Origin of the sequence: Schumannella luteola, from assembly GCF_013408685.1 — a bacterium.
In the GTDB taxonomy this organism is placed as follows: domain Bacteria; phylum Actinomycetota; class Actinomycetes; order Actinomycetales; family Microbacteriaceae; genus Schumannella; species Schumannella luteola.
Genome location: NZ_JACBZY010000001.1, coordinates 509374 through 567044, shown reverse-complemented (window position 1 = coordinate 567044; position 57671 = coordinate 509374). Strand labels below are relative to the sequence as shown.

Genomic DNA, 57671 nt, shown 5'->3' with positions numbered 1-57671 from the left:
GGCGATCGCCATGCCGAGCTGCGCCAGCACCGTTCCGACCGCCGAGCCGACGAGGCCCCAGCCGACGCCGTAGATCAGCAGCGCGTTGAGCAGCGCGTTCGCGCCGAAGCCCGCGACGGCGATCACGAGCGGCGTGCGCGTGTCCTGCAGCCCGCGGAAGAGCCCGGTCGCCGCGACCACCACGAGCATCGGCGGCAGACCCCAGACGGCGACGCGCAGATAGGTGGATGCGGCGCTCGCCACGGTCGGATCGGCCCCGAACCAGCCGGTCACCGCATCCGCCCCTACGCTGCCGAGCACGACCAGTGCGACGCCGACGCCGAGCGCCAGCCAGAGCCCGTCGATGCCGGCGCGGAGGGCGCCCGGCTCGTCGCCCGCGCCGAGCCGCCGCGCGACGGCGGGCGTGGTCGCGTAGGCGAGGAAGACGAGCAGGCCGACCGCAGTCTGCAGCACGGTTCCGGCGAGGCCCAGCGCGGCGAGAGGCGTCGCGCCGAGGTGCCCGACGAGCGCGGTGTCGGTCGCGAGGAACAGCGGCTCGGCCACGAGCGCGCCGAGCGCCGGGATCGAGAGGCGCCCGATCTCGCGGTCGTGCGGGGTGCGCAGCGCGAGGAGGCGTCGTCGCGGGTCCGGGCTGTTCACGCATCCACGCTAGGCCCGCCCGGCGACACCGCTGCGTCGGCCGCGCACGGCGTCGCGCAGGGAAACTCCTGGGCGGCGTGACGGTCGGCACGGCTAGCGTGGCCGCATGACCGACGCCGCGCTGCCCTCGGGGATCGAGCTCGAGGAGCTCGACCCCGCCACCCGCCCGCAAGACGACCTCTTCCGTCACGTGAACGGCCGGTGGCTCGACCGCACCGAGATCCCCAGCGACAAGGCGCGCTACGGCACCTTCTACCAGCTGGCCGAGCAGGCCGAGGAGTCGGTGCGCGACATCATCCAGGAGGCCGCGCAGGCCGAGCCGGGCACCGAGCACCGCAAGTTCGGCGACCTGTTCACGAGCTTCCTCGACACCGACCGCATCGAGGCGCTCGGCGTCGAGCCGATCCGCCCGCTGCTGGCGGAGGTCGCCGACATCGCCGGCATCGCGGCGTTCCTTCCGGCCCTCGGCCGCTTCGAGCGCGGAGGAGTCGGCGGCGTGCTCGGCGCCTACGTCGACAACGATCCGGGCGACCCGTCGCGCTACGTCGTGAACCTCGTGCAGTCGGGGCTCGGGCTGCCCGATGAGAGCTACTACCGCGAGGCGAAGTTCGCCGAGCTGCGCGAGAAGTACGTCGCGTTCCTCGAGCGCATCCTGGGTCTCGCCGGGCTCGACGGCGACGGTGAGCACAGCGCCGCCGCGCGCGCCGCCCGCATCCTCGCGCTCGAGACCGACCTCGCCGCCGCGCACTGGGACAAGGTCGCCAGCCGCGACGCCGAGAAGACCTACAACCTGCGCACCTGGGCCGAGCTCGAGCAGGCCGCGCCCGGCGCCGACCTGGCCGGCTGGCTGCACGGACTCGACGCGCCCGACGCCGCCTTCGCCGAGGTCGTGCTGCACCAGCCGAGCTACCTCGAGGCGCTGCCCGCCCTGCTCGTCGCCGACCGTCTCGACGCCTGGAAGGACTGGCTCGGCTGGCAGATCGTGCGCGCCTTCGCGCCGTACCTGTCGACCGAGGTCGTGCAGGCGAACTTCGACTTCTACGGCACGGCGCTCACCGGCGCCCCCGAGATCCGCGCCCGCTGGAAGCGCGGCGTCAGCTTCGTCGAGGGCGCGATGGGCGAGGCCGTGGGCAAGGTCTACGTCGACCGGCACTTCCCGCCGACGGCGAAGCAGGGCATGGATGCGCTCGTCGCGAAGCTCGTCGAGGCCTACCGCGACAGCATCCAGAACCTCGAGTGGATGACCCCCGCGACCCGCGAGCGCGCTCTCGAGAAGCTGGAGAAGTTCACGCCGAAGATCGGCTTCCCCGACCGCTGGCGCGACTACTCGAGCCTCGAGGTCTCGGCGGATGACCTGATCGGCAACGTGCGGGCCGCGAACGAGTTCGAGTTCCAGCGCGAGCTCGGCAAGATCGGCAAGCCGCTCGACCGCGACGAGTGGTTCATGACGCCGCAGACGATCAACGCGTACTACAACCCCGGGTTCAACGAGATCGTGTTCCCGGCGGCGATCCTGCAGTACCCCTTCTTCGACGAGACGCGGGATGCGGCGGCCAACTACGGCGCGATCGGCGCCGTCATCGGCCACGAGATCGGACACGGATTCGACGACCAGGGCTCGCGCTTCGACGGCGACGGCCGCCTCACCGACTGGTGGACGGCCGAGGACCGCGCCGCGTTCGAGCAGCGCACGGGCTCGCTCATCGCGCAGTACGACGCGCTCGTGCCGCCGCAGCTCGCGGGCGACGCGGCGGGCTCCAGCGACGGGGCGGACGCGGCCGACGGCGACGCCGCCGAGACCAACCACGTCAACGGCGCTCTCACGATCGGCGAGAACATCGGCGACCTCGGCGGGCTCGGCATCGCCTGGAAGGCCTACCTGCTCTCGCTCGACGGCCAGCAGCCTCCGGTCATCGACGGACTCACCGGTGCGCAGCGCTTCTTCCTCAGCTGGTCGCAGGCCTGGCGCACGAAGCTGCGCGACGCGGAGGCGCTGCGCCTGCTGTCGATCGATCCGCATTCGCCCGCGGAGTTCCGCTGCAACCAGATCGTCCGTAACATCGACGTGTTCTACTCGGCTTTCGACGTCACGTCGGATGACGACCTCTGGCTGGACCCGGAAGACAGAGTCACGATTTGGTAGACACGGTTGCCGCTCGCGGGCGGCGGGAGCGCTCTCGCGCCCGTCGTGCGCCGCGGCACCGTGCCCCCGTGGCCGCCGAGAACTTCATCGGCACCTTCACCGGCCTCGGCGATCTCGCCTACGAGGGCGCCCGCGTCTCGGCGTCGGTCGTCGACCTCGACAGCGGGCGTCCGCTGGTCGCGATCGACGACCGCATCGTGCTGCCGACGGCCGGCATCGGCAAGGTGCTGCTCCTCATCGAGGTGTCGGCCCGGCTGACGCAGCGCGACTTCTCGGGCTACGGCATCCTCGACAAGAGCCACAAGGATGCCGTCGGCGGCCGCGGCGTCTGGCAGCACCTGCAGGCCCCGTCGCTTCCGGTCGCCGACCTCGCGTCGCTCGTCGGCGCGACCAGCGACAACGTCGCCACGAACGCCCTGCTGCGCGAGGTCGGCCTGCCGGCCGTGCGGCGTCGCGCCGAGGCGCTCGGCCTGTCGCGCACGGCGATGCTCGACATCGTGCGGGCGACGCGCGGGCCGGATGACGCGCCCCAGCTCTCCGTCGGCTCGACCGCCGAGCTCGCCGGCCTCTTCGGCGCCCTCGCGCGCGGCGAGGTCGTCGACTCGCTGACGTCGTCGCGGGTGCTCGGCTGGCTCTCGCTCGGCAGCGACTTCTCGATGGTCGCGAGCGCCTTCGGCCTCGATCCGCTGGCGCACCGCGCGACGGATCACGGCATCCTGCTCGTCAACAAGACCGGAGTGGACGAGGGCGTGCGCGCCGAGGTCGGCGTGCTGCGCGGGCCGCGCACGGCGGTCTGCTACTCGGTGACGATCCAGTTCAACGACGCCAACGTGTGGTCGCGCCTGCGCGTGCTCGACACGATGCGCACGATCGGCTTCGACCTGCTCGAGTACGTGCACTGACGCTGCCCGGCTGGCCCGCGGTCGGCGTCACGGCGCCGCGGGTGTACGCGGTTTCGGATGGACGAGGATCCGACCGTCGTCGAGCCCCGGCAGGGCCCTCTATCCGAAACCGGATACCGCGTTCCCCGTTCCGCCGGGCGGATGCGGCGGACGGCCGGGGCGCCCCTACGCCCGGCGGGCGAGGAACGCGCGCAGCTGACGCAGGCTCAGGCCCGGCAGATAGCAGCCCGCGATGGCGAGTCCGAGAGCGGGCAGGCCCGCCGCATCCTGGTAGCTCAGGTGCATGGTGCGCTCGGCGGCGCCGAACTTGCGCTTGAAGCGCAGCAGCGAGCGGAAGCCGTACATCGGCTCGAGCGTGCGCGCGACGAGCCCGAGCACCGCGCCGAGCACCGGGGCTCCCGCCTCGTCGGGGGAGGACGCGAGGGGCGAGCCCGACAGGCTCACCTCGGTGACGCCCGACTCGCGGAAGTGCGTGACCGCCTCGGCGATGAGGAACTCCATGACGCCGTTCGGGCTCTCGGGGGCGCGGCGCATGACGTCGAGCGTGCGTCCGGTGATGATGCCGTTCGAGCGCACCGGCAGCCAGCTGGTGACGCCGAGCACCGCATCCTCATTATCGAGCGCGACGCCGAGCAGAACATCGGGGTCGCGCATCTCGTCGACGCCGCCGAGCGTGAAGCCGAGCTCGGGCAGGTCCTTCTCGGCGACCCACTCCTCGGAGAGGGCGTCGATGCGCGAGGCGATCGGCAGCGGCAGCTCGGCCCACGTCGACCAGTTCACGCGCAGGCCGGTGCGGGCGGCGCGGTTGACCGAGGTGCGCACGTCGTTCATCTTCTTGCCGGCGGTCGTGAACACGGCCGGGTCGATCACGGCCTCCTCGGCGACGGGCATCGAGTGCCAGCCGCGGCGGGCGAGCACGGCGCGCCAGTCGTCGTGGATGGAGTAGAACGCGGGCGTCCACGCCTGCGCGTCGCAGTGCGCGAGGAATCCGGCGATCACGGCATCCCGGTGCGCGTCGTCCTGCACGGCGCCGAGCGGATCGGAGAGCGTGACGGCGTGCCCGGCGACGACGCGGTAGGCGATGCCGGTGGCGCCGTCGGGCGCGACCCAGAGCCGGTTGCCGGCCCAGGTCGACATGAAGCCGAGCGAGCCGGACCCGGCGGCGAGCAGGGAGCGGATGCGGTCGGCGTCCGTCGCCTCGACCGGCAGGCCGCGGCGTCCGGTGAGCAGGAGCAGCAGCGCGAGCACGACGACCACCCAGAACAGCGGCCCGACGCCCGAGTAGACGAGGTGCCCGAGCGGGGAGTGCGGCAGCAGGCTGGGCCGGTCGTGGCGCAGGAAGAGCGCGGGCACGAAACGGTCGGGCAGCTCCTGCAGAACGCGCAGCACGGTCGGATGCGGACGGAACGCGCCCGGTACCGTCACCGCGACGAGCGCGAACAGCCCGGCGCTGACGACGAATCCGCCGACCACGAGGCCGACGCTGCGCAGCACACGCCGCCGGTCGGTGGCGACCGGGAACACGCGCAGGTTGAGCAGCAGGCCGACGGCGAGCAGCGCGGGCACGACCGTGCTGATCGCGCGCCAGACGTCGAGTTCCCAGAGGTGGCTGGCACCCGCATCCCGGCCCCAGTCGGGGTCGGTCGCCGGCAGCACGCCGAAGTAGACGAAGCCGGCGACCGCGGCGGCGGCGCAGGCGAGCGCGAGCACGACGGCGGCGATGCGGCGGCCGGCGACGAGTCCGCGCGCGGCGATGAGCATGAGCGCGAGCGGCAGCAGCGAGACGAGCATCGGGCCGGGGCCGACGACGCGCACGCTGGCCAGCTCGCTGAGCCCGTCGCCGAAGTCGTCGAGGTCGCGCGGATGCAGCGGCCCGAGGTCGGCGACGGCGATGCCGAGCGGCGAGAGCACGCCGTAGCGGGTCGCGACGAGCACGGTCAGCAGGGGACCGAAGGCGAGCACGACCGTCGCGAGGGCGAACAGCGTGCGGGTCTCGTGGCGCGAGCGGCGCTGGCGCGGGCGGGCGCCCTGCACCAGCCGCCCGCCGAGCAGGCCGAGCAGCACGGCCGCGAGCAGCCCGATCGCCGCGGGCTGACCCGAGTAGAGCAGCACCGCCGCGGTCGCCGCGATCAGCAGCACGCGCACGCGGCCCGACCAGCGGGCGCTCGCGACCGAGGTGGCCCACGCCGTCGCGCCGAGCAGAGGGATGAGCGGGTCGAGCGCGATTCCGCGGGCGGCCCATGACGACCAGGAGCCGTGCATCCAGAGTCCGCTGAGGGCGACGCCCAGGCCGAGCGCGGTCGCCGGGATGCCGGTCGCGAGCAGCGCGACGAGGGCCCGACGGGTGCCGAGGGCGCGCTCCGCCCAGCCGAGGCCGAGGATCGCGACGGCGAGCGCGACCGCGAACTGGTGGGCGTCGCCGATGACCGAGAGCGCGGCGGTCCACGCCCACCAGGGCGCCGGCCGGTCGCCGTCGAAGACCTGGTCGATGCCGGCGCTGAGAGCGTGGTGCGGGCCCGGCAGCGCGGTGATGAGCGCGGCGACGAGCAGCAGCCCGGCGACGACGAGCGTCAGCGGACGCGCGCGCACGGCGTCGGCGATCGCCCCGCGGCTGAGGCGCAGCAGCGGGTGCTGCGGCGGGGTGGATGCGCCGGGTGCGGCGGATCCGCTGGGCGCAGGCGGCACGCCGGCTCCCGTTACCGTTCCCGTGCTCTCGTTCTCGTCGCTCACGCCGCCCCCAGCCCGAGGTGCTGCCCGATGATCGGCAGCCCGTGTCCGACCGACCAGCGTACGGTCGTCCAGTCGTGGGAGGTACCCGGCGAGGTCAGGCGGGTGACCGACATCCCGGCCGCCTTCGCCGCCGCGGCCATCTGCGTGACGCCGGGGCCGTAGCGCGCATCCAGCTCGCCGGAGGAGAAGACGGCGGTCGTGCCGGGGTAGGGCGCGCGGGCGGCGAGCACCGTCATCGGCAGCGCGGCACGGTAGGCGGCCGCGTCGCCGTGGAAGCCGACCGCGATCGTGTTCGCGACACTCGTGTTGAACGGGGCGACCTGACCGGAGATGTCGAGCAGCGAGCCGAAGATCTCGGGGTGCTGCGAGCCGAGCTGGATGGTGCAGGTGCCGCCCTGCGAGAAGCCGCCGAGCGCCCAGGCGCCGTTCGCGTTCTGCACGTCGAGGTGCGTGAGGATCCAGTGCGGAACATCGACGGTCAGGTAGGTCGCCGAGTCGCCGAGCGAGGAGTCGAGGCACATCGGGTTGTTCTCGGGGCGGGAGAGCTGGTCGGGCACGACGATGATCGGCGCGAGTCCGTCGTGGTGGCTGGCGTAGCCGTCGGCGATGCGGCGCAGCCCGCCCGCTTGCACCATGTTGTCGGGCCCGCCGGGCTGGCCGGCGAGCATGATGAGCACCGGCAGCGCGGTCTCGGGTGAGGCGATCGCGCGCGGCGGCAGGTAGACGTAGGCGTGCCGGGCGGCGAAGTGCGAGGTCGTGGCCGGGATGGTGACGGTTCCGATCACGCCGTTGCGCGGCTGATCGTCGGGTGCGGCGACGCTCGTGAGGTCGTCGGCGTCGCCGTCGAGGGGCTCGGTTCCGCCGGGGGCGTGCTGCTGCTGCGCGGCGAGCAGCGAGGCCGGCAGGGGCGCGTCGGCGGCCTTGCCGAGGATCGAGCCGATCGACGGGTACTGGCCGAAGTCGGCGTTGACGCCGAGCGCTCCGACCGTGACGGCGAGGATGACGCCGAGCGAGGCCACGACCCGCCCGGCGGCGGGGGAGAGCACGATCGTGGCGGTGAAGGCGGCGACGCCGGCGAAGGCGGCCGCGACCCAGGCGCGCGAGACCGGGCTGAGTGACACCTCGAGCAGCTGCAGCTGGTCGGAGAGCAGCCAGCAGAGGGTGACGCCGATCCCGGCTCCGAGCGCGGCCGCGGCGAGCACGATGACGGCGCGCAGCGGGCGCGAGGTGCGGCGGCTGCGGATGCCGCGCGCGGAGCGGGGCGTGCCGTCAGCGTGGTCGGAGCCGTCGGAACGGGCCGAGTGGATGCGGCGCCCGCGCAGCGTCAGCGCGACCGCGACGATGAGAGCGAGCACCGCGAGGCCGCCGACGATCCAGGGCAGCGGGCCGTCGATGATGACGACCGATTGCAGCCAGTCGGGCAGGTGGGATCGCAGCCAGGCGCGCATGAGCAGGGTCCGGTTCTCGAGGCGGAGGGGTCAGCGGGTGGTTCCCGAGTCCCCGGGGTGTGTCGTGAGTTGCCCGCTTCCGCGGTATCCGTCGCGCGACAGGCCGCGGAAGTGGGCAACTCGGGAACGGGGAGGTGGGGCGGGGACGGGCGGGTCGGGGCGACGGGGATGCGGCGAGTGAGTCAGAGGGGGGCGGATGCGGATGCGGATGCGGATGCGTCGGCGATGGTGCCGCGCGCCGGCGCGAACACCCAGAGCCGGTAGAGCGCGAAGCGCAGCAGCGTTCCGAGCCCGAGTCCGATGAAGTTCGCCGACAGGTTGTCGGCGAGGGCGGACGTGAAGTGCATCAGGTCGTGGCTGACGAACAGGCACAGCAGCGAGATGCCGCTGCCCAGCAGGCTCGCGACGACGAAGCGCGCGGCCTCGCCGGCGACCGCGGTGCCGGCGCCGCCGCTCGCACCGCTGCCGACGGCCCCTGCCCGCTCGTGGGCGGCGCTGCGCTCGGCGGCACGGGCCCGGCGTTCGGCGCCGAAGGTCCAGAAGCGGTTGCCGATCCAGTTGACCGCGATGGCGAGGCTGACCGAGATCGCCTTGGCCCAGAGAGCGCCGCCGGCGACGTGCGCCGGGTCGAGCACGGTCGCCCGCAGCAGGTTGAACACGCCGATGTCGATCACGAAGCCGACGCCGCCGACCGCGAGGAACGACAGCCCCTGCTTCACGAGCCGGCGCAGCGGAGAGCCGTCGAACCAGGCGGAGAGCGCGCCCAGGGCGCGGCCGGCGCGGGCGGCGTGCTCGGTCGGGTCGACGACCGGCAGGGATGCCGTGACCGGCCCGGCGCCGCGGGAGAGCGTCTCAGACATGCGCGGTCCGCCCGGTCAGGGCGGAGGCCCCCGCCGGCGTCGCACTCGCGACGGCACCCGCGCTCGCGGCGGCACCCGCGCCCGCGGCGGCACCCGCATCCGAACCCGCCTCCGCGCTCTCGGCCTGCGCGAGCTGCGCGATCGCGACGTGAGCGGCCGCGGAATCGGCCGAACCGCCGACCACGACCGTGCGTCGCGCATCCACCCCGGCGCGGTACCGCGCCCAGCGCCCCGGCAGAGCTTCGAGCCCCCACACGGTCACGCGCCACATGGCCTCGAGCACGATGCGGGTGCTCATCTTCGAGGTGCCGAGGGTGCGATCGGCGAAGGTGATCGGCACCTCGACGATGCGCAGCCCGGCCTTGACGGCGTTGAACAGCAGCTCGATCTGGAAGCTGTAGCCGGCGCTCTGCGTGCCCTCCGGCCCGATCTCGCGCAGGGCGGCGGCGCGGTAGGCGCGGTAGCCGCCGGTGACGTCGCGCTGGCGGATGCCGAGGGCGAGCCGGGCGTACGCCGATCCGCCCTTCGAGATGAACCGGCGCGAGAGCGGCCAGCCCTCGACGGCGCCGCCGGTGACCCAGCGCGAGCCGAGCGCGACGTCGGCGCCGCGCTCGAGGGCGTCGAGCAGGCGGGGCAGCTGTTCCGGACGGTGCGAGCCGTCGGCATCCATCTCGACCAGCACGTCGAAGCCGTTGCGCTGACCCCACGAGAACGCGGCCGTGTAGGCGGCGCCGAGACCCTGCTTCGCGGTGCGGTGCAGCACGTGCACGCGCGTGTCGGCGAGCGCGAGGCGGTCGGCGATCATGCCGGTGCCGTCGGGCGAGTCGTCGTCGGCGATGAGGATGTGCGCGGCAGGCACCGCGGTGAGGGTGCGGCGCACGATGTCGGCGATGTTCTCGGCCTCGTCGTAGGTCGGGATGCAGATGAGGGTCGTCATGACGGGTCCTTCTCGAGGCGGATGAGCACGGTGCGGTGCACGGGGATGGTCTGGGTCTCGATGTAGCCGAGACGGTGGAGCTCGGTCAGGTCGGGCGAGCCGCTGCCCTTGACCTCGACGGCCCAGACGACGCGGTGGGCGGCGAGGCGGTCGGCGACGTCGTCGACCGGCCAGACGGAGTCCCAGATGCCGGCCTTCTGGTCGAAGGGGGTGCGCAGGGCGACATCGTCGAGCTGCTTCGTGAGCTGCGGGTAGAGGTGCAGGATCACGCGCGGGCGCTGCGAGGGCTTGACGGTCTGGTCGAAGATCACGGCGTCGCCGGCGGCGGCGTGGGTCGCGAGCGCCTCGGCCGTCTGCCGGAAGTCGGCGCCGCCCTTGCCGTAGGGGGAGCGCTGGGCGAGGTAGGCGGGGGCGGCGGCGCCGAGCAGGGCGACGCCGACGGCGGCGGCCGCGACCACGGCGACGACCCGGCGGGGTGCGCGTCGGGCGGCGAGGGCGCTGAGCATCCGCACTCCGGCGACGGCGCCGAAGGCCATCACGAGGGCGAGCGCGGGCATCGACATCGCCAGGTAGCGCTGGTTGTAGATGGGCTGCGCGACGGCGGAGACGGCGAGCACGATGAGGGTCGGTCCGGCCATCCACACGCCGATCGCGGCGAGACGGTAGCGCTGCTCGCGGTGGACGCGGGCGGCGCCGATCACGGCCAGCGCGACGAGGCCCCAGCCGATGACGGCCACGGGGATCGTGATGAACCACTGCGAGACGAGCACGTTGTCGGGCGTCGCGTAGCCGCGGGCGGCGAGGAAGCCGACCTGGTGGCGCTGGGTGAAGGTGACGATCGCGATGGGAGTGATCGCGGCGAGAACGACGGCGCCGGCGGTGAGCCAGCGGCGCCACGCCGGGCGCGGCACGCGCAGCGCGAGCAGCAGGGCGGCGTGGCCGACGGCGACCATCGCGAGGAAGACGAAGAGGTGGATGGCGAGCACCCAGCCGACGATGTAGAGCACCCACAGCGCGCGGGTGCGACGGCGGGCGCGGTCGGGAGCCCCGGCTGCGCGCATCCGGCTGTCGCGTCGGCCGAGGATCGCGACCAGCAGCACCGTCAGCCAGACCGCGGCGGCGACGCCGAAGGCGTAGGAGCGGCCCTCGATCGCCAGGCGGCTGAACTCGGGGATGATCGCGAGCATCGCCCCGGCCGTGACGCCGACGGCGGAGCCGAACAGCTTGCGGCCGAGCACCACGACGCCGGCGACCGCGACGGCCGAGACGACGACGCTGGGGAGGCGCACGGCGAACTCGCTGTCGCCGACGAGGCCGATCCAGAAGTGCACCAGCAGGTAGTAGAGCCCGTGCACGGCGTCGATGGCCGTGAGCTCGCTCAGGAGGCTCGGGATGCTGCGCTGCGCCGACATGACGCTCGCCGCCTCGTCGCCCCAGAACGACGGGGTGCCCGAGTGCCACAGCCCGACGGCGAGGGCGCCGGCCGCGACGGCGAGCGGCGCGGCGGCGCGCGAGGTGAGGATGCGGGCGGCGAGGATGCGGGCGGTGAGGATGCGGGCGGCGAGACGCACGCGTGAGCGATTCGCGTCGGTCTCGCCGCCCGCGGGGACGGCGACCGGCGCCGTGCCCGGGAGCACGCGGGCGGCGGCGCGGGCGGCGTCGGCAGGGGATGCCGTTCCGCTCGGGTCGGAGCCCACGATCGGGGTGTTCACGGTGCTGGTCACGACGGCGATGCTGTGACCGTCGTCTGGGTCTCGCCTTCGGTGAGCGGCCCTCGCGCCTGAGAGGGCTGACAGGAAATCCCGGGCCCCTGCAATCCCGGGGCAGGGCTCTCTGAGAGCTCGTTCACGAACCGGCTCGCGGGGCGCATCCGACCCTCGCATCGCGCCTCCGGTCGGCGAAGATGAGGGCATGAGGATGCTCGTGGTCGACGACGAGGCCGAGATGGCCGAGCTGCTCGCGCGCGGGCTCGGGGCCGAGGGGCACGACGTCGTCGTCGCGCACGACGGCATCGGCGCACTCGCGGCGCTCGCCGAGGGCGGCGTCGAGTTCGCCGTGCTCGACGTCAACCTGCCCGGCATGTCGGGCTTCGAGCTGTGCCGCCGGGTCAAGGAGGTCGACCCGTCGATCGCGGTCGTGCTGCTGACGGCGCGGGATGCGGTCGACGACCGGGTGCGCGGCCTCGACTCGGGCGCCGACGACTACCTCACCAAGCCCTTCGCCTTCGCCGAGCTGGCGGCCCGCATCCGCGCCGTGCGCCGCCGCGACGCGCTCGCGACGCCGGTGCGGCTCGAGGTCGGCGACGTCGTGCTCGACCTGCCTCGGCTGCGCGTGCAGGTCTCCGGAACCGAGCTGCGGCTGAGCCGCACCGAGTTCGACGTGCTGCGCACCCTCGCCGGCCGCGCCGGCGAGACCGTGACCCGTGCCGAGCTGCTCGCCGAGGTCTGGGACGCCGACGGGCACATCGATCCGAACGTCGTCGACCAGTACGTCTCCTACCTGCGGCGCAAGCTGTCGGCGGCCGGGGCGGGCATCCGCATCCAGACCGTGCGCGGGGTCGGGTTCACGGTGTCGGCGGAGTCGCCGGAGCCGGTGTGAGCGAGTCGCGCGACGGGAACGGATCGGGCGGGTCGGGCGCCGGCGGTGTCGACGCCGCGCTCGCCGCGCCGGGCGCCCCCGGCCCCGCATCCGCCCCGCTCGCTCCTCCCCGGCTGAAGCCGCGCCGGCGTCGCCGCCGGGTGACGATCCGCGCCCGCATCGCCCTCGGCTCGCTGCTCATCGCCGTGCTCATCGCGGTTCCCGCGGCGCTGCTGATCGACGCGCAGCTGCAGCACATCGTGCGGCTCGGCACCGCCGATGGGCTGGCGGGGGATGCGGGCGAGTACGTCGACGACATCGAGTCGGGTGACACCGCGCTCGAGAAGCCGCCCGTCTGGCAGTGGGTGGCCGTGGTGCGGCCCGACGGCAGCACCGCGATCTCGAGCCTGCCGAAGCCGCTGCGCCCCCTGCTGCCCGACCTCGTGCACGACGACGCGGATGACGTGACCCGCGACGGCGGCGTGCGCGAGACCCGGGTGGACGACACCTCCTATGTGACGCTCGCCCTGACCGCCGACGGCACGGGCGGCACCTGGACGATCGTCGCCGCCGACGACACCTCGAGCGAGGATGCCGAGCTCGGCCCGATGCGCCTGCTGCTGCTGGCGATCGTGATCGTGCTCGTCGCGGGTGTCGGCGCGACAGGCTGGCTGCTCACGCGGTTCTCGCTGCGCCCGGTGCAGGATCTGCAGCAGACCGCCGAACGGCTCAGCGTCGGCCGCAGCGGCGAGCTGCTGCCGGTCGGCGCCGTCGACGATGAGATCTCGCGGCTCGCTCGCACCCTCAACCGGCTGATCGAGCGGATGCGCGCCGCCACCAATCGTGAACGTCAGCTCGTCTCCGACGCGAGCCACGAGCTGCGCACCCCCGTCGCGGTACTGCGCACCCGGCTCGAGCTGGCGGCGACGGCTGATGTCGACGCTGCGACGCTGCGCCGCGACCTCGAGGCGGCTCAGCGCGACGCCGAGCGGCTGAGCACGCTCGTGACCTCGCTGCTCGAGCTGTCGACGATCGAGGCGCGCGGCGACCAGCCGCGTGGCGCCGTGCACGCGACGATCGGCGACCTGCACGACGAGGTGGCGGCCGCCGTCGACCGGGCCGCGTTCCGGGCGAGCACGGTCGAGGTGGATGTGGCGCTCGACTCCGCCGTCGAACCCGCCGTCTCGCCGCGGGCGACCGTCGCCCTCGCCGCGGAGGACGCGGGGCGCATCGTCGACAACCTCGTCGGCAACGCGGTGCGGGCGCTCGAGGAGCGGGCGGGGGTGTCGGGCGGTGCGCCCGGCGGCGCGCCCGCGGGCGATCCGAGCTCGCCGGGCGAGCCCCAGCGCATCCTCGTCGCCCTCGCCGTCGGCCCCGAACGCGCCGAGCTGCGGGTCGTCGATCAGGCGGGCGGGCTTCCGCCCGAGCTCGAGCGCAGCGCCCTGCAGCGCTTCACCCGCGGCCCGAAGGCGCGCTCGGGAACCGGCGCCGGCCTCGGCCTGCCGATCGTCGCCGCGCTCGTGTCGGCGGCCTCGGGAGAGCTGCGGCTCGACAGTCGGCGCGGCGAAGGGCTGACGGTCGTCGTGACCCTGCCGGTCACGGCGCCCGAGTAGCGCGGTCCGCGACGTACCCCGCGAGGGATCGGACCGTCGGCTGTCCGACTCTTGTCGGCTGACGCGCCCTCCTGCTAGCGTCGTCCGCACGAGCGGATGAATCGTTTCAAAAGGTCGACCACCACCCCCGACCGCGACGACCGAGCCGCTTCCTCGGCGTGCGCGACGATGCGCCCGCGACCCGATCGACGATGATTGGAACTCCTTCGTGACCCATCGCCAGAGTCCGCCGCGCCGCCGTGTCCCGGTCGCGCCGACCCGCACGATCACCGCACTGCTCGTGACCGCATCCCTCGCTCTCACCTCGCTCGGCGGAGCCGCCGCGGCCTCCGCCGAACCGGCCGCGCCCGCCGTCGCGCTCGAGCGGCTGCAGGTCGAGCACAGCACCGAGCCGATCGGGGTCGACCTCGCGCATCCCCGCCTGTCGTGGGTCATCGCCGCGCCGAGCGCGCGCGACGTCGTGCAGCAGTCGTACCGCGTCGTGGTCGACGGGCCCTCGGGCGTCGCCTGGGATTCCGGCGTCGTCGCCAGCTCGGCCAGCACCGAGATCGCCTACGCCGGCGCCGCGCTCGACGCCGCCACCCGCTACGACTGGAGCGTCGAGGTCGTCACCTCGGCCGGCTCCGCCCGGGGCGAGTCGACCTTCCGCACCGGCCTGCACGATGACGCCGACTGGGGCGGCGCCGACTGGATCGGCAACCCGCGCACCCCGAAGTCCGATCGGGTCACGGTCGACGGCGCGAACTGGATCTGGACGCCCGAGGCGGCCGGCAACCCGCCGGCGGAAGACCGAGCCTTCCGCCGCACCCTGACCTCGCCGAACGGCCGCGACGCCGTCTCGGCCGAGATCGTGATCACCGCCGACGACTCGTACACGCTCTGGGTCGACGGAACGCAGGTCGGCGCCACCGAGCCGGTCGAGAACGGCTGGCAGCAGTCGCGCTCGTACCCGGTCGACCTGAAGAAGACCGGCAGCGTCGTCGCGGTGCGCACCACCAACGGCCCGAACTCGCCCGCCGGGCTCATCGCCGCCATCCGCGTCACCTACGACGACGGCTCGACCGCCGACATCATGACGGATGCGAGCTGGCGCGGAAGCAAGCAGATCCCCGCCGGCTTCGAGAAGCCGGGCTTCGACGATGCCGACTGGGCCGCCGTGAACGTGATCGCCCCCTACGGGCAGGGCGCCTGGGGCTCGGGCGTGCGAGCCCCCGCCGACCCGGCCGCGCCGGCTCCGCTGCTGCGCACCGAGTTCGTCCTCGACGGCACCCCCGCGAACGCGACGCTGTTCTTCGCGGCGGGCGGCTACGCCGACTTCCGGCTCAACGGCGCCCCGGCGAGCGACCACCTGCTCGCCCCCGGCTTCACCGACTACGACGACACCGTGCAGTACGACGCGATCGACGTGACCGAGCAGCTCGTCGCCGGGCGCAACGCCCTGTCCGTCGAGCTCGGTCGCGGCTTCTACGGCATGACCGGCGGCAACGTCTGGAACTGGGACTCGCCCACCTGGCACGACGAGCCGACCGTGCGGGCGGTGCTGCGCATCCAGAACGCCGACGGCTCGACCCAGGATGTCGTGACGGACGACAGCTGGCGCCGCCACGACGGCCCCACCCGCTTCGACGACCTCTACGGCGGCGAGCTCTACGACGCGCGCACCGAGCTGCCCGGCGCCGACACCGCCGGCTACGACGACGGCGCGTGGAAGAAGGCCGCGAAGGTCGCCGGGCCGAAGGGCGAGCTCGTTCACCAGCGCCAGCAGCCCATCCGCGTCACCGAGGAGCTGCCTGCCGCGTCGATGACGCAGCCGAAGCCCGGCATCTGGGTCGTGAAGTTCCCGCGCGTGCTCGCCGGCAACGTGAAGATCGCCGCCGAGGCGCCCGCCGGAACGCAGCTCGAGCTGCGCTACGCCGAGAAGCTGCGCGCCGACGGCACCGTCAATCAGGACAACAACGGCGGCTTCGCGGCCGGGTTCCAGACCGACCGCTACGTCTTCGCCGGCGCCCGCCCCGAGACCTGGGCGGCGCGCTTCTCGTACAAGGGATTCCAGTACGTGCAGGTCACCGGATGGCCCGGCTCCGAGCAGCCGCCGCTGAGCGCCTTCACGGCGCAGCTGCTGCACAGTGACACGGCCGTCACGAGCACCTTCGACTCGGGCAGCGCGACCATGAACGGCACCCACCAGGCCGTCGTGAACACGCTGCTCAACAACCTGCACGGCATCCCGACCGACACCCCCATGTTCGAGAAGAACGGCTGGACCGGCGACGCGGCGGTGGGAGCCGAGATGTTCCTCATGAACCTCGACTCGCAGGAGCTCTTCGCCAAGTGGATGCGCGACGTCGACGAGTCGCGCCTGCCCGACGGCTCGCCGATGGTCATCGCGCCGTCGTCGAAGAACTGGGGCGACTGGGGGGTGGTGCCGCCGTGGCACATGGCCTTCCTCGAGGTGCCGTGGCAGCTGAACCGCTACGGCGGCGACCGTCAGGTGCTCACCGGGCTCTACGACGACATGAAGAAGTACGTCGACCTGGAGTACTCGCGCTCGCCCGGTGGTCTCGCGAACTCGCGGCTCGGCGACTGGGTCGCGCCCGAGGCGAGTCCGGCCGGCGGCGACCCGCAGGAGGACAAGCGCGTGTCGGCGACCGCGACGCTCTACCGCATGCTGACGCTCATGGGCCGCATGGCCGACCTGACCGGGCACGCCGCCGACGCGGCGACCTTCCAGGAGCGGGCCGGGGTCGTGCAGAAGGCCTTCGACCACGAGTTCTGGGATGCCGCGGCCGGGTACTACCGCGGCGTCGGCGACAACGGCTACCGCCAGACGCACAACGTGCTCGCGGTCGCCTACGGCCTGCCGCTCAGCGCCGAGCAGGCGCAGAAGGCGGCCGACAGCATCGCCGTCGACGTGCGCGCTCGCGGCATGCACCTCAACACCGGCGTGCTCGGCACGAAGAACCTGCTGCCTGTGTTGACCGACTACGGCCACGCGGATGTCGCCTACGCCCTCGCCGAGCAGACGTCGTACCCGAGCTGGGGCTACATGCTCGCGAACGGCGCGACGACGATGTGGGAGCACTGGTCGACCGACGCCCGCTCGCTGGGGCACTACTTCCTCGGCACCGCCGACGACTGGTTCTTCCACGACGTGGCCGGCATCACGCCCGGCGACGAGACGGGATGGCGCGACCTCTCCATCGCGCCGAAGGTCACCCGCACGGGCCTCGACCACGCGAGCGCATCGCTGCAGACCCCGTTCGGCACGGTCGCGTCGTCGTGGAAGGTCGGCGCCGACGGGCTCACGCTCGACGCCCGGGTGCCGGTCGGGTCGACCGCGACGGTGCGCATCCCGGCCTCCGGCCTCGCCGCGGTGACCGAGAGCGGCACTCCGGTGGCGGATGCGGCGGGCGTGCGCGCCGCGGCCATGGACGGCGGCGACCTCGTGCTGCAGGTCGGCTCGGGCTCGTACTCCTTCCACGTCGCCGAGAACCGCGGTCTGGCGATCGCCTCGGCGACCGCGACCCCGTCGTCGATCGAGCCCGGATCGCCCACGAGCGTCACCGCGGTCGTGCGCAACGACGGCGTCGCCAGCGCCACGGGCCGGCTCGAGATCGACGCGCCCGAGGGCTGGACCGTCGGCACGGGCGCGACCGTGACGCTCGCGCCGGGGGAGTCGCGCGAGCTGCGTCTGCCGGTGCTGTCGCCGGTGGATGCGCCGGTCGCCAGCCGCCAGGTCGCGCTGACGACGCGCTTCGCCACCGCCGACGGGCTGCCGCCGCAGAGGGACGTCGCGGTGACGGTCGCGATCGCGGCCGGCGCCGACGGGGCGCTCGACCACGTCGACCTCGGCGATGACGCCTCCGAGCAGGCGCACGCGCTCACCGCATCCGCGAGCTCGGGCACGAACACCGAAGCCGGGCTGACCCGCCGCTACGCCGGGCACCTGGCCGACTTCTCGCAGTTCGCGTTCGACCTGGCGGCGAAGGCCGGGCAGCCGCTGCTGCTGCGCTCGATCGAGACCTACGACCGCTCGCAGACGAAGCGGTACCGCATCCTCGTCGACGGCGAAGCGGTGCACACGCGGCAGAACGCCCGCGCGACGGGCGCCGGGACCGAGACCTTCCAGGTGCTGGTGCCGGCGGATCGCGTGAAGGGCGACACGGTGCGGGTGACCTTCCAGAACCTCGACGACCACAGCTACTACGACCCGTCGATCGCCGACGTGTGGTCGCTGCCGGCGCCGGTGGATGCGTCCGCGCCCGTCGTGAGCTCGTCGACCACGCCCGCGGCGCCCGACGGCGAGGCCGGCTGGTTCCGCACGACGCCGGTCACGGTGGCGATCGCGGGCGATGACGACCGCCCGGGCGACGTGGCGCTGCGGGTCGGCGTCGACGGCGCTGGGGCGTCGGACTACAGCGACCCCATCGTGTTCGACGCCGACGGTCGGCACACGCTCGACATCACGGCGACGGACGCCGCGGGCAACACGGCCGAGCAGCGCCTCGAGGTGCCGATCGACGGCACCGCGCCGGTCACCACGGCGACCGTGTCGACGGGGTCGCCCGTCGCGGCGCGGACCGCGCGGGCGGCGGGTGCGTCGGGGGCTGCGGGCGCTGCCGGAGATGCGGGCGTCTCGGCGATGGCCGCCGTCGCGCCGGCCGCCGACGCCGCCTCCGCGGTCGTCGACCTGGCCGCGGCCGACGCCACCTCGGGCGTCGCCTCCACCTGGTACCGCATCGCGGGCGGCACCTGGACGCCGGGCGTGCGCGCGGTCGTGACGACGTCGGGCGACAGCCTGGTCGAGTTCCGGTCGGTGGATGCGGCGGGCAACGTCGAGACGGCCGGCTCGGTCACCGTGCGGGTCGTCGTGCCGACCGACCCGGGCGGCCCCGGTCTGCCGGGTCAGCCCGGTGGTCCCGGCGACCCGGGCACCGCGCCCGGCGGCGTCGGGTCGGAAGCGGGCGGCGTCGGCTCGGGATCGGCTGCCGGCTCCGGTCGCATCGGGGGACTCGCGGCATCCGGCGTCGACAGCCCGCCGCTCGGCCTCGGGCTCGGCCTGCTCGCGCTCGGCCTGATGGCCGTGCTGCGGTCGCGGGTGCGCCGCCGCGCGCGCGTCACGGCGTGATCCGCTGAGCGATCGCGAAGCCCCGTGGGCCGCCCAGTCGGGTGGCTCGCGGGGTCACGTGCGCCGCGGTCGCGGCTCGGGCTCGCGCGGCTGGCCTCGGCTCGGGCTCGGGCTCGGGTTCAGGGCAGCGGGTCGCCGGCGAGCAGCGCCCAGATGCCGGTGTCGGCCCAGTTCCCGTCGGAGTCGCGGAAGTTCTGACGGAAGCGCGCCTCCTCCCGCATCCCGAGCCGTGCGCAGAGCCGGGTGGATGCGGTGTTGAGCGGATCGAGCTCGGCGACGATGCGGTGCGCCCCGGCCTCGAGGGCGGCATCCCGCACAGCCCGCGCCGTCTCGCCCGCGAGGCCGAGCCCGGCGACGGCCGGATGCAGCACCCAGCCCAGCTCGACCTCGGCGAGCTCGGTCGACTTCAGCACGAGGTGCTGCTCGCCGACCACGGCGCCGGCGTCGGCGATCGTGCGCCCGTCGTCGCCGTGCAGCGCGGCGAGCAGCTCGATGCCGAGCACGACGCGGTCCTCGTCGGCGGCGACGGTGTCGACGTCGACGAAGCGGGCGACGAACTGCTCCACCTGCTCCGGCGTGCGCGGCGCATAGGGCAGGTAGCGGCACGTCTCGGCGTCGCCCTGCCAGGCGACTAGCGCATCCCCGTCGTCGACCCGCAGCGGACGCAGCCGCGTGCGCGCGGTCACCAGCTCGGGAACACGGATGCGCAGGCTCACGTCGCTGACGCTACCCCGCGCCGCCCTGCGGGCGGATCTGACAGCATCGACGGCATGCCGGGGTTCCATCACGTCGAGGTCTGGGTCGTCGACGTCGAGGCAGTGGGGCCGGCCTGGTCTTGGCTGCTCGGGCGACTCGGATTCGCGCTCGAAGCCGAATGGCCGGGCGGGATGTCGTGGGCCGCCTGCGGCGCCTACCTCACGCTGACGACGTCGCCGAACCTGTCGGCATCCGGCCACGACCGCCGTGCGCCGGGCGTCAACCACCTCGCATTCCACGGCGGCGCTGCGGATGCCGTCGACGCGCTCATGTCTGAGGCACCTGCCCGCGGATGGACGCCGCTGTATGCCGAGCGCTACCCGCACGCCGGCGGACCCGATCACTACGCGGGCTGGCTCGAGAACGCTGACGGCTTCAAGGTCGAGGTCGTCGCGGAGCGTTGACGTCGACGGGCGCGCCCCGCGCAGGCTTAGGCGTTGCGGCGCAGGTTCCGGTGGAACTCGTCGTCCGGCATGCCGGCGGCGTGTCCGGATGCGGCCGCAGCGTCTACGACCTCGGCGCCCGCGGCGCGACGCAGCGGGCTGACCGGGGCGGTGCTCGCCGCATCCTCGATCGTGACGCCGAAGAGGGCCTCGAGTCCGGCGGCGAACTCGGCGCCGCGGCCCTCGGCCGTCAGCTCGCGGGCGCGCACCGAGGGGGTGTGCAGCAGCACGCCGGCCAGGTGGCGCAGGGCCTCGACGGTCTTCGCGGTTCCGGCCGGGTCGCCGTTGCCGCGCGACTCGGCGCGGGCGATCTCCTCGTCGAGGGCGTCGAAGACGTGCTTGCGCAGCGCCACGATCGCCGGGGCGGCGGTCTGCTCGGCGGCGAAGGCGGATGCGGCCGAGCCGACCAGGTCGCGCGCGGTCTCGCTGAGTCCCATCTCGGGCAGCGGCGCGTGCAGGGCGATGATCTCGAGGTCGAGCAGCTCGACGCCGGGCAGGCGTCCGACAGCCGGGTCGACGTTGCGCGGCAGGCCCAGGTCGATCACGAGGCGGCGGCTGTCGTCGGTGATGTCGGCGGGGGCGACGGCGTAGCGGGCGGTGCAGGTGATGACCACATCCGCCGCGGCGATGCCGTCGCGCAGCTCGCTGACGGCGCGCACGCCGTACTTCGTGGCGAACATCTGGGCGCGGCCGGTGGCCGAGTAGACGCTGATGTCGACGGCGCCGCGGTCGTGCAGCGCGGCGATCGTGGTGGCGGCGTAGCTGCCGGTGCCGACGACGAGCACGCGGGCCCGCGTCCAGTCGGTCACGCGGCTCGTCGCGAGCTCGAGCGCGAGGCGGGCGATCGAGCGGCCGGCCCCGCCGAGGTCGGTGGCGCCGCGCACGGCGCGCGAGGTGGCGGCGGCGCGCTGGAAGAGACGGTCGAGGGTGCTGGTCGAGGTGTGCTCGGTGCGGGCCTGGTCGTAGCTGCGGCGCACCTGGCCGGCGATCTCGTCCTCGCCGACGACGACCGACTCGAGGCCCGAGGCGACCGCGAAGAGGTGACGGGTCACGTCGTCGGCGGTCTTGACGTCGGCGGCCTCGAGCAGCTCGGCGCCGCTCACCCCGCCCGCGCGGCTCATGACGGCGACGGTGCGCTCGACCGCGGCATCCGCATCCACGCCGTCGACATCGAGGTAGGCCTCGAAGCGGTTGCAGGTCGCGACCACGACAGCGCCCTGGATGCCGGCCTCGGCCGAGATGAGCTCGGTCACCGCCCCCGGCGCACCGACAGACAGTCGGTCGAGGAGGTCGAACCCCGCATTGCGGTGGTTCGCCGTGAGGCAGACGAGCACGTGTCTCATGGTAAAACCGCGTGCGCGCACCGTATAGAAAGGGCACCCTTACCGGCAAGGATGCTCAGTTCTCGGGCGAGCGCATGGCCCCGATCCGCCCGAGCGGGCCCGCAGGCGCGCGGTGGGAGGATGGGCGCGTGAGTCTGAGCGCCGAGCATCCCCTCGTCGACGGCCGCACCACGCGCTCTCCGCTGGTGCGCGCCCTGCGCGGCGACCGACCCGAGCGCACCCCCGTGTGGTTCATGCGCCAGGCCGGCCGAAGCCTGCCCGAGTACCGCGAGCTGCGGGTGAGCACGAAGATGCTCGACGCCTGCCTCGACCCCGCGCTGGCGAGCGAGATCACGCTGCAGCCGGTGCGACGGCACGGGGTGGATGCGGCGGTCTTCTTCAGCGACATCGTCGTGCCGGTGCTGCTGGCCGGCGTCGGCGTCGAGATCGTGCCCGGTCGCGGCCCGGTGATCGACGAGCCCATCCGCACCGCCTCCGACGTGCTCAAGCTGCGCCCGATCGAGCCGTCCGCGCTCGACCCGATCCGCGAGGCCGTGAAGCTCACGGTCGCCGAGCTCGGCGAGACCCCGCTGATCGGCTTCGCCGGCGCTCCGTTCACCCTCGCGAGCTACCTCGTCGAGGGCGGGCCGTCGAAGGATCAGGGCCGCGCCCGCGCTCTCATGTACTCCGACCCGCACGCCTGGGCGACGCTGCTCAACTGGTGCGCCGACGTGTCGGGCGAGTTCCTGCGCGCCCAGGTCGAGTCGGGCGCGAGCGCCGTGCAGCTGTTCGACTCCTGGGTGGGCTCGCTGTCGCGCCGCGACTACCAGCGCCGTGTCGCGCCGCACTCCGAGCGCGCCTTCTCGCACCTGCGCGGCATCGCCGACGCCGACGACCGCACGGTGCCGAAGATCCACTTCGGCCTCGGCGGCGGCGAGTTCCTCGACGTGATGCGCGACATCGGCGCGGATGCGATCGGCGTCGACTGGCGCATCCCGCTCGACGAGGCGAACCGTCGACTCGGCGGTACGACGCCGCTGCAGGGCAACATCGACTCGGCCCTGCTCGGGGCGCCCTGGTCGACGCTGCGCTCGCACGTCGACGAGGTCGTCGACCGCGGACTCGCCGCACCCGCGCACGTCGTCAACCTGGGCCACGGCGTGCCGCCGGAGACCGACCCCGACGTGCTGACCCGCATCGTGCGCGTCGTGCACGGCGAGGAGTGACCCGCCCGTGACCGACCGCGCGCAGCGCCCCGAGGACTACGCCACGACCTACGTGATCGGCGCGGGCGTCGGCGGGCTCGTGCTCGCGTGGGAGCTCGCCCGCCGCGGGCGTCCCGTGGTCGTGCTCGAGGCGTCGGATCGCGCTGGCGGTCAGCTCGCCCGGCAGACCGTGGCGGGGCTCGACCTCGATGCGGCCGCCGAGTCGTTCGCGACCCGCGGCGGCACCGTCGCGACCCTGGTCGGCGAGCTCGGGCTGGCGGATGACGTGGTCACCCCCGCCGAGACCCCGGCCTGGCTGCACCGTGCTGACGGCTCGTCGACGCCGCTGCCCGCGACGAGCATCCTCGGCATCCCCGGCGTGCCGATGGCGGCCGACGTGATCGCCGCGGTCGGCGGCGGCGGCGCGTGGCGTGCGCAGCTCGACTCGCTCATCCCGGGTCTCGTCGCCGCGAAGTCGACGACGCTCGGCGAGCTGGTGCGACGGCGGATGGGCGTCGGCGTGCTCGAGGGACTGGTCGCGCCGGTCGTGCGCGGCGTGCACTCGATGCACCCCGACGAGCTGCCGATCGACCGTGCCGCACCGGGCCTGATCGGGGCCATGCGTCGGGAGGGCTCGCTGGCCCGGGCGGTGCAGAGCCTGCGTGAGCGGGCCCCCGCCGGCTCCCAGGTCGCCGGGCTCCGCGGCGGCGTGCACCGCATCGTGGATGCGCTGGTCGCCGAGATCGAGCGCTTCGGCGGCGAGGTGCGCACCGGCGTGCGCGTGGCGAGCATCGAACCGGCGCAGGCCGATGCCCATGTCGAGTTGCCCGCTTCTGCCGGGTTGGACGCTCGGAACCCGGCAGAAGCGGGCAACTCGGTGATCACCACCGAGGCAGGGGAGCGCTTCGAGGGGCAGGTCGTGCTCGCGACGCCCGCACTGCTGCCCGCCGAAGCGCGCCCCGAGAGTCGCGAGATCACGCTCGTCACCCTCGTGGTCGATGCGCCCGGGCTCGACTCGGCCCCGCGGGGGACCGGCGTGCTGGTCGCCGCCGACGCCCCCGGCGTCGTCGCCCGCGCGCTCACGCACGCGACCGCGAAGTGGGCCTGGCTCGCCGAGGCGGGCGCCGCATCCGCACCCGGTCGCAGCCGTCACGTGCTGCGTCTCAGCTACGACGAGCGCCCCGCCGACCCCGCCGCGCAGGCGCTGGCCGACGCGAGCGCGCTCACCGGCGTGCCCCTCGCCGACCCCGTCGGCACGGCCATCGCGACCTGGAGCCGGGCGTCACGTGCGGTTCATGCCGTTGACGGAATGCACCTGGTGGGAGAGGCTGGATCCGGCACCGGGCTGGCCGCGGTCGTGGCCGGAGCCCGGGAGCAGGCTGGACGCCTCCTGGGATCGTCCGGGGACGACAGCGCCCCTGCCTAGGCTGGGAAACCGGCCACGAGCCGAACCCGAACCACCGATATCCGGATCGCACCGGAGGGAAACGGAGCACCGCATGAAGGGCAAGATCCTGTTCATCGCCGGTCTCGGCGTGGGCTACGTGCTCGGCACGAAGGCCGGGCGCGAGCGCTACGAGCAGATCGCCGCCGTCGCGGGCCGCTTCTGGGGCAGCCCCCTCGTGCAGAAGCAGGTCGACACCGTCGAGGGCTTCGTGCGCGACAAGGCGCCCGACGTCGCGGAGTTCGCCGGCGAGACCGTGAAGAAGGTCGTCGGCGCCGCCACCGGTCGCGGCTCGACCGCCGCCAAGCGCTCGGCCGCCGCGAAGAAGGCCGCGGCGACCCGCCGGGCCAACGCCGCGCGCAGCCAGAGCGATGACTGACCCGGGCCGCACCCCGGGCGACCGCGCCTCCGGCCTGCCCGGCACCGAGCGCACCGCCGGCTCCTCGACCGGGCCGGGCGCCGGCATCCCCCGCGGCGACGCGGATGTGCGCGCCGGCAAGCTGCCGAAGCCGCCGCGCAAGCCCTCGCTCGTCGAACTCGTCAGCGGCCTTCCCGGTCAGGTGACCGACCTGGTCCACCACGAGATCGAGCTCGTCAAGGCCGAGATGATCGGCAAGCTCAAGGCGCTCGGCATCGGCGGCGGCCTCATCCTCGGCGCCGTCGGCATCCTGCTCTTCATGCTCGGTGTGCTGCTGACGGCCGCCGTGCTCGGGCTCAGCGAGACCGGGCTGCCGGGATGGGCGTCGGCGCTCATCGTCGCCGGCGTGCTGCTGATCGCCGCGGCGATCGTCGCGCTGATCGGCTGGCGCAAGCTCAAGGGCGGGCTGCCGCCCGTTCCCACCGAGGCCATCGACAGCCTGCAGCGCGACCTGCGCGTCGTGAAGGGCATCGGCCGGCCGGACCAGCGCGCCTGACCTGCCCGGTCTGACAGCGCCGCCACGACATCCACGACATCAGGAGAACCCCATGAGCAGCACCGACGACGCCCGCGCCGCCGCCGCCAAGGCCCGCGCCGACCTCGAGCAGACCCTCGACGCGATCGAAGACAAGCTCAACGTGCCCAAGCGCATCGGCGAGGTCACCAAGAAGGCCGAGGTCGCCTACCGCGACAACCCGCTGCCCTTCGTCATCGGCGGCGCCGTCGCGGCGATCACCACGGTCGGCCTGATCGCCTGGGGCATCTTCGGCAGCAAGCGCGACTGAGTCGTCGGGCGGTCGAGCCCCGACGCAGGTTCCACCCTGTTCAGCGTGGGATGATGGGGGCCATGTCGACTGACGCTCCCGAACGGCTCGGCTACGCCCTCTGGGCCGTGTTCCGCCGGGGAGACGCACCGCTCCCCACCCGCTCCACCGTCGAGGAGGCCCTGCCTCACCTCGACCGCCTCGGGGTCGAACTCCGCGGCCTCTACGACGCCTCCGGCATCCGCGCCGACGCCGACCTGATCATCTGGCTGACCGGCGAGAAGCCCGAGAACGTGCAGGAGGCGCTGCGCGCGCTGCGCCGCACCGACCCGATCTCGTCGCTCGTGCCGACCTGGAACGCCCTCGGCGTGCATCGCGAGGCCGAGTTCACGCGCAATCACTCGCCCGCCTTCATGAAGGGCTTGCCGCCCAAGCAGTGGCTCACCGTCTACCCCTTCGTGCGCAGCTACGACTGGTACCTGCTGCCCGACGACGAGCGCCGCCAGATGCTCAGCGACCACGGCCGCAAGGGCGCCGAGTACGCCGAGGTGCAGCCGAACACGGTCGCGAGCTTCGCGCTCGGCGACTACGAGTGGATCCTGGGCCTCGAGGCCGACGAGCTGGTCTCGCTGGTCGACCTGATGCGCCACCTGCGCCAGACCGAGGCGCGCCGCCACGTGCGGGAAGAGGTGCCGTTCTACACGGGCCGCCTCATCGCGCCGAACGAGATCCTGGCGGTGTTCGCGTGAGCATCACGAACAACGGCGTCGCGGCTCCCGGCGACGGCGCAGCGGCGGTCGACGGGCTCCCCGTCCCCTACGCCACCGAGGCCGCCGCCTGCGGCCCCGAGCACGTGGTCGAGCCGGTCGCCTACGACGCGATCCTGCTCGCCGGCTTCGGCGGACCGGAGGGGCAGGACGACGTCATCCCCTTCCTGCGCAACGTCACCCGCGGCCGCGGCATCCCCGACGAGCGTCTCGAGGAGGTCGCGCACCACTATCGCCACTTCGGCGGCGTGAGCCCGATCAACGACCAGAACCGCGCGCTCAAGGCCGCGCTCGAAGACGAGCTCGCCCGCCGCGGCATCCAGCTGCCTGTCATCTGGGGCAACCGCAACTGGGACCCGTACATGGCGGATGCGGTGACCGAGGCCGCCGACCGCGGCTTCAGCAAGCTGATCGCCGTCGCGACGAGCGCCTACAGCTCGTTCTCGAGCTGCCGCCAGTACCGCGAGGACTTCGCCCGCACGCTCGACGAGACCGGGCTGGGCGACCGCATCCAGATCGACAAGGTGCGTCAGTTCTTCGACCACCCCGGCTTCGTCGCCCCCTTCGAGGAGGGCGTGCGCGACGCGCTGACCGATCTGCTCGGCCGCGGCATCGCCCGCGAGCAGATCCGGGTCATGTTCTCGACCCACAGCATCCCCACCGACGACGCCGTGCGCTCGGGCCCGCGCGATCGCGACTTCGGCGACGGCGGCGCCTACGCGGCGCAGCACCTCGCGGTCGCCGAGTACGTGATGCAGCAGGTCGGCGAGCCCGACGTGCCGTGGTCGCTCGTCTACCAGTCGCGCTCGGGGCCGCCCACGCAGCCCTGGCTCGAGCCCGACATCAACGACGCGATCGAGCAGGCGGCGGGCGAGGATGCGAAGGCCGTCGTGATCGTGCCGCTCGGCTTCGTCAGCGACCACATGGAGGTGCTCTGGGATCTCGACACCGAGGCGATGGAGACCGCCGAGGAGCACGGCATGGTCGCCTTGCGCACCCCGACGCCGGGCGTCGACCCGGCGTACGTGTCGGGCCTGATCGACCTGGTCATGGAGCGCGTGAACGGCACCCCGGTCGCCGAGCGCCCCTCGGTCACCGAGCTCGGGCCGTGGTTCGACGTGTGCCGGCCCGGCTGCTGCGAGAACGTGCGCGCGGGCTTCAAGCCGGCCGCCGCAGGGATCGCGCCGTGACCCTCCGCATCGGAACCCGCGGCAGCGCCCTCGCCCTGGCCCAGTCGGGGCAGGTGGCGACGCGTCTCGGCGACGCGCAGCTCGTGCCCATCTCGTCGGAGGGCGACCGCACGCAGGCCGCAGGCACCCCGCTGGCGCAGCTCGGCGGCACCGGCGTCTTCGTGACCAACCTGCGCCAGGCGCTGCTGGCGGGCGAGGTGGATGTCATCGTCCACTCCCTGAAAGATCTGCCGACCGCGCCGGCCGAGGGCCTCGAGATCGCGGCGATCCCGAAGCGCGCCGACGCCCGCGACGCCTTCATCGGCCGCGACGGCGTGAAGCTCGCCGACCTGCCGGCCGGAGCGCGCGTCGGCACCGGCTCGCCGCGCCGCCGCGCCCAGCTCGCCTCCGTGCGACCCGACATCGAGGTCGTCGACATCCGCGGGAACATCGACACGCGCCTCGCGCGCGTCGGCGCCGACGATCCGGAGCGGAACCTCGACGCGATCGTGCTCGCCGTCGCCGGGCTCGAGCGCCTCGACCGTCTGCACCCGGTGAGCGAGCTGCTCAGCATCAGCGACTGGCCGACCGCTCCCGGGCAGGGCGCGCTCGCCGTCGAGGTGCGTGCGGGCGAGGGCCACAAGGTCGCGAAGCTCGACCACCGCCCGTCGCGCCTGGCCGTCGAGGCCGAGCGCACCGTGCTCGCCGCGCTCGAGGCCGGATGCGCGGCGCCGGTCGGCGCGCACGCCATCCTCGAAGACGGCCTGCTCTTCCTCTCGGCGCGGGTCTACTCGCTCGACGGCACGCAGCACCTCACCGCCTCGCACGCCGCCTACCCCGAAGACGAGAAGGATCCGGCCGCCGTGCTCGGCCGACTCGTCGCCGAGGATCTGCTGGAGCAGGGCGCCGCCGACCTCGCGCCGTTGGGCGCCTCGGGCGCGCTGCACGGCGACGGCGACATCGCCGACGGAGGTTCCGCGTCGTGACCGACAAGGTGCTCAGCGGCTGGCGCGTGCTCGTGCCGCGCGGCGGCAAGTGGGGCGACGGCGTCTCGGCCGAGCTGCGCACCCACGGCGCGATCCCGGTGATCGCCCCGCTCATCAACTTCGCCAGCACCGACGACCCCGACCGCCTCTCGGCCGCCCTCGGCGAGCTCGAGCTCGGCCGCTTCGACTGGCTCGTCGTCACGAGCGCGACGACCGTGGACGTGCTGGTGAGCCAGCGCATCCGGGTGCCCGAGATCACCCGGGTCGCGGCGGTCGGCGAGACGACCGCCGCCGCGCTCGCGCTCGCCGGCTACACGGTCGACTTCGTGCCCGACAGCGACAACTCCGCGCGCGGGCTCGTGAAGGAGTGGCCGCAGAGCGACATCCACGGCCGCGTTCTCATCCCGCAGTCCGACATCGCCGAGCCGACCCTGGTCGCCGGGCTGTCGAAGCTGGGCTTCGCGGTCGAATTCGTCAGCGCCTACCGCACGGTCGGCATCCCGGTCGCGGATGCGGTCAAGCAGGAGGTCGCCGCGGGCGGCATCCAGGCCGTGCTCGTGAGCTCCGGCTCGGTCGCCCGCCAGGTGGCCGAGCAGCTGACCCCGCTGCCTGACAGCGTCATCGTCGCCTGCATCGGCCCGCGCACGGCGTTCGACGCCCGCGCCGCCGGCCTGCCGGTGCATATCATCGCCGAGGAGCGCAGCGCCCGCTCGCTCATCGACGCCCTTCTCGACTACGCGGAGAACGGATGACCGAGCCCGCCTTCCCGCGCGTGCGCCCTCGGCGCCTGCGCGCCACCCCCGCCCTGCGCCGCGCGACGGCCGAGGCCCGCCTGCACCCGGCGCAGCTGACCCTGCCGCTGTTCGTCGGCGAGGGGCTGACCGAGCCGAAGCCGATCAGCTCGATGCCCGGCGTCGTGCAGCACAGCCTCGACTCGCTGCGCGCCGAGATCGGCCGCGCGGCCGAGGCCGGCATCGGCGGCGTCATGCTCTTCGGCATCCCCGAGCACAAGGATGCCGAGGGCTCCGGCGCGACCGACCCCGACGGCATCCTCAACGTCGCGACCCGACTCGCGGTCGCCGAGGCCGGCGACGCGCTCGTCGTGCAGACCGACCTCTGCCTCGACGAGTTCACCGATCACGGCCACTGCGGCGTGCTGGATGCCGAGGGTCGCGTCGACAACGACGCCAGCCTCGAGCGCTACCGCGACATGGCGATCGCCCAGGCCGAGTCCGGGTCGCAGATGCTGGGCCTCAGCGCGATGATGGACGGCCAGGTCGCCGCCGCGCGCGGCGCCCTCGACGCCGCCGGCCGCGATGACGTCGCCCTGCTCGCCTACACGGCCAAGTACGCCTCGGCGTTCTACGGCCCGTTCCGCGAGGCGGTGCAGTCGTCGCTGCAGGGCGACCGCCGCACGTATCAGCTCGATCCCGCCAACCGCCGCGAGGGCCTGCGCGAGACGCTGCTCGACGTGGAGGAGGGCGCCGACATCGTCATGGTCAAGCCCGCGATGTCGTACCTGGATGTGCTGGCCGACACGGCCGCGGCATCCCCGGTTCCGGTCTGGGCGTACCAGGTCAGCGGCGAGTACGCGATGATCGAGGCCGCCGCCGCGAACGGCTGGATCGACCGCGAGCGCGCGATCCTCGAGAGCCTCGTCGGCCTGCGTCGTGCGGGCGCCGAGGGGCTGCTCACCTACTGGGCGATCGAGGTGGCCGACTGGCTGCGCGGGCGCCCCAGCGCATCCGGGGTGCTCCCGGTCGGCGCGTACTAGAACTCCCCGCCGCGGGCGATGCCTCGCGCGCTGCCCGGCGATGCCGTGGCACGGATCGGAAGGAGCCCGAGATGGGCGACAACAGCCAGCAGTTCTCCCGCGCGAAGGGCGTCATCCCGGGCGGTGTGAACTCGCCGGTGCGCGCGTTCCGCTCGGTCGGCGGCACCCCGCGCTTCCTCGTCGGCGCGCGTGGGCCGTTCGTGACCGACGTCGAGGGTCGCGAGTACGTCGACCTGGTCTGCTCCTGGGGCCCGGCGCTGCTCGGGCACGCGCACCCGAGCGTCGTGAAGGCGGTGCAGGATGCCGCCGCGCGCGGCCTGTCGTTCGGCGCCTCCACGCCCGCCGAGACCGAGCTGGCCGAACTCGTGCGCGAGCGCACGACGATCGACGGCACGCGCCTGTTCGACCGCATCCGCATGGTGTCGACCGGCACCGAGGCGACCATGACCGCGATCCGCCTCGCGCGCGGCGCGACCGGCCGCGACGTCATCATCAAGTTCGCCGGGCACTACCACGGCCACTCCGACGGCCTGCTGGCGGATGCCGGCTCGGGCGTCGCGACGCTCGGCCTGCCCGGCTCGGCCGGCGTACCCGCCGAGGTCGCCGGGCTCACGCTCGTGCTGCCCTACAACGACCTCGACGCGGTGCGCGCGGCGTTCCTCGCGCATCCCGGCCGCATCGCCGGTGTCATCACCGAGGCCGCCGGCGCGAACGCGGGCGTGCTCGCCCCCGAGCGCGGCTTCAACCGCGCCCTCGCCGCCCTCGCGCACGAGAACGGTGCGCTCATCATCGTGGATGAGGTGCTCACCGGATTCCGCGTCGGCCCGGCCGGCTGGTGGGGCCTCGAGGCCGCGCGCGTCGTGCCGGACGGCGCCGGCTGGACGCCCGACCTGGTCACCTTCGGCAAGGTCATCGGCGGCGGCATGCCGCTCGCCGCGGTCGCCGGCCGCGCCGAGGTCATGGACCTGCTCGCGCCGCTCGGCCCCGTCTACCAGGCCGGCACGCTGAGCGGGAACCCGGTCGCGGTCGCCGCGGGCATCGCGACCCTGCGCGCGGCCGACGCCGCCGTCTACGAGCGGGTGGATGCGGCCGCCGACACCGTCGCCTCGGCTCTCACCGCCGCGCTGTCGGCGGCCGGCGTCGAGCACGTGCTCTCGCGGGCCGGCAGCCTGTTCTCGGTCGCGTTCCGCGCGGATGCCGTGCGCGACTACGACGACGCTCGCGCGCAGGAGGGCTGGCGCTACGGCCCCTTCTTCTCGTCGATGCTCGAGCAGGGCGTCAACCTGCCGCCGAGCGTCTTCGAGGCCTGGTTCCTCTCGGCCGCGCACGACGACGCAGCGCTCGACCGCATCCTCGCCGCCCTGCCGGTCGCCGCGCGCGCCGCCGCGGAGGCGGAGGCCCCGCAGGGCTGACGCGGCACGCATCGCCCGGGGCGAGAGCGGTCACGACCCCGAAGGGACGCGGCCGCTCTCGCTGCGAGGTCGATCAGCTGCGCGTGAAGGCGACGCCGCCGTTCGCGTCAGAGCGGGCCGTCGCGAACTGGAACCTCTGGGTGCAGGTCCCCGAAGGATCGCAGGACTGCGCGCCGGCGGGCCAGCCCATCCACGTCGCTTCGGCGCCGTACCTGTACCAGGCGCCGATGATCGCGCCGTAGGGGGTGAACTGGGCGCCGCCGCCGTTCGAGTGCGTGATGACGCCGCCGTCGAAGTGCTGGGCGAAACCGCCGCCGTTGACGGTCGAATACCGCGTTCCCGCGAGCGGGGCACCCAGCACGTTCAGTCCGCCTTGCTGGCGCCAGACGGCCGCGATTCCGCCGTAAGTCGCGAAGGCGCCGCTCTTGCTCTCGAACACGATCGCGCTGCCGAAGCCCTGCTGGCAGACGCCCGAGGCGCAGGAGCGCTCAGTGCTCGGCCAGCCGAAACCCTTCTGCTCTCCCGCGGCCGACCAGACCTGCTGGCCGGCTCCCCACGGCACCACGACGGCGCCGTAGGCCGCGCTCACCGTGAGGATGCCTCCGACGAAGCTCTGAGCGTAGCCGACGTCTGGCGCGCCGGAACCCCGCAACGCGCTCACGGGGGCTCCGAGGGATCCGTTGAGGCCGCCGCGGTCGTTCCACTCGGTGACGAAGCCGCCGCTGATGAGCTGAGCGCCGTAGACGGTGCTGCCGACGACCCCCGACGTGAAACTCTGTGCGCAGCTGGATGCGACGCAGTCGCGCGGACCGGTCGGCCAGCCGAGCGCTGCGGGGCCGCGCGACAGCCAGAAGTCGAGCGACGGCCCGGCGGGGATCACCTGGTTGAGTCCGGCCGCGCTGATGACGACGGCCCCGCCTTCGAATCGCTGCCACCAGCCGACGCCACCGACGCCCGACGAGTAATTGAGATCGCCGACAGCGGGGCCGAGGGCGCCGGTCACGCCGCCGTAGTAGGCCCACCATCCGCGGATCTGATCCCAGACGATGTGCTCGCCGAACTGGGGTGAGCTCGAGACCGCCCCGGCTTCGAAGTCTTGAGCGCAACGCCAACCCGGTCCGCAGATCTGCTCCTGTGTCGGCGGACCCAGCGGGCCGCGGACGCCCCCGGCACGCTGGTACGCGGTGCCGATGGTGTTCTTTCCGACGAAGGCGAAGACGCCGGAGCGATGTCCGTAGACGGTCCCGTTCTGGAACTCCTGATACCTCACCAAGCCCCAGTCGGTAGTGACCGAAGTCTCGTAACCGGTCATCCGTCCTGTCGGGATGAAGTCGCGATCGACCGCGTACTGACCCGGCGACGTCGAGTCGCCGTAGGTGGGGCGGAAGTAGCCGACGAGCAGCGTGATGTAGGTGGTGCCGTCGGTCGCGGTGGTGACGCCGATCCCGGCATGGGTGATCGCCCGCTGCGTCATCGCCGCGTACGCGCTGTCGTCCTGGCCGTCGACCGACCACGCGTGCACGACCTCGGAGTCGTTGGGGCCGGCGCTGCTCGCCTCCCCGCTGATCCAGTACGGCGAGATGTTCGATGTGAAGGGCCGAATCGATGTTCCGGTCTTCGCCCGCTCCAGGTTCCGGTTGGTGGCGATCGCCATCATCGTGTCGTTCGACTTCAGCTCGGTGAGGCCGAGTCCGCGACGCAGGGTGTTGACGTCGGCGAGCACCCGGAGAACCGGCGCTGACGTCGACTCCGGCGTCGCCGCCGCGGCCGGTTGTGCCGTGAGAACGCCGGCGATCACGGCTGCCGCGGTCGCCAGCATCGCCACGGCGGAGGTGAGACGCCCGCGTCGCGATAGTGCGACAGGCGTGCGGACGAAGATGGTGCTCACGGCGTGTTCCTTCTGACGCGTGGTCAGCTGTGCGGGGTTCCGTTTCTGCGCGTCGAGCGAAAGTAACCGAGAACGCGAATGGGCGGCCTCCCCCCGTTCGGGGAGGCCGCCCATTCGCGGCGTCGACGGTGGTCAGCTGCGGGTGAAGGCGACTCCGCCGTTGGCGTCGGAGCGGGCGGTGGCGTTCTGGAACTTCTGGGTGCAGTTGCGGTTGGTGTCGCAGGTCTGCGGGCCGGCGGGCCAGCCCATCCAGGTCGCTTCGGCGCCGTACTTGTACCAGGCGCCGACGATGGCGCCGTAGGGGGTGTACTGGGGGCCGCCGGCGTTGGAGTGGGTGATGATGCCGCCGTCGAAGTGCTGGGCGAAGCCGCCGCCGTTGTCGGTGGAGTAGCGGGTGCCGCCGACGGGGGCGCCGAGGGTGGTCATGCCGCCCTGCTGGCGCCAGATGGCGGCGATGCCGCCGTAGGTTGCGAAGGCGCCGTTCTTGCTCTCGAAGATGATCGCGCTGCCGAAGCCCTGCTGGCAGACGCCCGAGGCGCAGGTGCGGTCGGTGCTGGGCCAGCCGAAGCCGTTCTGCTCGCCCGCGGCCGACCAGATCTGCTGACCCGGACCCCACGGCACGATCCGTGCACCCGACGCCGAGCTCACCGTCAGCGTGCCGCCGGCGAAGCCCTGAGCCCAGCCCAGGTTCGGAGCGGCCGAGCCGCGGAGGCCGCTGACCGGTGCGCCGAGCGCGCCGTTGATCCCACCCCGGTTCGCCCACTCGGAGACGAAGCCGCCGCTGATCAGCTGGGCGCCGTAGACCGAGCTGGCGATCACGCCGCCCGAGAACTGCTGCGCGCATCCCGAGCCGCCGCAGGAGTAGCCGCCGGTCGGCCAGCCCAGGCCGCTCGCGCCGCCGCCGCTGGCGAGCCAGAAGCTGAGCACCGTCGAGTACGGCAAGAACTGGGTTCCGCCGGCGGCGCTCAGCACGACATAGCCGCCCTGGAACGCCTGATACCAGCCGGCCCCCGCCGGACCCTGCGCGTAGCCCTGGTCGCCGGCGGCCGGGCCGAGCGAGCCGCCGATGCCGCCCGAGGCGAGCCAGTAGTCGCGCAGACCGCTCCAGATGTAGCGGGTGCCGAACGAGGGGGATGTCGAGATCGTCGCGCCGGTGAACGACTGGGCGCAGCGGTACTCGGTCGTGCAGGTCTGCTCGCCCGAGGGCCAGCCGAGCGAGCCGCCCGGGCCTCCCGCGTTGACGTAGGCGGCGAGGTAGCCGTTGTTGGCGACGAAGAAGGTGCCGGGAGGGCCGACGAAGATGTGGCCGCCGGCGAACGCCTGGTACCAGCCGTTCGCGACGGTGACCGGGCTGCCGGTCGCGCGGCCGACGACGCCGCTCGCGCCGCCCTTCGCATCCCAGTAGCTCTTCAGCCGGTCGTCGACCGGGTAGACGACGGTGCCCGGGTACTTGGCGAAGTTCTGCGTGTAGTAGAGCGAGCCGTCGGCGGCCTCGGCGACGCCGATGCCGATGTCGGTGTAGTCGCCGACCATGTTCTTGTAGTGGCCGGGCGAGTTCCTCCAGGCCGTCGTGACCTCGGTGTAGCGGTAGCCGTAGGCGACGTTCTCGCCGGCGGCGCGCCATCCACCGGGGATCTGCGAGGCGTAGTTGGGGTTGTGGCTCATGACGCCGGCGGCGGCCTGCTGGCGCGACCAGTTCTCGGCGACGACGTTGATCGACGAGTTGAGCACCAGGGGAGCGGCGCCGACGCTCGCGCGGATCGCGTTCGTCTCATCCAGGATGCGCTGGATGATCTGCTCCTTGGGAACGGGCAGGGCGGCGTTCGCGGGAGCCGCGACGAGCAGACCCGCGACGAGAGCGGCCAGGCCGATCAGCGCGGCGGCGGCCGTCGTGGTCCAGCGGCGTCGACCCTCGCGGGTCGGATGGATCGGTCGTGCTTCGATGACTGCGCTCACGCGTTCCCCCCGGAAGGCGCGGTGTCCGTCCCGACTTCGCGAATCCCCCCGGCTCGCGTCGCGCCGTTGTCGACAGTATCGACCGGGCCTCTGCGGGGGCGTCCCCCCGTTCGGGGTATTCGGAGGTTGTGCGCGTGTCGGAGTTCGAGACCTGCGGATCCGGGCGTATAAGCGGCGGTTCGCGACGGATCTGTGCGTCAGGCGGCGAGCGGCTCGTCAGCCGGCCGCGTCAGGCGGCGAGCGAGACCAGCGTCAGCACGAGTGCGATCAGCGGCGCGACGCCCTGGATCGCCGCGGAGCGGGCCAGCTTCGGGTTCGAGGTGATCAGCACGACCGCCGCGAGCACCATGCTCGCGAGTGACGCGATGAGCACCGCCAGCCCCGCCTGCTCGGCCGAGCTCGACGCGATCAGCACGATGCCGACCCCGATTCCGATCGCGAGGAACAGGTTGTAGAAGCCCTGGTTGAACGCCATCGGCTTGACCGTGTCGGCCTCCGCCTGGCTGCCGAGGCCGAACAGCCGCCAGGTCTTCTCGCGCGACCAGGCGACGCTCTCGAGGAAGAAGATGTAGACGTGGATGAGCGCCGCGATGCCGGCGAACACCGACCCCGCGATGAGCAGGCCGCTCACGCGTCGGCTCCGCTCTCGGGGGCGGACGTCGGCTCGGCGTCGACGACGTCGTCGACGGGGGATGCGGTGGTGGCGTTCACGGCGACCACCGTACGCCCGCGAGTGCCCCCGGCGAGGATGCGCGCGCCCGCATCCACCACCTCGTCGAGCGTGATCTCGCTCGTCAGCCGGTCGATCAGCGCCGGGTCGAGGTCGCGGGCGAGGCGCTCCCAGACCCGGGCGCGCTCATCCGCGCCGGCCTCGACCGAGTTGATGCCGAGCAGGCCGACCCCGCGCAGGATGAAGGGGTGCACGCTCGTGTGCAGCTCGGCGCTCTGCACCAGCCCGAACGCGGCGACCGCCCCGCCGTGCCGGGTCTGCGCGAGCAGGTTGTGCAGGGTCGCGCCGCCGATGCCGTCGACCGCTCCGGCCCAGCGCTCCTTCTGCAGCGGCTTGCCCGCCTCGGCGAGCTCGGTCCGGTCGACGAAGTCGCTCGCGCCGAGCTCGCGGAGCCAATCGTGCGCGTCGGGGCTGCCGGTGACGGCGACGACCTCGCGGCCGGCGGCGGCGAGCAGGGCCACGGCGATCGAGCCGGCCCCGCCGCTCGCGCCGGTCACGGCGACCGGGCCGTCGGGGATGCCGCGGTCCTCCAGGGCGAGCACGGCCTGCGCCGCGGTGAATCCGGCGGTGCCGATCGCGGCCGCACGACGCGCGCCGAGCTGGGGCGGCACCACGACCGCGAGCGCACCGTCGAGGCGAGCGCGGTCGGCGTAGCCGCCGTTGCGGGTCTCGCCCAGGCCCGCCCCGGTCAGCACGACCTCCGTGCCGGGCCGGAAGCGCGCATCCGCCGACTCGATCACCCGGCCGACGACGTCGATGCCCGGGATGAGCGGCGAGACGCGCACGACGCCGGGATTGCCCGCGAGCGCGAGACCGTCTTTGAAGTTGAGGCTCGAGAAGAGCACCTCGACGAGGGTGTCGCCCTCGCCGAGCTCGTCGTCGCTCACGTCGACGAACCGCGGACCGGTCGTGCCGTCGCCGTTGTCGCCGCCCTTGGTCACCTGGATCGCGCGCACCATGCGCCCGACCCTACGCGGCGGGCCGAGTCGCGCGCCGCAGCGGAAGCTCGCTCAGCCGAAGAGGACGGCGGCCTCGTCGTAGCGCGACTGCGGCACCGTCTTGAGGCGGCCGAGCGCGTCTTCGAAGGGCACGTGCACGATCTGGGTGCCGCGCAGCGCGACCATGCGGCCCCAGCGCTGCTCGAGCACCGCATCCACCGCCGCCATGCCGTAGCGGGTGGCGAGCACGCGGTCGTAGGCCGAGGGCGTTCCGCCGCGCTGGATGTGACCCAGCGTCGTCGAGCGGGTCTCGATGCCGGTGCGGGCCTCGATCTCGGGGGCGAGGATGTCGCCGATGCCACCCAGGCGCGGGCGGCCGAAGGCGTCGAGTCCGCGCTCGGAGTGGGCATCATCCATGCTGTCGAGCTTGAAGCCCTCGGCGACGACGATCAGCGGCGCACGGCCGCGGTCGGCGGCGGCGCGCACCCACTCGGTGATCTCGTCCATGCTCGTCTTGCGCTCGGGGATGAGGATCGCGTGCGCGCCCGCGGCCATGCCCGAGTGCAGCGCGATCCAGCCGACGTGGCGGCCCATGACCTCGGCGACCATGCAGCGCCCGTGCGAGTCGCCGGTCGTGCGCAGGCGGTCCATCGCCTCGGTCGCGATCTGCACGGCGGTGTCGAAGCCGAAGGTGTAGTCGGTGGCGCTGAGGTCGTTGTCGACCGTCTTGGGCACGCCGACGATGTTGATGCCGGCATCCGTCAGCCGCTTCGCCGCGGCCAGGGTGCCCTCGCCGCCAATGGCGATGAGCGAGTCGATGCCCTGCTCCTCCATCATCGCGGCGATGTTCTCGGGCCCGCCGTCGCCCTCGAAGGGGTTCGTGCGCGAGGTGCCGATGATGGTGCCGCCCTGCTTCGAGATGCCCATCACCTGGGGGCGGCCGAGGGGGACGGTGTCGCCGTCGACGACGCCCTTCCAGCCGTTCTTGAAGCCGACGAACTCGAGGTCGTGCTGGGTGATCCCCTTGAGGACAGCCCCGCGGATGACCGCGTTGAGGCCGGGGCAGTCGCCGCCGCTGGTCAGGATGCCGATGCTCACGGGTACATCCTGCCGCCTCGTGCACGTTCGTGCGATTCCGGGGCGGGTGGTTGCGGGCGGCGCGGGCCGGGCGGGTCGCGGCCGGCGTCGGCGGGCGGGGTTAGGGTCGCCGCGTGAGCGAGTGGATGGGGCGGGTCGCGTGAGCGCCGTCGAGGTGCCCGGTGCGCCCACGCCCACGCCCGCATCCGCGGTTCCGCTCTCGACGCGGTACGCCCCGCCGCATCCGATCGATCTGCGGCGCACGCTCGGCACGATCGCCCAGTTCGGCAGCGACCCTGCGTCGCGGCGGGAGGGCGAGGCGCACTGGCTCGTGTTCCGCGCGCCCGCGGAGCGAGCCACGGCTCCGACGGCCGACGACGGCGCTCCCGTCACCCTCCGCCTGCGCGTGGACGCCGCCGCCGCGAGCGTGCACGCCGACGCCTGGGGGCCGGGCGCCGCGTGGGCGATCGAGCGGGTTCCGGCGCTGCTCGGCGCCGACGACGACCTCGACGGATTCGATGCCGAGCGGCATCCGCTCATCGCCGAGCTGCACCGACGTGCACCGGGCCTGCGCCTCGCGCGCACCGGGCAGGTCCTGGCGGCGCTGCTGCCGGCGATCTTCTTCCAGAAGGTGACCGGGCAGGAGGCCTCGCGGTCGTGGCGCACCCTGGTGGCCCGCCATGGCGAGCCGGCTCCGGGGCCGGCGCCGCGCGGCATGCACGTGCTGCCAACGGTCGCGGCGTGGCGTCGCATCCCGTCGTGGGAGTGGCACCGCGCCGGCGTCACCCCGCAGCGCCGCGACACGATCCAGCGCGCGCTCGCCGTCGCGACCGGACTCGAGCGCGGCGGCGATCAGCCGGTCGCCGAGGCGCAGCGCCGCCTGCGCACCGTTCCGGGCATCGGCGTGTGGACTACTGCTGAGACCGTGCAGCGCAGCCACGGCGCCCCCGACGCGGTGAGCTTCGGCGACTTCCACACCTGCAAGAACGTCGGCTGGGCGCTCACCGGCGCACGCGTCGACGACGACGGGATGCGCGAGCTGCTGGAGCCGTGGCGCGGTCACCGGCAGCGGGTGGTGCGCCTGATCGAGGGATCCGGCATCGGCTACGAGCGCCGCGGGCCGCGCCTCACGATCCCCGACCACCGCGCCCGCTGACTCGCTGCGGGCCGAGCTGCTCGGGCGTCGAGCATCCGGCCCCGACGTCCACGCGGGCGACCGTTCTCATCCGCAACCGCCGTGGCGGTTCGCAATTCAGGATCGACGGGCTCGCAATTCAGGATCCGACCGCGCGGACCGGGTGAAACGGCGCCGGATCCGGGCTCCGATCCTGAATTGCGTCGGTTCGGATCCTGAATTGCGAGGGGAGGTCGCTTCGGGGGATCGTGACGGAGGGACCCGGCGATCGTGGCTGGAGCGGGGCCCCGGGCGGCCGGACGCGCGCCCGCGGTCAGGTATGCAGGGCCGCCAACACCTCGGGCGCCTCGAGCCAGCCCTCGCGGTCGAGGAAGTGCCCGCCGCCGGGCACGACGATCGGCTGGACGCCGAGGCGCGCCGCGATGCGCTCGCTGTAGGGCGGCGGCACGATCGCGTCGTCGTCGGAGTGGATGCTGCGGATCGCCCCGGCGACCTCGCGGATGCGCGCGATGTCGGCATCCTTCGGCACCTCGGCGAGGTAGCCGTCGAGCTCGGGGATCGTGTCGAGCTGCTCGCCGAAGCCCGCGACGAGCAGGATGCCGCCGAGGCGCGCGTCGGCGGGCAGGCTCGCGGCCCAGCGCAACGCGGTGATGGAGCCGAGGCTGTGGCCGATGACCCAGAGGCCCGGCTCCGCGCCGGTGACCGCCGCGCCGGCGTCCGCGCTCGCGCCGCCGCGGATCGTGTCGGCGACCGCCGCATCCCAGTCGGCGCGCACCGGGTTCTGCGGATCCGGCAGCTCGACGACGTCGACGCGCCCGCCGAGCTCGGCCGCGCGCTCCGCGAGCCAGGGGAACCAGTGGGCGCGGGTGTTCGCCTGGTAGCCGTGGACGACGACGATGCGCTTCGGGAAGGTCACGCCTCGACGCTAGCGACGCGCCCTGCCCGCGCGCCCGAACCGCGTCGCCGCGCGTCATCTCCCGACCCGGTATCCCCGCGCGCTCCCCGCCTGGCGTCGCCGAGATGTCGCGAATGCCCGCGACACGCCGCGAGCGCGAGACGTTCGAGACATCTCGGCGAGTCGACCGCGCCCCGGCTGGCCGGTCCCGCGCACCGGGCCGCGCGCATCCACCCCGTGCTTGTCGCGGATCGACAACGGGATCGCCGATCCGTCGTGGAAGGGATACCGTCGGCGGGTGAATCTCTGGTTCCGGCTGCTGCGTCTGCGGCTCACGATGAAGCGTCGCTCCCGACTGACGGCCTTCGATGTGGGTCGCATCCGGATGCGCGTCTGGCCTCGCGACCTCGACCAGCTCGGGCACATGAACAACGGCGTGTACCTGACGATCATGGATCTCGGCCGCTACGACCTGAACCTGCGCTCCGGGCTCTGGCCGGCGCTCATGAAGGCCGGCATCTACCCGGTCGTCGGCGCGCAGACCATCACCTACCGCCGTTCGCTCAAGCCCTGGCAGCTCTTCGACCTCGAGACGCGGCTCATCGGCTTCGACGACCGCAGCGTCTACTGCGAGCAGCGATTCGTCGTAGATGGCGAGATCTGCGCGCAGGCGGTCGTGCGGGCGCGCTTCCTCCAGCGCACCGGCGGCACGGTCAGCATGGATGAGCTGGGCGCGGCCCTCGGCGAGGACGTGCACAGCCTGCCGGCGCCCGAGTGGGCGATCCGCTGGGCCGCCGACACGGCGCTGCCGTCGAACCGTCGGCCTGCGCCGAGCGTCTGGGCCTGAGAGTCGGGGCTTGACCGCGGCGGGACTGCGCCGGGCCCGATCCGCCCCGCGCTTCCACCCGGCCCGCGAGTAACCGGGCGTCACAGGGAATGCCTGATCACCCGCCGGTGGTTACCCTCCGGAGGTCGGCGCTCCGCACGAAGCCGGCCGTCACACCACAGCGCGCTCGCCTCGGACCCACTCGGTCCAGGACCCGAGCACACCCACGACATCCGGAGTTCCCCATGCGCACCCGCATCCGCGTCCGCCACCTGCTCGTCGCCGCCACGGCGACCGCCGCCCTGCTGCTCGCGGGCTGCTCGACCGCCGGATCCGGCTCGGGCGACAGCGCCGGCGCCTCCGCCTCGCCGAAGGCCGGCCGCTCGCTCGAGCAGGTGCAGAAGGCCGGCGAGCTGGTCATCGCCACCGAGGGCACCTACCGCCCCTTCAGCTACCACGAGAGCGGCTCGGGCCCGCTGACCGGCTACGACGTCGAGGTCGCGACCGCCGTCGCCGAGAAGCTCGGCGTGAAGGCAAAGTTCCAGGAGACGCAGTTCGACGCGATCTTCGCCGGTCTGGATGCGGGCCGCTTCGACGTGATCGCGAACCAGATCTCGGTCAACGCCGAGCGCGAGAAGAAGTACGACTTCAGCACCCCCTACTCGGTGTCGCCCGGCGCGGTCATCGTGCGCAGCGACAGCGACATCACCGGTCTCGCCGACCTCAAGGGCAAGACGACCGCCCAGTCGCTGACCAGCAACTGGTACCAGGTCGCGCAGGATGCCGGCGCGAACGTCGAGCAGGTCGAGGGCTGGGCGCAGGCGCTCGAGCTGCTCAAGCAGAGCCGCGTCGACGCGACCGTCAATGACAAGCTGACCTTCCTCGACGCGAAGAAGAACGGCGAGACGGATGGGCTGAAGATCGCCGCCGACACCGACGACGTCTCGAAGAGCGCGATCACGCTGCGCAAGGGCAGCGACACCCTGACCGCCGCGATCGACAAGGCGCTGGCTGAGCTGGCCGCCGACGGCACGCTCGCGAAGCTCGGCGAGAAGTACTTCGGGCAGGACATCAGCAAGTAAGGCCCCGCGAGGCCCGGCTTCTCCGAGAGGATGAGCCGGGCCTCGTTAGTCTGACCACACCGCCGACCGAGGCGGCCCGGCGCCGAGACCTCGACCGCCGCGGCCTGCCCCGGCACCGGCCCTGGCACGACTCAGCCGAACCGACGCCGCGAACCGAAGGGAGCATCCATGGACTGGAACCTGCTCGTCAGCTCTCTCGGTCCGCTCTGGGGCGGGGCGCTGCTCGGCACGATCCCGCTCTCGCTCGCGTCGTTCGCGCTGGGCCTCGTGCTCGCGCTGCTGCTCGCCCTCGCGCGCATGTCGAGCATCGTGCCCCTCGCGGCACTCGCCCGGCTGATCATCTCGATCGTGCGCGGCACCCCGATGCTCGTGCAGCTGTTCGTGATCTTCTACGGCCTGCCCTCGATCGGCGTCGTGCTGCCGCCGTGGCCGAGCGCGATCATCGCCCTGTCGATCAACGTGGGCGGCTACGCGGCCGAGGTGATCCGAGCCGCGATCCTGTCGGTTCCGGCCGGGCAGTGGGAGGCCGGGTACACGGTCGGGATGTCGCGAGTCACGACCCTGCGCCGGGTGATCCTGCCGCAGGCGGCGCGCGTCTCGGTGCCGCCGCTGTCGAACACCTTCATCAGCCTCGTGAAGGACACCTCGCTCGCGGCGACGATCCTGGTGACGGAGCTGTTCCGCGAGGCGCAGCGCATCGCCGCCTTCAGCAACGAGTTCATGCTGATCTACATCGAGGCGGCCGCGATCTACTGGATCATCTGCCTCGTGCTGTCGACCGCGCAGGGACGCATCGAGAAGAGGCTGGATCGCTATGTCGCCCACGCCTGACTCCGGCGCCGCCCCGCTGCTGCGCACGACCGGCCTGCGCAAGTCGTTCGGGTCGCTCGAGGTGCTGAAGGGCATCGACCTGGCCGTGCCGCGCGGCCGTGTGCTCGTGCTGATCGGGCCGTCCGGCTCGGGCAAGACGACCGTGCTGCGTTCGCTGAACGCGCTCGAAGTGCCGGATGCGGGCGTGCTCGAGCTGGAAGGCCAGGCGCTCGATTTCGCGGCCCCGGCCTCCAAGAAGGAGCGCCGGCGGCAGCGGGAGACCCTGCGCGATGCGTCGGGCATGGTGTTCCAGCACTACAACCTGTTCCCGCACCGCACGGTGCTGCAGAACGTGACCGAGGGCCCGATCGTCGTGCAGGGGCGTCCGCGCGCGGACGTCGAGGCGGAGGCGCTCGAGCTGCTCGAGCGCGTCGGGCTCGGCGACAAGCGCGACGCCTACCCCTTCCAGCTCTCGGGCGGGCAGCAGCAGCGCGTCGGCATCGTGCGCGCGCTCGCGCTCAAGCCGAAGCTGCTGCTCTTCGACGAGCCGACCAGCGCGCTCGACCCCGAGATCGTCGGCGACGTGCTGGTGATCATGAAGCAGCTCGCCGAGGAGGGCTGGACGATGGTCGTCGTCACGCACGAGCTCGGCTTCGCCCGCGAGGTGGCGGATGAGGTGCTCTTCCTCGACGGCGGCGTGATCGTCGAGCGCGGCGCGCCCGAGCAGCTGCTGCGCGATCCGCAGCAGCCCCGCACGCGCGCCTTTCTCGACCGGCTGCTGCGCCCGCTCGACTGACCCGGCGCCGCATTCGCGCCTGCCTGGCCGCGCGCCGAGCATCCGCCGCTCCGCGACGCGAGCGCCAGGGGATGCGCGGGCCCGCGGGATACCCTCGAATCCATGTCGAGTCCCGCCCCCCAGGGAGTCGCCCCCGATCCGGCGAACCAGGCTCTGCCGACCGCCGACGAGGTCGTCGCCCTCGTGCAGCGCTGGCTCGATGCGAGCCGCGACGCCGCCGCCGATCCGAAGAACGACAAGCACGCGGCCCGCCTCGCCGGGTTGCTGAAGGATCCGGACGGCCTCGGCTTCACCCTCGGCTTCGTCGACCGGGTCGTGCGCCCCGAAGACCTGCGCGTCGCGGGCCGCGAGCTCGAGACGCTCTCGCACGACATCCCCGCGTTCCTGCCCTGGTATCAGCGCGCCGCCGTCAGCGTCGGCGGCGCCTTCGCCCCATTGCTGCCGTGGCCGATCATCCCCATCGCCCGCCGGGTGCTGCGCGGAATGGTCGGGCACCTCGTGATCGATGCGACGCCGAAGTCGCTCGACAAGGTCATCCACGAGCTGCGCGCGGACGGCACCCGCCTCAACATCAACCTGCTCGGCGAGGCCGTGCTGGGCGAGAGGGAGGCGGATGCGCGCCTCACCGGCACGATCGACCTGCTCGGCCGCGACGACGTCGACTACGTCTCGGTCAAGGTCTCGGCCGTCGCCAGCCAGCTGTCGATGTGGGGCTTCGACGAGACCGTCGACCGGGTCGTCGCGCGCCTGAACCCGCTCTACGGCGCGGCGGTGCGCAGCGCATCCCCCAAGTTCATCAACCTCGACATGGAGGAGTACCGCGATCTCGACCTGACGATCGCGGTGTTCACGCGCCTGCTCGAGCAGCCCGGCATGCAGCGCTTCGAGGCGGGCATCGTGCTGCAGGCCTACCTGCCCGACTCGCTCGCCGCCCTGCAGCAGCTCAGCGCCTGGGCTCGGGCGCGGGTCGCCGCCGGCGGGGCGCCGATCAAGGTGCGCATCGTCAAGGGCGCGAACCTGGCGATGGAGCAGGTGGATGCGCGCATCCACGGCTGGCCGCAGGCGACCTGGGGCTCCAAGCAGCACACCGACACCCACTACAAGCGGATGCTGACCTGGGCGCTGACGCCCGAGCGCTCCGCGGCGGTGCGCATCGGCGTCGCCGGGCACAACCTCTTCGACGTCGCCTTCGCGCACCTGCTCGCCGAGCGGCGCGGAGTGAGCGACCGCGTCGACTTCGAGATGCTGCTCGGCATGGCGACCGCGCAGGCGCAGGCCGTGCGCCAGGACGTCGGCGACCTGCTGCTCTACACGCCCGTCGTCGACCCGGCCCAGTTCGACTCGGCCATCAGCTACCTCGTGCGCCGCCTCGAGGAGAACGCCTCGCCCGAGAACTTCATGGCGTCGGTGTTCGAGCTCGACAGCTCGGCCGAGGCCTTCGGGCGCGAGGAGACGCGCTTCCGCACCTCGCTCGCCGCGCTGCATCCGACGCTGGATGCGGTGCCGCGCCCGAGCCGCACGCAGGATCGCTCGCACCCCGTGATCCCGTCGACGCCCGAGGCGTTCCGCAACGAGCCCGACACCGATCCGGCGCTCGCCGCCAACCGCGACTGGGGCCGCTCGGTGCTCGCCCGCGCTCGTGACTCCCGGCTCGGCGTCGACACGATCGAGGCCGCCCGCCTGACCGGATCGCAGCAGCTCGAGGAGCTGCTCGTCGCCGCCCGCTCGGCCGGCCACCGCTGGGGCGCGACCCCGGCATCCACGCGCGCCGACGCGCTCGAGCGCATCGGCGAGGTGCTCGTCGCGATGCGCGGCCGCCTGATCGAGGTCATGGCGAGCGAGACCGGCAAGACGATCGCCGAGGCGGATGTCGAGGTCAGCGAGGCGATCGACTTCGCCCGCTGGTACGCGGCGCGCGCCCGCGAGCTCGGCGCGGTCGACGGCGCTCGGCACGTTCCCGACGTGGTGACGCTCGCGGCGCCGCCGTGGAACTTCCCGCTCGCGATCCCGACCGGCTCGGTGCTCGCGCCGCTCGCCGCCGGCAGCGCGGTCGTGCTCAAGCCCGCACCGCAGGCCCGCCGCACCGGTGCGGTGCTCGCCGAGGCGATCTGGGAGGCCGGCATCCCGCGCGACCTGCTCAGCCTCGTCGACCTGGATGAGGAGCGCTTCGGCCGCTCGCTCGTGACCGCTCCCGAGATCGACCGCGTCATCCTCACCGGCTCGATCGAGACGGCGGAGCTGTTCCGCTCGTGGCGGCCCAACCTGCCGATCGTCGCCGAGACGAGCGGCAAGAACGCGATCGTCATCACGCCGTCGGCCGACCTCGACCTCGCCGTCGGCGACCTCGTGAAGAGCGCCTTCGGCCATGCCGGGCAGAAGTGCTCGGCGGCATCGCTCGGCATCCTCGTCGGCTCGGTCGCGACGTCGCCGCGCTTCCTGCGGCAGCTCGAGGATGCGGTGCGCAGCCTCGTCGTCGGCCCCGGCACCGACCCGTCGACGAGCGTCGGCCCGGTCATCGAGCCGGTGTCGGGCAAGCTCGAGCGCGCCCTCACGACGCTCGCGCCGGGGGAGTCGTGGCTGGTCGAGCCGAAGCAGCTGGACGACGAGGGGCGCCTCTGGTCGCCCGGCGTGCGCACCGGCGTCAAGCCCGGCAGCGAGTTCCACCTCACCGAGTACTTCGGGCCCGTGCTCGGGCTCATGGCCGCATCGTCGCTCGACGAGGCGATCAGCTGGCAGAACGCGACCGACTACGGGTTGACGGCGGGCATCCACTCGCTCGAGCCGGCCGAGGTGGATGCCTGGCTCGAGGGCGTGCAGGCCGGCAACCTCTACGTGAACCGCGGCATCACCGGGGCGATCGTGCGGCGGCAGCCCTTCGGCGGCTGGAAGCGCTCGCGCGTCGGCACCGGCGCGAAGGCGGGCGGGCCGAACATGCTGCTGGGGCTGGGTTCGTGGGTGCCGGCGGGTTCCGGTGATGGTGCCGCGGCGGGCACGGGTGGTGCTGCAGGGTCGGACGCGGCGGCTCGCGCGGACGGGGCCGACAGCGGAGCAATGGATGCGACGGGTCGCGCGGCGAGCGGCGGCGCGGGCGGGGCGGATGGCGCGTCGGGTGCGACGCCCGGCTCGCGTGAGCCAGGAGCGCTGACTCTGATCGTCAACAGCCGGCTGACTCGGGGGAGCGCGGGCGGCGGCGTCGTGCCGGCCGCGGATTCCGCGGATTCTGCCTCAGGCGCTCGATCCGGTGTCGGTGCCGGCGCGGCTGATGGCGAGGGTGCTGGTGCTGGTGCTGGTGCTGGTGCTGGTGCGGGTGCGCCCGGCGAAGGCGACGTGCCCACGCCCGTGCGCGGCGAGAGCCTCGCGACGCCGATCGGCGGACCGACCGCCGTGCGCCGCAACCGCGTCGACGACTCGCTCTCGCTCGACGGACTCGACGAGCGCGTGCGCGCCGCGATCGAGGGCGCCCAGTCGGGCCTCGACTACGACGGCTTCGCACTCGTGCGCCGCGCGGCGCTGAGCGACCAGGCCGCGTGGGATGCCGAGTTCGGCGGAGCCCGCGACTCGGCCCGGCTCGGCGTCGAGCGCAACGTGCTGCGGTACCGCCCGACGCCCGTCGTCATCCGCCTCGCCGAAGGCGGTTCGCTCGCCGAGGCCGTGCGCGTGATCGTCGCCGGCGTGCGCGCCCGCTCGCGCCTCACGATCAGCTCGGCCGTGCCGCTGCCGAGCGGGCTGCGTCCGCTCATCACCGGCGACGCCCCGCTGCTGCGGGTCGACCAGGTGATCACCGAGACGGATGCCGCCTTCGCCGGCCGGCTCGCGACGCAGGTCGACCAGGCGCGGGGGATGCGCATCCGCCTCATCGCCGGAGCCGACGGCGCCGCCGCGCTCGGCGCTGTGTCAGCGCAAGGCGGTGCCGTGGCGGCGCAGCTTGGTGCTGGTGCTGGTGTCGGCAGCCCCGCCCGTCCCGCCGCCTCGAGCTCGGCATCCCGCACCGCCGTCGCGAACGCGCTCGGCACGGCGCTCGGCGGCTCGCCCGACGTGGCGATCTGGTCGGGGCCGGTCACGACCGCGGGACGCATCGAGCTGCTGCCGTTCCTGCTCGAACAGGCGGTCTCGATCACGGCGCACCGCTTCGGGACCCCCGCCCCCGGCATGGCCGCACTGCAGCTCTGACCCGCGGCGCCGTCCGGCCGAGCCGGCGACCCACGAGCCGACGTCCGCGACCCGTCTTCGGCGACCCGCAATCCTCGGTGATCGGTCGCCAACTGAAACCGCCGGCCGGATAGCGACAGTTAGCGACCGATCAACTGTCGGCAGCGCGAGCCCGTTGCCGAACGCGGGTGTCCTTGGTGGATGCGCGGGGCTCGGCCACGCGGGTCGAGCCGCGCGGGCGGTTCAGGCTCCGCCGAGGGCGGCGCGGGCGAGTTCGAGCGCGCGCACCGGATCGCCGCCGAGGGCGCGCACCCGGTCGGCGAAGCCGCGGGCGGCCTGCTCGATCTCGCGGTCGGCGCTGTCGGGCGACCAGGCGACCACCGTGCCGTTGCGTCCGCGGGTCTCGATCACGCCCGAGGCCTCGAGCTCGCGGTAGCAGCGGGCGACCGTGTTCGGCGCGATGCCGAGGTCTTCGGCGAGGCGCCGCACGGTAGGAAGCCGGGCCCCGGCGGTCAGCTCCCCGGAGGTGATCTGCGACATGAGCTGCAGCCGCAGCTGCTCGAAAGGCGGCACGGCCGACCGCGGGTCGATGCCCAACATCACCGTCCTCCTTCGCTGCGTTCGCCGTGGTCAGGGGCGCCTGAGCCTAGCGCCGCCGCGGCGCCCTCGACGGCCACACCTGTCGTGGTGCCGGCGGCGTGGCCGGAGCCGCCCGATACCGTCGCCGCGGCCCCCGCGCCGACCGGGGCGAGGCCCTCATCCGCTCGCGACGAGGCGAGGCTGGTCGCCGTCGCGAGCGCCGCGTTCTGCGCCACGACCTCCGGCCAGAGCCGACGCAGGAAGTGCGTCTGCGGGTTGCCCTTGCCCCAGACGAAGATCAGCACGATCACACCCAGCGCGGCGAGCAGTGCGATCACGACGAGGGCGGTGACGCCGCCGATCCATCCCGGCCAGCCGCCCAGCTCGATCACTCGCGGTAGGACGAAGGTGCAGCCGAGCAGCGAGTAGTAGCCGAGCATCCCCGGCGCCGTCGCGAGCTGGGTCAGCTGCGCCGAGCGCAGGGCGTCGTTCCAGGCGAGCTCGGCGGGGGAGGCGGAGGGCTGCCGGGCGCCGACGATGCGGCGTCCGAAGATCTCGAAGACGATGAGGGCGACGACGCCGATCACGCCGGTGCCGATGAGCGGAAGGGCCGCCGGGAGCGTGGCGGGCTGCGCGACCGTGAGGGCCGCGAGCAGCGCAGCGAGCACGCCGCCGCCGATTGTGCCGATGCGCAGCAGCGCGAGCTGTGCGCGGGGGATGTAGTCGTCGAGGCCGACGGCCGTCGAGCGGGCGAAGCGCACCTCGTCGCCGAGGTCGTCGCGCACGGTGATCGCCGCGCCGGCGACGACGATGCCGACCGCGACCAGGCCGACGCCGACTCCCGGCCAGACGCCCAGCGCGGCGTTGTCGCCCGTGCCGAACCCGCGACCGCCCCACGGGTCACCGCCGCTCGCCACGCTGACGGCGTAGCCCACGGGGGCCGAGGCGACGGCGGCCAGCAGCAGTCCGATCGCGCCGGCGCGGCTGAAGCGGGCGAGGCGCGCCTCGATGAAGGTGCTGAGCTGCGACGGGATCGCGAGACCGATCTGGCGGGCGAGGGTGTCGGCGCGGCGGGCGCGACCGGCCGGGGTCGCCGAGCGGATGAGGAACATGACCCCGGCGATGGCGACGGCGATCGAGAAGCCGACGATCCAGATCATCGGGTGCCGCCCTCATCGTTCGTGCCGGCGCTCTCGCCGGCGGCTGCTGCGACCGGAGCGGCGCTCGGAGCCCCGGCGCTCGCCGCCGCTGCCGCCGCGCGCCCGCCCGGGGTGCGCGCGGCCGCGTTCTGCGCCGCGACCTCGGGCCAGAGTCGGCGCAGGAAGTGCGTGAGCGGGCTGCCGTGGCGGTACTGCACAGCTGCCAGCACGATGAGCGCGACGATCACGATGAGGAACACCCCGAACGCGATGCCGGCACCGAGCTGCCCGGGAAGCGCCGATGTGCTGCCCGGTACGACGAGCACGAGCAGCGCGCCGAAGGCCGAGAACGTGCCCATCATCGACGGCACGAGCATCAGGTCGCGGATGCCGAGGGTGCGCAGGGCGTCGTTCCAGGCCAGCTCGGCGGGCGAGCCGGCCGGCTGCGGGGCGTCGACGAGGCGGCGGGCGATGACCTCGAAGGCCACCGCGGCGACGAGCCCGACGAGTCCGGTGGCGATGAAGGCCCCCGAAGTCGTCAGCAACGTGGGCTGCAGGGCGACGGCGAAGATCCCGACGAGCGCGCCGAGCAGGCCGAGCGCGACGACCGCGCGCTGGAAGTTCAGCTCGAACGGCGCCACGTAGTCGTCGAGTCGCACCTCGGTCGAGCGGGCGACGCGCATCCCCTCGCCCGGACGCTCGCGCAGCACGAGCGCGGCGACCGCGGCCACGACGCTGGCGACGAGCGCGAAGACGCCGGCAGCGGGCACCAGGTGCGCCCAGCGGGACTCGCCTTCCGGCGTGAGCAGGGCGACCGGCACGGCGGCGACGGCGCCGAGCAGCACGCCGACGCCGGCGGCGCGTCCGCGGCGGGCGAGGCGGCGCTCGATGAGCTGCTGCATCTGCGGCGGGATGGCGAGCCCGAGTCGGCGCGCGTAGGCGTCGGCGTTGCGGGCGCGCCCGGCGGCGGTCGCGGGGAAGACGATGAGGAGGAGGCCGGCGGCCACGGCCAGGGCGGCGAGGAACCAGATCATGGTGATGCTCCTGTCGGGGGTCGAGGGGACGGTGCGGTCGAGGGTCGGTATTCGGGGGAGGGGATGTCCAGCGGAGAGAGCTCAGCCGCGCAGCTCGTTCGCGGCGGCGACATCGGGCCAGAGTCGGCGGATGACGTGGCGCTGGAGGCTGCGGCTGCGGGCGACGTTGCCGGCGATGACGACGAGCGCGATCCAGCCCGTGTTGATGAGCGAGATGCGCCAGTCCCAGTGGCCGGCGGCGTCGGAGAACACCGCGACGGCGCAGCCGACGACCACGTAGCCGGCCGAGAACGCCGTGTAGTCGGCGATGTCGCGCAGGTCGGCGGCGCGCTGGGCGTCGCTCCAGGCGAGCTCGGCGGCCGAGCCGGCGTGCTGCGGGCGGCGCACGATGCGGCGGCCGACGGTCTCGAACAGCACGAGGCCGAGCACCGAGAGCGCGGAGGTGATGACGACGATGGCGAGGGCCGGCATCCGCTCGGGCACGGCCGCGATCGCGGCCACGACGGCGATCACCGCGAGCGGCACGAGCACCCGTACGGCGGCGCGCTCGAGCGGCGAGACGTAGTCGCCCAGCTCGGTCTCGGCGGCCCGCGCGTACCGCACCTCCTCGGCGTCGAGGGGGCGGGGGCTCAGCAGGCCGGCGAAGGTCTGCACGGCGGTGACCGTGGCGATCATGGCGCCGATTCCGAGAAGCAGCGTGAGGAATCCGTCGCTGTCGCTGGTCGGCGTGGCCAGCAGCACGATCGCGACCGCGAGCACCGCGCCGACGACCATGGCGATGCCGAGCCGGCGCTGGCGGCCGACGACCTGCTTCTCGACCGTCCCGCGCAGCTCGGCCGGGTAGCCGAGGCCGACGTCGCGCACGAAGCGGTTGACGAGATAGCGGCGGTAGGCGGGGGTCGCCGAGCCGATGACGAAGACGAGTCCGCCGATCGCGATCGCGGTCGCGGCGATGCCGACGAGGATGCGCTGATCCATCGTGTCCTCCTTTGTCCTTCTTCTGTATCAACGTACTGCTACAAAAATGAGGACACAAGGCTTTGTGGCGATACAACTGATTTCGTCGTCGAGTGCCAGTTCGGCGCACGGATCGAGCGCTTCGCGAGCGTAACTCGGCGAGAATCGTGCAGCTTCACCCCCCGAAGGGGGTCGTGTCCTCCATAAGGAGGACATTGCATACTTGTGCATGGAAGCCGAGGTGGCCCGAGCACCGCGGAGATCCTTCCGATCACGTCGAGCGACTCGCGGAGTGCACGTCCCAGCACCCCGCGAGCTCCGTGACCGGCCGCGCCCTGGCGCGCGCCCGGCCCGACGAGCTGCGCTGAGAAGCCAGGGTGACCCCGACGCCCCGGCCCGGCAGCTCGCTCGGGCGGATGCGCACCCGCGCACCCGTGCCCGCGCATCCCCGCCCAGAGGCCCCCGCGGGCGGGTGCTCAGGCGGGCGAGTGCGACTCCAGGAAGCGGTAGACCTCGGTCGTGTCGACGCCCGTGAAGGTGCCGGTCGGCATCGCCGCGAGCAGCGAGCTGTTGAGCCGCGCGCTCGGCCAGGCCTTCGTCTCCCAGCGCGAGGTGAGCTCGGCCGGCGGCTGGCGGCAGCACGACGGGTCGGGGCATCCACTCGTCTTGCGCACCGTGGTGTCGCGCCCGCGGAACCACTTCACGTGCGCGAACGGCGTGCCGACGCTCACCGAGAACGACCCGCCCGAGCCCGACTGGATGCTCGAGGTGCACCAGTACGTGCCGTTGGGCTTGTCGGTGTACTGGTGGTACGGGCTGAAGCGGTCCTCGACGTCGAAGACCTGCCGCGCGCTCCAGAAGCGGCAGACGTACTGACCCTCGACCGCGCCGAGCGCATCCGTCGGGAAGGCGGCGCCGTCGTTCTCATAGGCCTTCGAGATCGCGCCCGAGCTGTGCACCTTGAGGAAGTGCACGGGGATGCCCAGGTGCCGCGTCGCGAGGTTCGTGAAGCGGTGCGCGGCCGTCTCGTAGCTGGTGGCGAAGGCATCCCGCAGGTCTTCGACCGAGAGCGAGCGCTCCTCCTTCGCCGTGGTCAGCAGCGGCACCGCGCTCGCCTCGGGGATGAGCAGCGCGCCGGCGAGGTAGTTCGTCTCGACCCGCTGCCGCAGCAGCTCGGCGTAGTCGCGAGGCTCGGGCTTGCCGAGCACATGCGCGGCGAGCGCCTGCAGCAGGGTCGTGCGCGGGTCGGCGCTCTGCCGGGTGCCGAGATAGATGCGGTGGTTCTCGAGGTCGGTGACGCTGCGGGTGGATGCGGGCAGGTCGCTGACGTGGTGCAGCGTGAAGCCGAGGTGGGCGGCCAGCTCGCCGGCCGTGCGCTGCGACAGCGGTCCGCCGGCGTGGCCGACCGCCTCCAGCAGCTCGGCGGCGCGCGCCTCGAGCTCGGGGAAGTGGTTGCCGAGCCTGCGCTGCTCGGCACGCAGCTCGCCGTTGGCCCGCCGCGCCTCCTCCGGGGTGGCGGCGCGCTGCTCGTGCACGCGCTGCAGCTCGTCGTGCAGGCCGAGGATCGTCTCGATCGCGGCGTCGCTGAGCGACTTGCGGATCGGCAGCGCGGCGAGCCCGAGCGAGCCGAACAGCGGCCCGCGCTGCGCCCGCTCGAGCGCGATCTCGAGGGCCGCTCGGCGCGTCGGCGGCTCGGGGCTGAGCAGCTCGTCGAGCGAGGCGCCGAGTGCGCGGGCCAGCCGCTGCAGCTCGGCGAGGCGCAGTTCGCGCTTGCCGTTCTCGATGACCGAGAGCTGCGAGGGGGCGCGGTCGATCGCGGTCGCGAGCTGCTCCAGCGTCATCCCGCGCGCGAGGCGGGTGTCGCGGATGCGGCGGCCGATCGTCAGCGAATCGAGCATGTCGTCATCGTGCGTCGATGAACTCGTCGTCGAGGTCATGCCGCGACCCTGCCACTGCGGCCTTCTTCTCGCAATCAGAAATCGCGTTCTTTTTCTTGCGGTGGATGCGGCGAAGACCGGTTGCGCGGGTCGCAGAGTCGAGGTCAGCAGCACACCAGACCGACCCGGCGCCGACGCCGGGCAGCAAGGAGACGACGATGACTGAGAACAGCATCCGCCCCGGCGACCAGACCCAGACCGCGGCCGAGCTCGAGACCCAGTGGAAGACGGATGCGCGCTGGAGCGGCATCCAGCGCGACTACTCCGCCGAGGACGTCATCGAGCTGCGCGGCCCGGTGCGCGAGCAGCGCACGCTCGCCCAGCGCGGCGCCGAGAAGCTGTGGGAGCAGATCCAGGCCAACGGCGAGAATCCTGACGAGTGGACCTACGCCCTCGGCGCCCTCACCGGCAACCAGGCCGTGCAGCAGGTGCGCGCCGGGCTCAAGGCCATCTACCTCTCCGGCTGGCAGGTCGCCGCCGACGCCAACCTCAGCGGCCAGACCTACCCCGACCAGAGCCTCTACCCGGCGAACTCGGTTCCCGCCGTCGTGCGCCGCATCAACAACGCGCTGCTGCGCGCCGCGCAGGTCGAGCAGGGCGGAACCGGCCCGGATGCCGCGCGCGACTGGATGGCGCCGATCGTCGCCGACGCCGAGGCCGGCTTCGGCGGCCCGCTCAACGCCTACGAGCTCATGCACCAGATGATCGAGGCCGGCGCCGCCGGCGTGCACTGGGAGGACCAGCTCGCCAGTGAGAAGAAGTGCGGGCACATGGGCGGCAAGGTGCTCGTGCCGACGAGCCAGCACATCCGCACCCTCAATGCGGCCCGCCTCGCGGCCGACGTCGCCGGCACCCCGACGATCGTGATCGCCCGCACCGACTCGCTCGCCGCGACGCTGCTGACCAGCGACCACGACGAGCGCGACCGCCCGTTCCTCACCGGAACCCGCACCGCCGAGGGCTTCTACGAGGTCGAGAACGGCATCGGACCGGTGCTCGCCCGCGGCCACGCCTACGCGCCCTACGCCGACCTGCTCTGGGTCGAGTCGGCGGAGCCCGACCTCGAGCTCGCGCGCACCTTCGCCGAGAGCATCCACGCCGAGTTCCCCGGCAAGAAGCTCGCCTACAACTGCTCGCCCAGCTTCAACTGGAAGCGCCACCTCGACGACGACACCATCGCGAGTTTCCAGCGCGAGCTGTCGGCGATGGGCTACGCCTTCCAGTTCATCACCCTGGCCGGCTTCCACTCCGTCAACCACGGGATGTTCGAGCTCGCCTCCGGCTACCGCGACCGCCAGATGAGCGCGTACGTGGAGCTGCAGGAGGCCGAGTTCGCGGCCGAGGCTCGCGGCTACACCGCGACCAAACACCAGCGGGAGGTGGGCACCGGCTACTTCGACCGCGTCTCCACCGCCCTCAACCCCGACTCGGCCACCCTCGCCCTCGTCGGCTCCACCGAGACCGCGCAGTTCCACTGAGCCGCGCATCCACCCTGAAGGAGACGATCATGACCACCTCGCGCATCGAGGTGCTCGGGCCCCAGCACGAGCGCTTCGACGAGATCCTGACCCCGGAGGCCCTGCGCTTCCTCACCCTGCTGCACGATGCCTTCGCCGGCCGCCGACACGAGCGCCTGGCCGAGCGGATGCGCACCCGCAGCGACATCGACAACGGCCGCGACCTGCGCTTCCTCGAGTCGACCCGGGCGATCCGGGAGGACCCGACCTGGCGCGTCGCCGGAGCCGGCCCGCGCCTGCACGACCGCCGCGTCGAGATCACCGGACCCACCGATCGCAAGATGACGATCAACGCGCTCAACTCGGGCGCGAAGGTCTGGCTCGCCGACCAGGAGGACGCCACGAGCCCCACCTGGTTCAACGTGATCAACGGCCAGCTGAGCCTGCGCGACGCGATCCGCCGCCAGATCGACTTCACCTCGGCCGAGGGCAAGAGCTACGCGCTGCGCCCGGATGCCGAGACGCCGACGATCGTGATGCGTCCGCGCGGCTGGCACCTGGCCGAGAAGCACCTGCGCTACATCGACCGCACCGGGCAGGCCTCGCCGGCATCCGGCTCGCTCGTCGACTTCGGGCTGTACTTCTTCCACAACGCCGCCGAGCTGATCGCCCGGGGTCGCGGGCCGTACTTCTACCTCGCGAAGACCGAGAACCACCTCGAGGCGCGGCTGTGGGATGACGTGTTCACCCTCGCGGAGGGCGAGCTCGGCATCGAGCACGGCACGATCCGCGCAACCGTGCTGATCGAGACGATCACGGCGGCGTTCGAGATGGAGGAGATCCTCTACGAGCTGCGCGACCACTGCGCCGGACTCAACGCCGGTCGCTGGGACTACATCTTCTCGATCATCAAGAACTTCCGCGGCCGCGGGGCGACGTTCACCCTGCCCGACCGCTCGAAGGTCACCATGACGGTGCCGTTCATGCGGGCCTACACCGAGCTGCTCGTCGCCACCTGCCACCGGCGCGGGGCGCACGCGATCGGCGGCATGAGCGCCTTCATCCCCAACCGACGGGATGCCGAGGCGACCGCGCGTGCCCTCGACGCGGTCGCGGCCGACAAGAGCCGCGAGGCCGGCGACGGCTTCGACGGCACCTGGGTCGCGCATCCCGACCTCGTGGCGACGGCGCAGGCCGAGTTCGACGCGGTGCTCGGCGAGCGCCCGAACCAGCTCGACCGCCAGCGCCCCGACGTGCGGGTGACCGCCGCCGACCTGACCGACGTGCGCTCGCTCGACGCGGCCGTGACCGACGCCGGCGTCGCCGCGAACGTGTCGATCGCCCTGCGCTACCTCGAGTCGTGGCTTCGCGGCGTCGGCGCCGCGGCGATCGACGGCCTCATGGAAGACGCGGCGACGGCCGAGATCAGCCGCTCGCAGCTGTGGCAGTGGATCCGTCAGGGCATCGTGACAGCGGAGGGCACCCGGGTGACCCGCGAGCACGTGGGCGGGCTGCTGGATGCGGCGCTCGCGTCGCACTCGGCGTCGGCGTCGGCGTCGGCCGGCGGATCGGACGGGTCGCGCTGGGAGGAGGCCGCGCAGGTCGTGCGCGAGGTCACGCTCAGCGACGACTTCCCGACCTTCCTGACGATCCCCGCCTACACGCAGTTCCTCATCGAGCCGGAGGCGCGCGGTCCGCGCTCGTCCGACTCGGCGGCGGTGCGGCGCGCGGCGCAGGCCGAGGAGCTCGTCGGATCCGAGGCGGCGGCGTGATGCGCGTGCTGCTGCTCGGAGCCCCCGGCTCGGGCAAGGGCACCCAGGGGCCGCGCCTCGCGCGCCTCCTGGGTGCGCCCCACGTCGCGCTCGGCGACCTGCTGCGGGTCGAGGCCTCCACGGGAACCGGGATGGGCGCGCACCTCGCCCAGATCATGGGCCGCGGCGAGCTGGTGCCCGACGAGCTGATCACCCCGCTCGTCACCGGAGCCCTCCGTGCCTCGCTCGGCGGCTTCGTGCTCGACGGCTACCCGCGCACGATCGCGCAGGCGCGCATCCTCGACGAGTTCCTGGTCCGCCGGGCGGCGGGAGTGGATGCGGTGCTGCGGTTCCGCATCCCCGAGGCCCAGCTGGTCGAGCGGCTGCTCAGCCGGGGCCGCGCCGACGACGCCCCCGAGACGGTGCGCGCCCGGCTCGCCGTCTGGTCCGCTCACGAGGCGGAGCTGGTGGAGCACTACCGCGGCGCGATCGTCGAGCTGGATGCGTCGGGCGATCCCGACGAGGTCTTCGAGCGGGCCGCTGACGCTCTGCGTGAGCACGCGGCGCTCGCCGCCTGAGAGGAGCCGCGCCGGTCAGCCGTCCAGCCGGCCGTGCCACGCTGACCGCGGCCGTCGACCCGCATCCGGAGAGCCCCCGGAGGGTCGGCGGCCGCGGTCAGCGTGCAGGGGATGCTGCGGCGCGGCGTCGTGCCTCAGCCGAGCAGGCCGAGCTGGCTCAGGGCGAGCAGACCGCCGCCGATCATGAGCGCGCCGAGCGAGACCGCGACGACGGCGCGGAGGCCGCGATTGCGGGTCCACGGGGCCAGGCCGATCGTGCCGGCGCCGATGATGCCGGCGACGACCATCGCCACGCCCGGCACGTCGAGCAGGCTGGGTGCGGGGCCGGCCGTGCAGCCGAGCGCGTCGGGCACGCAGCCCGGCTCGAAGGCGTGGATGTAGGCGAAGCACCATACGAGCGCGGCGACGAGGATCGACCACACCAGGTGGCCGTAGCGCAGCGGCGGAACCGGCGGTGCGGGCGGCAGCGGCACGACGTCGACGGCGTGGTCGAGGGCGCTGTCGAGCGTGGCGGTCGCGG

At 73.3% G+C, this 57671-nt stretch carries 47 protein-coding genes (2 of these 47 only partly in view); 26 read left to right on the top strand and 21 right to left on the bottom strand.

Annotated elements, in window-relative coordinates; all coding sequences use genetic code 11:
- Positions 1 to 639, bottom strand: the 5' end (the start) of a protein-coding gene (locus BJ979_RS02610) for an MATE family efflux transporter (protein WP_343046573.1). The gene continues 717 nt to the left of window position 1, outside the view; 639 of the gene's 1356 nt are visible here — the first part of the coding sequence; the start codon lies at positions 637 to 639; its stop codon lies beyond the left edge, outside the window.
- 106 nt (positions 640 to 745) lie between these two features.
- On the opposite strand from BJ979_RS02610, the gene BJ979_RS02605 reads away from it, so the two are divergent.
- Together BJ979_RS02605 and BJ979_RS02600 are read left to right on the top strand one after the other, a co-directional pair.
- Positions 746 to 2782 (top strand): M13 family metallopeptidase, encoded by a 2037-nt coding sequence (locus BJ979_RS02605; protein ID WP_179564895.1) that lies wholly within the window; start codon positions 746 to 748, stop codon positions 2780 to 2782.
- 68 nt (positions 2783 to 2850) lie between these two features.
- Positions 2851 to 3684, top strand: coding sequence for a serine hydrolase (locus BJ979_RS02600; protein WP_343046572.1), 834 nt, complete (start codon positions 2851 to 2853; stop codon positions 3682 to 3684).
- Between the two features lie 165 nt (positions 3685 to 3849).
- Here the strand turns inward: BJ979_RS02600 and BJ979_RS18050 are convergent, their stop codons facing one another.
- The 5 genes from BJ979_RS18050 to BJ979_RS02575 form a co-directional block, all read right to left on the bottom strand.
- Positions 3850 to 6414: a bifunctional lysylphosphatidylglycerol flippase/synthetase MprF gene (locus BJ979_RS18050; protein ID WP_179564891.1), complete on the bottom strand. Its 2565-nt coding sequence runs from the start codon at positions 6412 to 6414 to the stop codon at positions 3850 to 3852.
- Positions 6411 to 7862: an alpha/beta hydrolase gene (locus BJ979_RS02590; protein WP_179564889.1), complete on the bottom strand. Its 1452-nt coding sequence runs from the start codon at positions 7860 to 7862 to the stop codon at positions 6411 to 6413. The genes BJ979_RS18050 and BJ979_RS02590 overlap by 4 nt, the downstream gene beginning before the upstream one ends.
- A gap of 182 nt (positions 7863 to 8044) precedes the next feature.
- Complete coding sequence (locus BJ979_RS02585; protein ID WP_179564887.1) at positions 8045 to 8722, bottom strand: GtrA family protein; 678 nt, start codon at positions 8720 to 8722, stop codon at positions 8045 to 8047.
- Positions 8715 to 9659: a glycosyltransferase gene (locus BJ979_RS02580; protein WP_179564885.1), complete on the bottom strand. Its 945-nt coding sequence runs from the start codon at positions 9657 to 9659 to the stop codon at positions 8715 to 8717. Before BJ979_RS02580 ends, BJ979_RS02585 begins: the two co-directional genes overlap by 8 nt.
- Positions 9656 to 11383 (bottom strand): glycosyltransferase family 39 protein, encoded by a 1728-nt coding sequence (locus tag BJ979_RS02575; RefSeq protein WP_179564883.1) that lies wholly within the window; start codon positions 11381 to 11383, stop codon positions 9656 to 9658. The genes BJ979_RS02580 and BJ979_RS02575 overlap by 4 nt, the downstream gene beginning before the upstream one ends.
- 187 nt (positions 11384 to 11570) lie before the next feature.
- Here BJ979_RS02575 and BJ979_RS02570 point away from each other — a divergent pair, with 187 nt between their 5' ends.
- The 3 genes from BJ979_RS02570 (at position 11571) to BJ979_RS02560 (ending at position 18977) form a co-directional block, all read left to right on the top strand.
- Positions 11571 to 12257, top strand: coding sequence for a response regulator transcription factor (locus tag BJ979_RS02570; protein ID WP_179564881.1), 687 nt, complete (start codon positions 11571 to 11573; stop codon positions 12255 to 12257).
- Positions 12254 to 13849 (top strand): ATP-binding protein, encoded by a 1596-nt coding sequence (locus BJ979_RS18045; protein ID WP_179564879.1) that lies wholly within the window; start codon positions 12254 to 12256, stop codon positions 13847 to 13849. Before BJ979_RS02570 ends, BJ979_RS18045 begins: the two co-directional genes overlap by 4 nt.
- Positions 13850 to 14057: 208 nt before the next feature.
- Positions 14058 to 18977 carry a family 78 glycoside hydrolase catalytic domain gene (locus BJ979_RS02560; RefSeq protein ID WP_179564877.1) on the top strand — a complete coding sequence of 1640 codons (4920 nt, stop codon included), beginning with the start codon at positions 14058 to 14060 and terminating at the stop codon, positions 18975 to 18977.
- 119 nt (positions 18978 to 19096) lie between these two features.
- Here the strand turns inward: BJ979_RS02560 and BJ979_RS02555 are convergent, their stop codons facing one another.
- Positions 19097 to 19693: a GNAT family N-acetyltransferase gene (locus BJ979_RS02555; RefSeq protein ID WP_218853421.1), complete on the bottom strand. Its 597-nt coding sequence runs from the start codon at positions 19691 to 19693 to the stop codon at positions 19097 to 19099.
- A gap of 54 nt (positions 19694 to 19747) precedes the next feature.
- On the opposite strand from BJ979_RS02555, the gene BJ979_RS02550 reads away from it, so the two are divergent.
- The gene (locus BJ979_RS02550) at positions 19748 to 20137 is read left to right on the top strand and encodes a VOC family protein (RefSeq protein WP_179564873.1); all 390 of its coding nucleotides are present in this window, start codon (positions 19748 to 19750) and stop codon (positions 20135 to 20137) included.
- A 26-nt stretch (positions 20138 to 20163) separates the two neighbouring features.
- Here BJ979_RS02550 and BJ979_RS02545 read toward each other — a convergent pair whose 3' ends face one another.
- Positions 20164 to 21510, bottom strand: a complete 1347-nt coding sequence (locus BJ979_RS02545; RefSeq protein WP_179564871.1) for a glutamyl-tRNA reductase — start codon at positions 21508 to 21510, stop codon at positions 20164 to 20166.
- 83 nt (positions 21511 to 21593) lie between these two features.
- On the opposite strand from BJ979_RS02545, the gene hemE reads away from it, so the two are divergent.
- The 11 genes from hemE to hemL all read left to right on the top strand — a co-directional run bounded on the left by hemE (position 21594) and on the right by hemL (position 31437).
- On the top strand, positions 21594 to 22724 hold the full coding sequence (gene hemE, locus BJ979_RS02540; protein ID WP_179564869.1) for a uroporphyrinogen decarboxylase: 1131 nt from the start codon (positions 21594 to 21596) through the stop codon (positions 22722 to 22724).
- Between the two features lie 7 nt (positions 22725 to 22731).
- Positions 22732 to 24129, top strand: a complete 1398-nt coding sequence (locus BJ979_RS02535) for a protoporphyrinogen/coproporphyrinogen oxidase (RefSeq protein ID WP_343046570.1) — start codon at positions 22732 to 22734, stop codon at positions 24127 to 24129.
- Between the two features lie 73 nt (positions 24130 to 24202).
- On the top strand, positions 24203 to 24526 hold the full coding sequence (locus BJ979_RS02530) for a YtxH domain-containing protein (RefSeq protein WP_141162490.1): 324 nt from the start codon (positions 24203 to 24205) through the stop codon (positions 24524 to 24526).
- Entirely contained in the window at positions 24519 to 25061 is a 543-nt protein-coding gene (locus tag BJ979_RS02525) for a phage holin family protein (RefSeq protein ID WP_218853419.1), read from the top strand. Before BJ979_RS02530 ends, BJ979_RS02525 begins: the two co-directional genes overlap by 8 nt.
- A gap of 52 nt (positions 25062 to 25113) precedes the next feature.
- A complete protein-coding gene (locus tag BJ979_RS02520; protein ID WP_179564867.1) occupies positions 25114 to 25350 on the top strand; it encodes a DUF3618 domain-containing protein in 237 nt (78 codons plus the stop codon).
- Positions 25351 to 25412: 62 nt separating this feature from the next.
- The gene (hemQ, locus tag BJ979_RS02515; protein WP_246286666.1) at positions 25413 to 26078 is read left to right on the top strand and encodes a hydrogen peroxide-dependent heme synthase; all 666 of its coding nucleotides are present in this window, start codon (positions 25413 to 25415) and stop codon (positions 26076 to 26078) included.
- A 2-nt stretch (positions 26079 to 26080) separates the two neighbouring features.
- A complete protein-coding gene (locus BJ979_RS02510) occupies positions 26081 to 27286 on the top strand; it encodes a ferrochelatase (protein WP_179569938.1) in 1206 nt (401 codons plus the stop codon).
- The gene (gene hemC / locus BJ979_RS02505; protein ID WP_179564863.1) at positions 27283 to 28251 is read left to right on the top strand and encodes a hydroxymethylbilane synthase; all 969 of its coding nucleotides are present in this window, start codon (positions 27283 to 27285) and stop codon (positions 28249 to 28251) included. The genes BJ979_RS02510 and hemC overlap by 4 nt, the downstream gene beginning before the upstream one ends.
- Positions 28248 to 29003 carry a uroporphyrinogen-III synthase gene (locus BJ979_RS02500; protein WP_179564861.1) on the top strand — a complete coding sequence of 252 codons (756 nt, stop codon included), beginning with the start codon at positions 28248 to 28250 and terminating at the stop codon, positions 29001 to 29003. The genes hemC and BJ979_RS02500 overlap by 4 nt, the downstream gene beginning before the upstream one ends.
- Positions 29000 to 30025 (top strand): porphobilinogen synthase, encoded by a 1026-nt coding sequence (gene hemB / locus BJ979_RS02495; protein WP_179564859.1) that lies wholly within the window; start codon positions 29000 to 29002, stop codon positions 30023 to 30025. The genes BJ979_RS02500 and hemB overlap by 4 nt, the downstream gene beginning before the upstream one ends.
- A gap of 71 nt (positions 30026 to 30096) precedes the next feature.
- A complete protein-coding gene (gene hemL / locus BJ979_RS02490) occupies positions 30097 to 31437 on the top strand; it encodes a glutamate-1-semialdehyde 2,1-aminomutase (RefSeq protein WP_179564857.1) in 1341 nt (446 codons plus the stop codon).
- A 73-nt stretch (positions 31438 to 31510) separates the two neighbouring features.
- On the opposite strand, the gene BJ979_RS02485 is transcribed toward hemL, so the two are convergent.
- The 5 genes from BJ979_RS02485 to BJ979_RS02465 all read right to left on the bottom strand — a co-directional run bounded on the left by BJ979_RS02485 (position 31511) and on the right by BJ979_RS02465 (position 38047).
- Entirely contained in the window at positions 31511 to 33325 is a 1815-nt protein-coding gene (locus tag BJ979_RS02485) for a CAP domain-containing protein (RefSeq protein ID WP_179564855.1), read from the bottom strand.
- A gap of 132 nt (positions 33326 to 33457) precedes the next feature.
- Complete coding sequence (locus BJ979_RS02480; protein ID WP_179564853.1) at positions 33458 to 35281, bottom strand: CAP domain-containing protein; 1824 nt, start codon at positions 35279 to 35281, stop codon at positions 33458 to 33460.
- 229 nt (positions 35282 to 35510) lie between these two features.
- A complete protein-coding gene (locus tag BJ979_RS02475) occupies positions 35511 to 35912 on the bottom strand; it encodes a DUF1304 domain-containing protein (protein ID WP_343046568.1) in 402 nt (133 codons plus the stop codon).
- Complete coding sequence (locus BJ979_RS02470; protein ID WP_179564851.1) at positions 35909 to 36970, bottom strand: MDR family oxidoreductase; 1062 nt, start codon at positions 36968 to 36970, stop codon at positions 35909 to 35911. Before BJ979_RS02470 ends, BJ979_RS02475 begins: the two co-directional genes overlap by 4 nt.
- Positions 36971 to 37021: 51 nt before the next feature.
- Entirely contained in the window at positions 37022 to 38047 is a 1026-nt protein-coding gene (locus tag BJ979_RS02465) for a 6-phosphofructokinase (RefSeq protein ID WP_179564849.1), read from the bottom strand.
- A gap of 139 nt (positions 38048 to 38186) precedes the next feature.
- Between BJ979_RS02465 and BJ979_RS02460 the strand changes: the two genes are divergently transcribed.
- Positions 38187 to 39182: a DNA-3-methyladenine glycosylase family protein gene (locus tag BJ979_RS02460; protein ID WP_218853418.1), complete on the top strand. Its 996-nt coding sequence runs from the start codon at positions 38187 to 38189 to the stop codon at positions 39180 to 39182.
- Between the two features lie 292 nt (positions 39183 to 39474).
- Here BJ979_RS02460 and BJ979_RS02455 read toward each other — a convergent pair whose 3' ends face one another.
- Entirely contained in the window at positions 39475 to 40077 is a 603-nt protein-coding gene (locus BJ979_RS02455; RefSeq protein ID WP_179564847.1) for an RBBP9/YdeN family alpha/beta hydrolase, read from the bottom strand.
- Between the two features lie 277 nt (positions 40078 to 40354).
- Between BJ979_RS02455 and BJ979_RS02450 the strand changes: the two genes are divergently transcribed.
- The 5 genes from BJ979_RS02450 to BJ979_RS02430 all read left to right on the top strand — a co-directional run bounded on the left by BJ979_RS02450 (position 40355) and on the right by BJ979_RS02430 (position 47740).
- Complete coding sequence (locus BJ979_RS02450) at positions 40355 to 40903, top strand: thioesterase family protein (RefSeq protein ID WP_179564845.1); 549 nt, start codon at positions 40355 to 40357, stop codon at positions 40901 to 40903.
- A gap of 224 nt (positions 40904 to 41127) precedes the next feature.
- Positions 41128 to 41964 (top strand): amino acid ABC transporter substrate-binding protein, encoded by an 837-nt coding sequence (locus tag BJ979_RS02445; RefSeq protein WP_179564843.1) that lies wholly within the window; start codon positions 41128 to 41130, stop codon positions 41962 to 41964.
- 168 nt (positions 41965 to 42132) lie between these two features.
- Entirely contained in the window at positions 42133 to 42795 is a 663-nt protein-coding gene (locus BJ979_RS02440) for an amino acid ABC transporter permease (protein WP_179564841.1), read from the top strand.
- On the top strand, positions 42779 to 43570 hold the full coding sequence (locus BJ979_RS02435) for an amino acid ABC transporter ATP-binding protein (protein ID WP_281360910.1): 792 nt from the start codon (positions 42779 to 42781) through the stop codon (positions 43568 to 43570). Before BJ979_RS02440 ends, BJ979_RS02435 begins: the two co-directional genes overlap by 17 nt.
- A gap of 102 nt (positions 43571 to 43672) precedes the next feature.
- On the top strand, positions 43673 to 47740 hold the full coding sequence (locus BJ979_RS02430; RefSeq protein ID WP_246286665.1) for a proline dehydrogenase family protein: 4068 nt from the start codon (positions 43673 to 43675) through the stop codon (positions 47738 to 47740).
- A 222-nt stretch (positions 47741 to 47962) separates the two neighbouring features.
- Here BJ979_RS02430 and BJ979_RS02425 read toward each other — a convergent pair whose 3' ends face one another.
- The 6 genes from BJ979_RS02425 to BJ979_RS02400 form a co-directional block, all read right to left on the bottom strand.
- Positions 47963 to 48319, bottom strand: a complete 357-nt coding sequence (locus BJ979_RS02425) for a GntR family transcriptional regulator (protein WP_179564839.1) — start codon at positions 48317 to 48319, stop codon at positions 47963 to 47965.
- Positions 48319 to 49458 (bottom strand): hypothetical protein, encoded by a 1140-nt coding sequence (locus BJ979_RS02420; protein ID WP_179564837.1) that lies wholly within the window; start codon positions 49456 to 49458, stop codon positions 48319 to 48321. The genes BJ979_RS02425 and BJ979_RS02420 overlap by 1 nt, the downstream gene beginning before the upstream one ends.
- On the bottom strand, positions 49455 to 50471 hold the full coding sequence (locus BJ979_RS02415; RefSeq protein ID WP_179564835.1) for a hypothetical protein: 1017 nt from the start codon (positions 50469 to 50471) through the stop codon (positions 49455 to 49457). The genes BJ979_RS02420 and BJ979_RS02415 overlap by 4 nt, the downstream gene beginning before the upstream one ends.
- A gap of 81 nt (positions 50472 to 50552) precedes the next feature.
- Positions 50553 to 51449: a hypothetical protein gene (locus tag BJ979_RS02410; RefSeq protein ID WP_179564833.1), complete on the bottom strand. Its 897-nt coding sequence runs from the start codon at positions 51447 to 51449 to the stop codon at positions 50553 to 50555.
- 455 nt (positions 51450 to 51904) lie between these two features.
- Positions 51905 to 53326, bottom strand: coding sequence for a helix-turn-helix domain-containing protein (locus tag BJ979_RS02405; RefSeq protein ID WP_246286664.1), 1422 nt, complete (start codon positions 53324 to 53326; stop codon positions 51905 to 51907).
- A gap of 4 nt (positions 53327 to 53330) precedes the next feature.
- Complete coding sequence (locus BJ979_RS02400; protein WP_179564829.1) at positions 53331 to 53540, bottom strand: hypothetical protein; 210 nt, start codon at positions 53538 to 53540, stop codon at positions 53331 to 53333.
- Here BJ979_RS02400 and aceA point away from each other — a divergent pair.
- From aceA to BJ979_RS02385, 3 genes are read left to right on the top strand one after another with little or no spacing between them, the layout of a single operon-like run.
- Positions 53524 to 54843 carry an isocitrate lyase gene (gene aceA / locus BJ979_RS02395; protein WP_179564826.1) on the top strand — a complete coding sequence of 440 codons (1320 nt, stop codon included), beginning with the start codon at positions 53524 to 53526 and terminating at the stop codon, positions 54841 to 54843. The two genes, BJ979_RS02400 and aceA, sit on opposite strands and share 17 nt — an antisense overlap.
- Positions 54844 to 54872: 29 nt before the next feature.
- Positions 54873 to 56594 (top strand): malate synthase A, encoded by a 1722-nt coding sequence (aceB, locus tag BJ979_RS02390; protein WP_179564824.1) that lies wholly within the window; start codon positions 54873 to 54875, stop codon positions 56592 to 56594.
- On the top strand, positions 56594 to 57151 hold the full coding sequence (locus BJ979_RS02385) for an adenylate kinase family protein (RefSeq protein WP_246286861.1): 558 nt from the start codon (positions 56594 to 56596) through the stop codon (positions 57149 to 57151). Before aceB ends, BJ979_RS02385 begins: the two co-directional genes overlap by 1 nt.
- A 134-nt stretch (positions 57152 to 57285) precedes the next feature.
- Here BJ979_RS02385 and BJ979_RS02380 read toward each other — a convergent pair whose 3' ends face one another.
- Positions 57286 to 57671 carry the 3' portion of a hypothetical protein gene (locus tag BJ979_RS02380; protein WP_179564820.1) on the bottom strand. 298 nt of this gene lie beyond the right edge of the window, so only the last 386 of its 684 coding nucleotides appear in the window; its start codon lies off the right edge, out of view; the stop codon is at positions 57286 to 57288.

What these genes read in the sequence shown, in the direction of transcription:
- BJ979_RS02605 (WP_179564895.1), top strand. Translation starts at nt 746, where the DNA reads ATGACCGACGCCGCGCTGCCCTCGGGGATCGAGCTCGAGGAGCTCGAC.
- BJ979_RS02590 (WP_179564889.1), bottom strand. Translation starts at nt 7,862, where the DNA reads ATGCGCGCCTGGCTGCGATCCCACCTGCCCGACTGGCTGCAATCGGTC.
- BJ979_RS02585 (WP_179564887.1), bottom strand. Translation starts at nt 8,722, where the DNA reads ATGTCTGAGACGCTCTCCCGCGGCGCCGGGCCGGTCACGGCATCCCTG.
- BJ979_RS02580 (WP_179564885.1), bottom strand. Translation starts at nt 9,659, where the DNA reads ATGACGACCCTCATCTGCATCCCGACCTACGACGAGGCCGAGAACATC.
- BJ979_RS02570 (WP_179564881.1), top strand. Translation starts at nt 11,571, where the DNA reads ATGAGGATGCTCGTGGTCGACGACGAGGCCGAGATGGCCGAGCTGCTC.
- BJ979_RS02550 (WP_179564873.1), top strand. Translation starts at nt 19,748, where the DNA reads ATGCCGGGGTTCCATCACGTCGAGGTCTGGGTCGTCGACGTCGAGGCA.
- hemE (WP_179564869.1), top strand. Translation starts at nt 21,594, where the DNA reads ATGGCCCCGATCCGCCCGAGCGGGCCCGCAGGCGCGCGGTGGGAGGAT.
- BJ979_RS02530 (WP_141162490.1), top strand. Translation starts at nt 24,203, where the DNA reads ATGAAGGGCAAGATCCTGTTCATCGCCGGTCTCGGCGTGGGCTACGTG.
- BJ979_RS02525 (WP_218853419.1), top strand. Translation starts at nt 24,519, where the DNA reads ATGACTGACCCGGGCCGCACCCCGGGCGACCGCGCCTCCGGCCTGCCC.
- BJ979_RS02520 (WP_179564867.1), top strand. Translation starts at nt 25,114, where the DNA reads ATGAGCAGCACCGACGACGCCCGCGCCGCCGCCGCCAAGGCCCGCGCC.
- hemQ (WP_246286666.1), top strand. Translation starts at nt 25,413, where the DNA reads ATGTCGACTGACGCTCCCGAACGGCTCGGCTACGCCCTCTGGGCCGTG.
- hemB (WP_179564859.1), top strand. Translation starts at nt 29,000, where the DNA reads ATGACCGAGCCCGCCTTCCCGCGCGTGCGCCCTCGGCGCCTGCGCGCC.
- hemL (WP_179564857.1), top strand. Translation starts at nt 30,097, where the DNA reads ATGGGCGACAACAGCCAGCAGTTCTCCCGCGCGAAGGGCGTCATCCCG.
- BJ979_RS02470 (WP_179564851.1), bottom strand. Translation starts at nt 36,970, where the DNA reads ATGGTGCGCGCGATCCAGGTGACCAAGGGCGGCGACAACGGCGACGGC.
- BJ979_RS02445 (WP_179564843.1), top strand. Translation starts at nt 41,128, where the DNA reads ATGCGCACCCGCATCCGCGTCCGCCACCTGCTCGTCGCCGCCACGGCG.
- BJ979_RS02440 (WP_179564841.1), top strand. Translation starts at nt 42,133, where the DNA reads ATGGACTGGAACCTGCTCGTCAGCTCTCTCGGTCCGCTCTGGGGCGGG.
- BJ979_RS02435 (WP_281360910.1), top strand. Translation starts at nt 42,779, where the DNA reads ATGTCGCCCACGCCTGACTCCGGCGCCGCCCCGCTGCTGCGCACGACC.
- BJ979_RS02430 (WP_246286665.1), top strand. Translation starts at nt 43,673, where the DNA reads ATGTCGAGTCCCGCCCCCCAGGGAGTCGCCCCCGATCCGGCGAACCAG.
- BJ979_RS02425 (WP_179564839.1), bottom strand. Translation starts at nt 48,319, where the DNA reads ATGTTGGGCATCGACCCGCGGTCGGCCGTGCCGCCTTTCGAGCAGCTG.
- BJ979_RS02420 (WP_179564837.1), bottom strand. Translation starts at nt 49,458, where the DNA reads ATGATCTGGATCGTCGGCTTCTCGATCGCCGTCGCCATCGCCGGGGTC.
- BJ979_RS02415 (WP_179564835.1), bottom strand. Translation starts at nt 50,471, where the DNA reads ATGATCTGGTTCCTCGCCGCCCTGGCCGTGGCCGCCGGCCTCCTCCTC.
- BJ979_RS02410 (WP_179564833.1), bottom strand. Translation starts at nt 51,449, where the DNA reads ATGGATCAGCGCATCCTCGTCGGCATCGCCGCGACCGCGATCGCGATC.
- BJ979_RS02405 (WP_246286664.1), bottom strand. Translation starts at nt 53,326, where the DNA reads ATGCTCGATTCGCTGACGATCGGCCGCCGCATCCGCGACACCCGCCTC.
- aceA (WP_179564826.1), top strand. Translation starts at nt 53,524, where the DNA reads ATGACTGAGAACAGCATCCGCCCCGGCGACCAGACCCAGACCGCGGCC.
- BJ979_RS02400 (WP_179564829.1), bottom strand. Translation starts at nt 53,540, where the DNA reads ATGCTGTTCTCAGTCATCGTCGTCTCCTTGCTGCCCGGCGTCGGCGCC.
- aceB (WP_179564824.1), top strand. Translation starts at nt 54,873, where the DNA reads ATGACCACCTCGCGCATCGAGGTGCTCGGGCCCCAGCACGAGCGCTTC.
- BJ979_RS02385 (WP_246286861.1), top strand. Translation starts at nt 56,594, where the DNA reads ATGCGCGTGCTGCTGCTCGGAGCCCCCGGCTCGGGCAAGGGCACCCAG.